The organism is Delftia sp. (genome assembly GCF_059499305.1).
In genome coordinates, this window is the sequence record NZ_JCABYI010000004.1 from 168,205 (window position 1) to 224,301 (window position 56,097).

At 67.5% G+C, this 56,097-nt stretch carries 49 protein-coding genes (2 of these 49 cut by a window edge); 24 read left to right on the forward strand and 25 right to left on the reverse strand.

The window, feature by feature from the left end; all coding sequences use genetic code 11:
* From AC5I49_RS02640 to AC5I49_RS02660, 5 genes are all read right to left on the reverse strand, one after another.
* Window positions 1-405: the 5' portion of a hypothetical protein gene (locus tag AC5I49_RS02640; RefSeq protein ID WP_495788797.1), read on the reverse strand. Its footprint begins 66 nt before the window's first position; the window shows 405 of its 471 coding nt (coding positions 1-405); it begins with the start codon at window positions 403-405; its stop codon lies off the left edge, out of view.
* Between the two features lie 38 nt (window positions 406-443).
* Window positions 444-1,373: a hypothetical protein gene (locus tag AC5I49_RS02645; RefSeq protein ID WP_495788798.1), complete on the reverse strand. Its 930-nt coding sequence runs from the start codon at window positions 1,371-1,373 to the stop codon at window positions 444-446.
* 553 nt (window positions 1,374-1,926) lie between these two features.
* Complete coding sequence (locus tag AC5I49_RS02650) at window positions 1,927-2,391, reverse strand: GNAT family N-acetyltransferase (protein ID WP_016446760.1); 465 nt, start codon at window positions 2,389-2,391, stop codon at window positions 1,927-1,929.
* A gap of 120 nt (window positions 2,392-2,511) precedes the next feature.
* Window positions 2,512-2,724 (reverse strand): hypothetical protein, encoded by a 213-nt coding sequence (locus AC5I49_RS02655; protein ID WP_026062350.1) that lies wholly within the window; start codon window positions 2,722-2,724, stop codon window positions 2,512-2,514.
* A gap of 15 nt (window positions 2,725-2,739) precedes the next feature.
* A complete protein-coding gene (locus AC5I49_RS02660; RefSeq protein WP_046238377.1) occupies window positions 2,740-3,438 on the reverse strand; it encodes a hypothetical protein in 699 nt (232 codons plus the stop codon).
* Window positions 3,439-3,587: 149 nt separating this feature from the next.
* On the opposite strand from AC5I49_RS02660, the gene AC5I49_RS02665 reads away from it, so the two are divergent.
* Complete coding sequence (locus AC5I49_RS02665; protein WP_200903748.1) at window positions 3,588-4,619, forward strand: P-loop nucleotide/nucleoside kinase family protein; 1,032 nt, start codon at window positions 3,588-3,590, stop codon at window positions 4,617-4,619.
* Window positions 4,620-4,705: 86 nt separating this feature from the next.
* On the opposite strand, the gene AC5I49_RS02670 is transcribed toward AC5I49_RS02665, so the two are convergent.
* Together AC5I49_RS02670 and AC5I49_RS02675 are read right to left on the reverse strand one after the other, a co-directional pair.
* Window positions 4,706-6,781 carry a 2Fe-2S iron-sulfur cluster-binding protein gene (locus tag AC5I49_RS02670; protein ID WP_495788799.1) on the reverse strand — a complete coding sequence of 692 codons (2,076 nt, stop codon included), beginning with the start codon at window positions 6,779-6,781 and terminating at the stop codon, window positions 4,706-4,708.
* Between the two features lie 46 nt (window positions 6,782-6,827).
* Complete coding sequence (locus AC5I49_RS02675; protein WP_495788800.1) at window positions 6,828-7,439, reverse strand: glutathione S-transferase family protein; 612 nt, start codon at window positions 7,437-7,439, stop codon at window positions 6,828-6,830.
* Between the two features lie 211 nt (window positions 7,440-7,650).
* Here AC5I49_RS02675 and AC5I49_RS02680 point away from each other — a divergent pair, with 211 nt between their 5' ends.
* Window positions 7,651-8,550, forward strand: coding sequence for a LysR family transcriptional regulator (locus tag AC5I49_RS02680; RefSeq protein ID WP_099751217.1), 900 nt, complete (start codon window positions 7,651-7,653; stop codon window positions 8,548-8,550).
* Window positions 8,551-8,664: 114 nt separating this feature from the next.
* Here the strand turns inward: AC5I49_RS02680 and AC5I49_RS02685 are convergent, their stop codons facing one another.
* Complete coding sequence (locus AC5I49_RS02685; RefSeq protein ID WP_495788801.1) at window positions 8,665-9,105, reverse strand: META domain-containing protein; 441 nt, start codon at window positions 9,103-9,105, stop codon at window positions 8,665-8,667.
* Window positions 9,106-9,195: 90 nt separating this feature from the next.
* The gene (locus AC5I49_RS02690; protein ID WP_495788802.1) at window positions 9,196-9,537 is read right to left on the reverse strand and encodes a hypothetical protein; all 342 of its coding nucleotides are present in this window, start codon (window positions 9,535-9,537) and stop codon (window positions 9,196-9,198) included.
* Between the two features lie 31 nt (window positions 9,538-9,568).
* On the opposite strand from AC5I49_RS02690, the gene AC5I49_RS02695 reads away from it, so the two are divergent.
* The 3 genes from AC5I49_RS02695 to AC5I49_RS02705 all read left to right on the forward strand — a co-directional run bounded on the left by AC5I49_RS02695 (window position 9,569) and on the right by AC5I49_RS02705 (window position 13,970).
* Window positions 9,569-10,903 (forward strand): sigma-70 family RNA polymerase sigma factor, encoded by a 1,335-nt coding sequence (locus tag AC5I49_RS02695; RefSeq protein WP_495788803.1) that lies wholly within the window; start codon window positions 9,569-9,571, stop codon window positions 10,901-10,903.
* Window positions 10,904-11,089: 186 nt separating this feature from the next.
* Window positions 11,090-13,423 carry a TonB-dependent siderophore receptor gene (locus AC5I49_RS02700; RefSeq protein WP_495788804.1) on the forward strand — a complete coding sequence of 778 codons (2,334 nt, stop codon included), beginning with the start codon at window positions 11,090-11,092 and terminating at the stop codon, window positions 13,421-13,423.
* Between the two features lie 43 nt (window positions 13,424-13,466).
* Window positions 13,467-13,970, forward strand: coding sequence for a flavodoxin family protein (locus tag AC5I49_RS02705; RefSeq protein ID WP_016446770.1), 504 nt, complete (start codon window positions 13,467-13,469; stop codon window positions 13,968-13,970).
* Window positions 13,971-14,028: 58 nt separating this feature from the next.
* Here the strand turns inward: AC5I49_RS02705 and AC5I49_RS02710 are convergent, their stop codons facing one another.
* From AC5I49_RS02710 to AC5I49_RS02725, 4 genes are all read right to left on the reverse strand, one after another.
* Window positions 14,029-15,081 carry a tetratricopeptide repeat protein gene (locus tag AC5I49_RS02710; RefSeq protein ID WP_310039873.1) on the reverse strand — a complete coding sequence of 351 codons (1,053 nt, stop codon included), beginning with the start codon at window positions 15,079-15,081 and terminating at the stop codon, window positions 14,029-14,031.
* A 296-nt stretch (window positions 15,082-15,377) separates the two neighbouring features.
* Complete coding sequence (locus tag AC5I49_RS02715; RefSeq protein WP_495788805.1) at window positions 15,378-15,845, reverse strand: hypothetical protein; 468 nt, start codon at window positions 15,843-15,845, stop codon at window positions 15,378-15,380.
* Window positions 15,846-15,848: 3 nt separating this feature from the next.
* On the reverse strand, window positions 15,849-16,457 hold the full coding sequence (locus AC5I49_RS02720; protein ID WP_013802750.1) for a peptidoglycan recognition protein family protein: 609 nt from the start codon (window positions 16,455-16,457) through the stop codon (window positions 15,849-15,851).
* Between the two features lie 211 nt (window positions 16,458-16,668).
* Complete coding sequence (locus AC5I49_RS02725; protein ID WP_495788806.1) at window positions 16,669-17,616, reverse strand: DMT family transporter; 948 nt, start codon at window positions 17,614-17,616, stop codon at window positions 16,669-16,671.
* 145 nt (window positions 17,617-17,761) lie between these two features.
* On the opposite strand from AC5I49_RS02725, the gene AC5I49_RS02730 reads away from it, so the two are divergent.
* Entirely contained in the window at window positions 17,762-18,697 is a 936-nt protein-coding gene (locus tag AC5I49_RS02730) for a LysR family transcriptional regulator (RefSeq protein WP_495788926.1), read from the forward strand.
* On the opposite strand, the gene AC5I49_RS02735 is transcribed toward AC5I49_RS02730, so the two are convergent.
* The 3 genes from AC5I49_RS02735 to AC5I49_RS02745 are packed head-to-tail and all read right to left on the reverse strand — an operon-like array spanning window position 18,694 to window position 21,978.
* Window positions 18,694-20,259 carry a PhnE/PtxC family ABC transporter permease gene (locus tag AC5I49_RS02735; RefSeq protein WP_154834494.1) on the reverse strand — a complete coding sequence of 522 codons (1,566 nt, stop codon included), beginning with the start codon at window positions 20,257-20,259 and terminating at the stop codon, window positions 18,694-18,696. The genes AC5I49_RS02730 and AC5I49_RS02735 overlap by 4 nt on opposite strands.
* Window positions 20,250-21,074, reverse strand: a complete 825-nt coding sequence (locus AC5I49_RS02740; RefSeq protein WP_495788807.1) for a phosphonate ABC transporter ATP-binding protein — start codon at window positions 21,072-21,074, stop codon at window positions 20,250-20,252. Before AC5I49_RS02740 ends, AC5I49_RS02735 begins: the two co-directional genes overlap by 10 nt.
* A 19-nt stretch (window positions 21,075-21,093) precedes the next feature.
* Window positions 21,094-21,978: a putative selenate ABC transporter substrate-binding protein gene (locus tag AC5I49_RS02745; protein WP_016446779.1), complete on the reverse strand. Its 885-nt coding sequence runs from the start codon at window positions 21,976-21,978 to the stop codon at window positions 21,094-21,096.
* A gap of 585 nt (window positions 21,979-22,563) precedes the next feature.
* On the opposite strand from AC5I49_RS02745, the gene lldP reads away from it, so the two are divergent.
* The 4 genes from lldP (at window position 22,564) to dld (ending at window position 28,175) form a co-directional block, all read left to right on the forward strand.
* A complete protein-coding gene (gene lldP / locus AC5I49_RS02750; RefSeq protein WP_016446780.1) occupies window positions 22,564-24,267 on the forward strand; it encodes an L-lactate permease in 1,704 nt (567 codons plus the stop codon).
* Window positions 24,268-24,452: 185 nt separating this feature from the next.
* Entirely contained in the window at window positions 24,453-25,259 is an 807-nt protein-coding gene (lldR, locus tag AC5I49_RS02755) for a transcriptional regulator LldR (RefSeq protein ID WP_126312187.1), read from the forward strand.
* A 10-nt stretch (window positions 25,260-25,269) separates the two neighbouring features.
* Window positions 25,270-26,409, forward strand: a complete 1,140-nt coding sequence (gene lldD, locus AC5I49_RS02760; RefSeq protein WP_016446782.1) for an FMN-dependent L-lactate dehydrogenase LldD — start codon at window positions 25,270-25,272, stop codon at window positions 26,407-26,409.
* Window positions 26,406-28,175, forward strand: coding sequence for a D-lactate dehydrogenase (dld, locus tag AC5I49_RS02765; RefSeq protein WP_495788808.1), 1,770 nt, complete (start codon window positions 26,406-26,408; stop codon window positions 28,173-28,175). The genes lldD and dld overlap by 4 nt, the downstream gene beginning before the upstream one ends.
* A 43-nt stretch (window positions 28,176-28,218) precedes the next feature.
* Here dld and AC5I49_RS02770 read toward each other — a convergent pair whose 3' ends face one another.
* The 4 genes from AC5I49_RS02770 to AC5I49_RS02785 all read right to left on the reverse strand — a co-directional run bounded on the left by AC5I49_RS02770 (window position 28,219) and on the right by AC5I49_RS02785 (window position 35,253).
* Window positions 28,219-29,727: an aldehyde dehydrogenase family protein gene (locus AC5I49_RS02770; protein WP_017407231.1), complete on the reverse strand. Its 1,509-nt coding sequence runs from the start codon at window positions 29,725-29,727 to the stop codon at window positions 28,219-28,221.
* Window positions 29,728-29,770: 43 nt separating this feature from the next.
* Entirely contained in the window at window positions 29,771-30,652 is an 882-nt protein-coding gene (locus tag AC5I49_RS02775; RefSeq protein WP_495788809.1) for a transporter, read from the reverse strand.
* A gap of 115 nt (window positions 30,653-30,767) precedes the next feature.
* Window positions 30,768-32,891 (reverse strand): PQQ-dependent dehydrogenase, methanol/ethanol family, encoded by a 2,124-nt coding sequence (locus AC5I49_RS02780; protein ID WP_495788810.1) that lies wholly within the window; start codon window positions 32,889-32,891, stop codon window positions 30,768-30,770.
* 142 nt (window positions 32,892-33,033) lie between these two features.
* On the reverse strand, window positions 33,034-35,253 hold the full coding sequence (locus tag AC5I49_RS02785) for a TonB-dependent receptor domain-containing protein (protein WP_495788811.1): 2,220 nt from the start codon (window positions 35,251-35,253) through the stop codon (window positions 33,034-33,036).
* A 125-nt stretch (window positions 35,254-35,378) separates the two neighbouring features.
* Here AC5I49_RS02785 and AC5I49_RS02790 point away from each other — a divergent pair, with 125 nt between their 5' ends.
* Window positions 35,379-36,545 carry a helix-turn-helix domain-containing protein gene (locus AC5I49_RS02790; protein WP_495788812.1) on the forward strand — a complete coding sequence of 389 codons (1,167 nt, stop codon included), beginning with the start codon at window positions 35,379-35,381 and terminating at the stop codon, window positions 36,543-36,545.
* Here the strand turns inward: AC5I49_RS02790 and AC5I49_RS02795 are convergent.
* The gene (locus AC5I49_RS02795; protein ID WP_016446789.1) at window positions 36,542-37,450 is read right to left on the reverse strand and encodes a LysR substrate-binding domain-containing protein; all 909 of its coding nucleotides are present in this window, start codon (window positions 37,448-37,450) and stop codon (window positions 36,542-36,544) included. The genes AC5I49_RS02790 and AC5I49_RS02795 overlap by 4 nt on opposite strands.
* A 105-nt stretch (window positions 37,451-37,555) precedes the next feature.
* Between AC5I49_RS02795 and eno the strand changes: the two genes are divergently transcribed.
* The gene (gene eno, locus AC5I49_RS02800) at window positions 37,556-38,890 is read left to right on the forward strand and encodes a phosphopyruvate hydratase (RefSeq protein ID WP_016446790.1); all 1,335 of its coding nucleotides are present in this window, start codon (window positions 37,556-37,558) and stop codon (window positions 38,888-38,890) included.
* Here eno and AC5I49_RS02805 read toward each other — a convergent pair.
* Together AC5I49_RS02805 and AC5I49_RS02810 are read right to left on the reverse strand one after the other, a co-directional pair.
* Window positions 38,836-39,804, reverse strand: a complete 969-nt coding sequence (locus AC5I49_RS02805; RefSeq protein WP_016446791.1) for a class I SAM-dependent methyltransferase — start codon at window positions 39,802-39,804, stop codon at window positions 38,836-38,838. The two genes, eno and AC5I49_RS02805, sit on opposite strands and share 55 nt — an antisense overlap.
* A gap of 156 nt (window positions 39,805-39,960) precedes the next feature.
* Complete coding sequence (locus AC5I49_RS02810; RefSeq protein ID WP_016446792.1) at window positions 39,961-40,275, reverse strand: hypothetical protein; 315 nt, start codon at window positions 40,273-40,275, stop codon at window positions 39,961-39,963.
* 164 nt (window positions 40,276-40,439) lie between these two features.
* Here AC5I49_RS02810 and AC5I49_RS02815 point away from each other — a divergent pair, with 164 nt between their 5' ends.
* The 5 genes from AC5I49_RS02815 to AC5I49_RS02835 all read left to right on the forward strand — a co-directional run bounded on the left by AC5I49_RS02815 (window position 40,440) and on the right by AC5I49_RS02835 (window position 44,677).
* On the forward strand, window positions 40,440-41,159 hold the full coding sequence (locus tag AC5I49_RS02815; RefSeq protein ID WP_047218261.1) for a methylated-DNA--[protein]-cysteine S-methyltransferase: 720 nt from the start codon (window positions 40,440-40,442) through the stop codon (window positions 41,157-41,159).
* Between the two features lie 137 nt (window positions 41,160-41,296).
* Window positions 41,297-42,088, forward strand: coding sequence for an SDR family oxidoreductase (locus AC5I49_RS02820; RefSeq protein WP_016452876.1), 792 nt, complete (start codon window positions 41,297-41,299; stop codon window positions 42,086-42,088).
* Between the two features lie 117 nt (window positions 42,089-42,205).
* The gene (locus AC5I49_RS02825) at window positions 42,206-42,628 is read left to right on the forward strand and encodes a PaaI family thioesterase (protein ID WP_495788813.1); all 423 of its coding nucleotides are present in this window, start codon (window positions 42,206-42,208) and stop codon (window positions 42,626-42,628) included.
* Between the two features lie 98 nt (window positions 42,629-42,726).
* Window positions 42,727-43,743: an NADP-dependent oxidoreductase gene (locus tag AC5I49_RS02830; protein ID WP_207442709.1), complete on the forward strand. Its 1,017-nt coding sequence runs from the start codon at window positions 42,727-42,729 to the stop codon at window positions 43,741-43,743.
* A gap of 28 nt (window positions 43,744-43,771) precedes the next feature.
* The gene (locus AC5I49_RS02835; RefSeq protein WP_013802724.1) at window positions 43,772-44,677 is read left to right on the forward strand and encodes an SDR family oxidoreductase; all 906 of its coding nucleotides are present in this window, start codon (window positions 43,772-43,774) and stop codon (window positions 44,675-44,677) included.
* Between the two features lie 3 nt (window positions 44,678-44,680).
* Here AC5I49_RS02835 and AC5I49_RS02840 read toward each other — a convergent pair whose 3' ends face one another.
* A complete protein-coding gene (locus AC5I49_RS02840; protein ID WP_017407324.1) occupies window positions 44,681-45,379 on the reverse strand; it encodes an Lcl C-terminal domain-containing protein in 699 nt (232 codons plus the stop codon).
* 183 nt (window positions 45,380-45,562) lie between these two features.
* Between AC5I49_RS02840 and AC5I49_RS02845 the strand changes: the two genes are divergently transcribed.
* The 6 genes from AC5I49_RS02845 (at window position 45,563) to AC5I49_RS02870 (ending at window position 54,823) form a co-directional block, all read left to right on the forward strand.
* A complete protein-coding gene (locus AC5I49_RS02845) occupies window positions 45,563-46,804 on the forward strand; it encodes a multidrug effflux MFS transporter (RefSeq protein WP_280047921.1) in 1,242 nt (413 codons plus the stop codon).
* Complete coding sequence (locus AC5I49_RS02850) at window positions 46,801-48,228, forward strand: MFS transporter (RefSeq protein WP_026062877.1); 1,428 nt, start codon at window positions 46,801-46,803, stop codon at window positions 48,226-48,228. Before AC5I49_RS02845 ends, AC5I49_RS02850 begins: the two co-directional genes overlap by 4 nt.
* 166 nt (window positions 48,229-48,394) lie before the next feature.
* A complete protein-coding gene (locus AC5I49_RS02855) occupies window positions 48,395-49,774 on the forward strand; it encodes an efflux RND transporter periplasmic adaptor subunit (RefSeq protein WP_495788814.1) in 1,380 nt (459 codons plus the stop codon).
* Window positions 49,775-49,792: 18 nt separating this feature from the next.
* Entirely contained in the window at window positions 49,793-52,981 is a 3,189-nt protein-coding gene (locus AC5I49_RS02860; protein ID WP_016446800.1) for an efflux RND transporter permease subunit, read from the forward strand.
* On the forward strand, window positions 52,978-54,444 hold the full coding sequence (locus AC5I49_RS02865) for an efflux transporter outer membrane subunit (RefSeq protein WP_495788815.1): 1,467 nt from the start codon (window positions 52,978-52,980) through the stop codon (window positions 54,442-54,444). Before AC5I49_RS02860 ends, AC5I49_RS02865 begins: the two co-directional genes overlap by 4 nt.
* 49 nt (window positions 54,445-54,493) lie before the next feature.
* Entirely contained in the window at window positions 54,494-54,823 is a 330-nt protein-coding gene (locus AC5I49_RS02870) for an antibiotic biosynthesis monooxygenase family protein (RefSeq protein WP_016446802.1), read from the forward strand.
* On the opposite strand, the gene AC5I49_RS02875 is transcribed toward AC5I49_RS02870, so the two are convergent.
* Window positions 54,808-55,890, reverse strand: coding sequence for a DUF72 domain-containing protein (locus tag AC5I49_RS02875; RefSeq protein WP_495788816.1), 1,083 nt, complete (start codon window positions 55,888-55,890; stop codon window positions 54,808-54,810). The two genes, AC5I49_RS02870 and AC5I49_RS02875, sit on opposite strands and share 16 nt — an antisense overlap.
* Window positions 55,891-56,095: 205 nt before the next feature.
* Between AC5I49_RS02875 and AC5I49_RS02880 the strand changes: the two genes are divergently transcribed.
* A protein-coding gene (locus tag AC5I49_RS02880; RefSeq protein WP_016446804.1) for a Tex family protein crosses the window boundary here: on the forward strand, window positions 56,096-56,097 show a 2-nt sliver of it. Its footprint extends 2,350 nt past the window's final position; a 2-nt sliver of its 2,352-nt coding sequence is all that appears in the window; only part of the start codon is in view: it crosses the right edge, with 2 bases visible at window positions 56,096-56,097; its stop codon lies beyond the right edge, outside the window.

Consider the following 56,097-nt stretch of genomic DNA (forward strand, 5'->3'; position numbering starts at 1 on the left):
AACGCACCATTCGGGGTTTTTGACCCAGTCCGTGAAATATATGGTGGGGTGCCCTTCCAGGATATTGCAGCGTGTATAGCCAAGTTTGGGCATTGCATAGTATTGCAAGGGAGTTATGAGGGCAAGGCAAGAAGCCATGATTATTAATCCTGCCAGCATGGCTGCGTTAAAGCTGCGTTCGGTTACCTTTAAAATTGATGTTTTGCATGGTATTGCCTTGGATAATGAAGAAATTAGACCAACTGCCAATATTACGGGAAAATATGCTACGACTGGTGCTCCGGGTGTTATTCTTATTGATGCTGATAATTCAACGAGATCCTTAATGTCATTAAATATTGCATGCTTAATGTACCAAATGCAAAGAATAAAAACGAAAACATCTAAAGGGATGCCCCAAATCAAGGTTTTCCTTATTTTTTTTGCGTCCAACATTTTATTGATTAGTTTTTGCGATTTGTGCGGCACATAAATTCATTTTTGAAAATTTCTGTGGAACACTCGTTAAGTTTATACTCTATCTGATGATTTGTTTTATGATTTTCCAGATTGAGTTTGTCGATATTTATTCGATATATTCCTTGAGGCATGCTGCTTGTGGAAATGCGTAGCATGTTGATCACATGTTGTTTGATTTTTAAATCATCGTCTATTTGATTCAAGATGATTCCTGTGACAAGTACGGCCACTGCCACAGCAGCCAAAGGAAGAATTGCAAGGGACGTTGCCGTTGCAAGCTTTATTCCCAAGCCAAGGCCCACCATCGTCGCCAATCCCGCCTTGACCGCCTCCACCCCAATCCCTCCCACAAGATCATGCATGGTCTTCTCGTCATTGAAGATGAAGTCCAGTGTCTCTATCCCGGTGCCCACCACCAGGCTCAGAAGGAACCCGCCCTTGGCCACATTCTGCAGACCGCGAATGCCCAGGCCCATCTGGACCATGCGTGGATTGGCGGCAAGGAATCGCGTGCCTTGCAGCAGCTGGCGGCGAAGTCCCGCATAGCCTGTGATGATGATATAGGTGCCTGTGGCGGTTGTCTTGATATAGGAGCGGGCACCGGCCAGGCCCAATGCAATCAGCGTTTTGGTGATCAGGTACGCGTCGCTGACCATCAGGGAGGCGGGAGCGACCCAGGGTTTGCCGGCATTCGGGCTGGCGGTGTGTGTCCAGTATCGCCCAAGCGCACTGTGGGCCAGCATGGCATGCAGCGTGGCCGCCAGGCGAGGATTGTTGCGCGCCTTGTCGCTCAGTATGTCCGCGTATTCCTGTGGCGTGAGCACAATGGCATCTATCTGTTTTTGCTCCATTTGGCGAGCAAGCATGTCGGCATAGCCAATCTGATAGAAGGTGGCGGCAATGGAGGCTGGCATGGTGTATGGAGACGCTGGATCGGAAGCGGAATCGATGATTCCACCCAATGCGCCTTGATCAATAAAGGAAATTTGACAGAAATGAGTGGTTGCAAGCAGGCGAATAATCCGCTGTCAGTGTCCAAGCGGGTTTCTGATGTTTGCTGTGCCAAGAGTCCTCATTTGATTTCATGGCCTGCACGAGGTCAATCAAAGAAGTCGCCCGCAGATCATTTTCAGAATTTTCCTTAGGACAATTCCTAAAATCAGGTTTGAAATGCCAGGTGAATAGAGATGCTGCCAATGAGCGTTTGGTCCCAGGCAGCGCCATTCGCCATGGGCGGTATTCACGGGGCACAAGCGCAGGCTGCCCGGCTCGGCCACGGGCATTTGCGGTGAAGGATGCGGGAGAGGTGGTCCGTACCGCCGCTGCGCTTGCGGGCAGGCTGTTGGACCGGGGTATGGGCTAAGGTCTTATCGTGCCGAATGCTTGCAGACGAGGACTCAGGGACCGGGTGTCAGCGCATCGGAAGCCTTGCAGGCGCTGAAGGCCGCCTGCCGGAGGGCGCATGCCTCAAAGATCCAGTCCGAGATAACGCGTGCCCGGCACGGGATTGAAGCTCACCGGTTCCGCATCCACAAAACCCAGGGACTCATACAGCCGCTGCGCAGCCTGGAACTCGGGCAGCACGTCCAGGCAGATGCGGGTGTAGCCCGCATGCCGTGCGGCGTCCAGGATGCCTTCCACCAGGCGGCGCCCCAGGTTCTCGCCGCGTACCGTGGGGCGCACGTAGACACGCTTCATTTCGCCTGTCTGCGCATCCACCTGGCGCAGGGCGGCGCAGCCCACGGGCTGGCCGTCTTTCCAGGCCAGCAGCACGCAGCCTTCGGGTGCGGCGTACTTGCCGGGCAGGGCGGCGAACTCGGTCTCGAAGTCCTGGAAGTCCAGGCTCACGGTGGGGCTGGCCACGTATTCCCGGAAGATGCGGACCACGGCGTCGAGGTCTTCGGGAAAGTGGGCGGGGCGGATATCGGTCATGTAAAGGCGTGTGCATGGCCCTGATGAAGGGCCCTGTCGTGCAAACAAAAAAGGGGCCAAGAGTAGGCCAGTATTTCAGGGATTTGGTTCGATCAGGCTTTGAGCGGCAGCTCCTTCTCTCTATCGTTGCTCGCACTTGCGCTTTTCCTGGGAAGCCTGCATGCCCGCATCCAAGCACTTGCTTCTCTCCACATGGTTCAGGACCAGCGGACCCAGCCAAACCGCCAATGCTGTCAGCGCCAAGGGCAGCACCACCAGCACCCACAGCATCCACTTCGCCTCACGCCGGAAATGCCCGGAGATTCCTGCGTTGGGCGATGCGGGATCTTTCATGGCGATGGCACCGCCTCAACTGCACAAGCGCAGATTGGTGCGCGCAGCCTTGAGCATGGGCAGCACCACATCGGCATCGGTGGGTGGATAGGCCTCGCGCAGTTCCTGATCCGTCTTGCCGGCTTCCTCGGCCAGCGGGGCCAGGGTCTGGCGGCAGGCGGCTGCATCGCCCGAGCGAAGCTGCGCCAGCGCCAGGTCGTTGCGCAGCCAGCCCTTGGTAACGCCGGTCAGCACCTCATCGCAGTCCTGCAGCACCGGCGCCAGCGTGGTCAGCGCCAGGCGGTAGTCCTTGGCGTCGTACGCGCGCTTGAAGTTTCTGCGCGATGCGGCAATGGCCTTGTCCGTGCAGCCGGGTGTGGGCCGAAGGTAATCGCCGCCAAACCAGGCCCGCATGCCGCAGAAGTCCCGGCATGCCTCGACGGTGGCCGTGTCGACCCCGACGCGCTGACCGGCAGGCGTGAAGTCCACGGCGCAGGCCGAATTCGCCATCCTGGCCCGGCCGTTGGTGATGGTGCCTTCCAGCTCACAGGTATGGCCGTTGGCACCGACGGTCTGGATATGGAACTTGCCATTGGCCCGCACCACCAGATCGCCACCCCCGCCCTTGCGCACATAGGTGCCTGCTGAGGGCGTGGTGATCTGTGCGCAGGCCAGGCCTATGTGGCAGGTGAGGACCAAGGGCGACAGGCGGAGCAGGCAGTTGGTGAGTTGCATGGGCAGGGCTTTGGATTTGCGGCGTGTACGAGGGCGCAGGAATTGCAGCGAGTGTATCGATCAAGGCCGTTTTGCATGGCGGGTTCGTTTGTCTGCGGACGGTACGGCGCAGTGCCCAGCTACAGTGATCCAGAATCTTGCAGCTCACCATGGACACTACAAAGCACATCAATCCAGACCACTATCTGGAAACAGAACAAGGTCGCCTGTTCACCACGGAACGCAGTGCTGCCGCATGGGAGTTGGCGTACCGGGACTTGGACAAAGCACTGTCTGTCAGCTCGCCCGCGACCAAGCTCTATGTGGTGGTGGGGGTGCAAGCTGCAGGCAAGAGCAGCTGGATTCAACAGAACGCCGCAGCGTTGGGTGGTGATGCGGTGTTCTTTGATGCCGCCCTTCCGAAGACGGTGCATCGTGAGCGTGCCATTCAGATTGCCAGATCACATGGCGTGCCCGTAGTCTGTATTTGGCTCAAAGCCGATTTGCAGACCGCCTTGCGGAGGAACACGCAGCGGCGAGCCGATCACCAAGTGCCGGAGCAGGCCATTCGCAGCGTGTTTGCCATGTTCGAGCCGCCGAGTGAGCAGGAAGGGTTCGCGGTAGTCCATATCGACGACAACGAGCCGGCCCCCGGGAGCTCCATCCAGCCCATGGGGCCGCGCCAGTTCCCGTCCTTTCAGGATCTCGACCAGCAGGTGATTGTGGGCTGGCGAGCTTGCGAGATGGCGTTGGCCGTAGGCGGCCGCTGGGATATGGATGAATCAGGTAGGCATCACTGGGTACCTGGCGAAGCAGTCTGGAGCCATCCGCAGGTGCCCTATCTCCAGTTCATCGAGATTTGGATCCAACTGATGGACGGACGTGTCTGGTCATTGCTTTCCCGTATCGACGATGGCAGCGGGTTTCACGGCCTGTACCTTGTGACTCCAGAGGCGTCTGAGTCGGGTCCCGGCGTGCCTGCATCCATTGGTTACCGTGACCGACTGCTGGCTGAGTTGCCCTTGGGTCTTGTGCGGATAAAAGACATGCGCCGGGATGCAGATGGCTTTGTCGTGGAGATGTGCATGCACATCGGCCAGAAAGTGGTTCGGTTCCTGTCAGGGGAGGTCTATGAGCGGGGTCAGGGCCTGTTTGAAGTCATAGAGCTTGATGAATCGATACTCGTCCAGATAGAAAGCTAGATGCAGCGAGGCATTGGGCAGCAATCGCTGATGTGCCTTTTGCCGTCGGCATGTCCTGATGTGGAAAGCGCGCAGAGACAGGCCCCTTACAACCCCAGATGCAAAGCCTCCCCCGGCCCCTGCGCAGGCACGGCGCAGCAGATCAGGGCCTCGCCCGCTGGCACGGCGAAGGAAGGTGGCGAGGCATAGGTCACCCCGCCCTGCAGCACACGCACGCGGCAGTCGCCGCAGTTCCCCCCTCGGCAACCGAAGGCGGGCTCCAGCCCCCGGGCCTCGGCCACTTCGAGCAGGCTGCCGTCGCCGGGCTTCCAGCGCGCTTCCTTGGCCGAGTCGGCAAAGATGATGCGGACAGGCCGTGTGGCGGGTGCAGGCAGTTCGGCGGCGGGGGCTGCACCGGCCATGGAGCGCTTCAGGGCCGAGGGACCGAAGGCTTCTGCGTGGATGCGCTCGTCGGGCACATTGCGTTCGCGCAAGCCGTCATAGGTGGCCTGCATGAAGGCGTCCGGGCCGCAGAGGTAGAAGTCGTAATCGTCCCAGGGCAGGGTGGCTTTCAACAGGGCCATGTCGATGTGGCCCTCATGGTCGTAGTCGCGGCCGGCCTTTGCCGTGCCGGGCTGGCTGAGCGTGCGCACCCAGTGCACTTCGGCATTGCCGGCCTTCACCAGTTCGGCAATCTCCGTGTCAAAGGCCCGTTCGCTGCGCGTGCGAGCCGCCTGGAACAGCCAGGTGGGCCGCAGGCTGCGGGTGCGCCGGCCTTCGTGGACGATGTGGCGCAGCATGGCCAGCAAGGGCGTGATGCCTATGCCCGCGGCCAGCAGCACGGCGGGGCGGCGCAGGGCCGCATCGGCGGTGAAGCTGCCAGCGGGCGGGCGGGCCTCGACCAGATCGCCGGGCTTCAGGCCATGCAGATGGCTGGATGCGCGGCCTTGCCTCTTGACGCTGATGCGCAAGCGCCCGTCCGAAGGCGCCAGCGACAGCGTATAGGTGCGCTGCAGGTGGCTGCCGTCCGCCAGTGTGAGGCGCAGCGGCAGGTGCTGGCCGGCCAGGGGGGCCACCGTGGCCATGCCATCGGCCGGCTCCAGGTAGAGCGAGCGGATGGTGGAACTCTCATCCACGGCCTGCGCCACCCGGAACGGCCGCCACTGCCGCCCCAGCCGGGCGGCGGCCAGGCGCTGGCTGGCATCGGCCCAGCTTCCGGTCATCTGCAGGTGGGGCGACCAGCCGTCGGCCGCCATGCTCCAGCGCAGCGGCAGGGCGTCGGGCCGGCGCACGATGCGGCGGGGCTTGAAGGTCCACAGGCGCTCGGCGCCCTCGAAAGCGGCGATTTCCGGGGAGTCGAGGATGACGCTGGCCTCGCCCGTCATCTGCAGCATTTCCCCGGTTTCGGAGTCGATGAACAGCAGGCCCGCCTTGGGATTGACCAGGAAGTTGCCCAGGGTCATGAAGAACAGGTTGCCCGAGAAGTCGGGGATGGTCAGCGTTCCATCGGCGTTGATCCGCACAAAGCCCGGCTTGCCGCCACGGTGGGAGACATCGACCTGGCGCAGGCCATCCTCCCCATCAACGTAGGACGCCACGTAGAACGTATCCGCCTGCGTAATCAGGGCCTGTGCGCGCGGGTCCAGCGATGCCAGTTCGACCGCCGGCGCCTGCGTAGGCTCCCCGGCAGGCCGGACAAACCGGACGCTGCGGTTCTGGATATAGCGCGGGCAGTTGCCGAAGCTCTGGACCACACCGATGTCGAAGGCGTCCGCCCCATCAACGCCTGTCTTGCGCCGCACGGTGCCGTTGAGCCGGTTGCGCCGGCGCGTCATGGGGTCCATGCCCAGCAGGCCCACGGCATGGCCGTCGCCCAGGCCCGGCTCGGCCGGGTCGGCCGCATCACGGCCCGCCGCCACATGCAGGGTCGATGGATCGGGAGAGTGCAGGAAGCCCGGCTCGCCGGCCCGTACCGTGGCCCAGGCATCGCCTTGCGCATCCACGCTGCCCAGCACCACGAAATGCAGCAGCGGGTAGAACTCGCGGTGCTGGTCCAGCAGGAAGGGGCGCACAAACTTGCGGCCCGGCATGTCCATGCGGCCCACGACGCCAACGCTTTGCTGGATCGCCAGTTCGCCCGCATGCCAGGGCGAGGCGGGTTTCTGTAGGGGTTGCGGGTGCATGGTGCGCTCCTTTGCCGGGGTTTCAGGTGAGGTGTGGCTCAGGCACTCAGGCCCGCAGGCCGGCCGGTGTCTGGGCGAATGCCACGAAGCCCGGCAGCGCCTCGATGCGGCCCAGCCAGGCGCGCACCTCGCGGTAGGGTTGCAGGTCCACATTGCCCTCGGGCGCGCTGGCGATGTAGCTGTACAGGGCCACGTCGGCAATCGTGGGCGCGCTGCCGGAGAGAAAGGGGCGGGTGGTCAATTGCGCCTCGATCTTGCCGAGGATGGCGTGGGCGCGGGCTATCACTTCCTCGGCTTGGAAGGAGGCCTTGAACACCGTGACCAGCCGGGCCGCCGCCGGGCCGAAGGCAATGGGGCCGGCGGCGATGCTCAGCCATTTCTGGATCTCGGCCTCGGACTGTGCGCCCAGAGGCATCCAGTCCTGGCGGTCCAGCTTGCGCGCCAGGTAGACCAGGATGGCGTTGGAGTCGGCAATCACCGTGCCGTTGTCGTCCAGCACCGGCACCTGGCCCAGCGGGTTCAGCGCCAGGAATTCGGGCTTCTTCTGCGCGCCGTTGGCCAGGTCCACATGGACCAGCTCATGCTCCACGCCCAGCAGGCCGAGGAAGAGGCGGGCGCGGTGGGCGTGGCCGGACAGGGGAAAGTGGTAGAGCTTCATTGCGGTTCCTTGGGGGTGGTGAAGGCGCCGGTTGTCGGTGCCACGGGACGTATCCTCCTTCTCCGTCCGCATCTTTAGAATCCCCGGCGACGGCAAGTCACTCTTGCGGGAACGCGAACAAAGCGCCGGCACAAACCTGGGCAAACCTGGGCAGTCCTGCGCGGGCCGCTCGCAGCCGGGCAGATACACGACACAGACAAGGCAGGGACAGATGGATCGCTTCCAGTCCATGACGGCATTTCTCGCAGTGGTGGACACGGGCGGCTTCGCCTCGGCCGCACGGCGGCTCAAGGTCTCGCCTTCGGTGGTGACGCGCGCGGTTTCCGACCTGGAGGAGCGCCTGGGCGTGCGCCTGCTCACGCGCACCACACGCTTCGTGCGCGTGACCGAGGCCGGCACGGCCTACGCCGACAGCTGCCGCCGCATCCTGGCCGAGCTGGAAGAGGCCGACGAGCATGCCGCCAGCGCCCACGCCGCACCGCGCGGCCGGCTCACGCTCACGGCGCCCGTGAACTTCGGGCGCATGCACGTGCTGCCCGTGGTGCACGACTACCTGGGCCGGTTTCCCGAGGTGGACGTCAACTGCTGGTTTGTGGACCGCGTGGTCAGCCTGGTGGACGAGGGCGTGGACGTGGCCGTGCGCATCGGCGATCTGCCCGACTCCTCGCTGCAGGCCATCCGCGTGGGCAGCGTGCGACAGGTGCTGTGTGCCTCGCCCGCATACCTGGCCAGCCACGGTGTGCCCCAGCGGCCCGAGGAGCTAGCGCAGCACACCACCATCACCGCATCCGGCCTCACCTCCACGCCCGAATGGCGGTTTCTCGAAGGCGACAAGGCCCTGGCCGTGCGCCTGCAGCCGCGCCTCATGTCCATGACCAACGAGGCTGCGGCAGACTGCGCCCTGGCCGGGCAAGGCATCACGCGCCTGCCGCTCTACCAGATCGCCAAGCCCGTGCAGGACGGCGCACTGCGCCTGGTGCTGGAGCCCTTCGAGCGGCCGCCGCTACCCATCCATGTGGTGCACAGGGAAGGGCGGCACGCCGCGCACCGCGTGCGGGCGTTCATCGACATGGCGGTGGATGCCCTGCGGGTGGCGGCGTTGAGGTGGTAGCGGCCATTGCCGGGAAGCCATATCCCGCGCATTGCAAACCATGCCTGGAAACGCCAAGTGGCTGGCGAACTATTCGCTCACCCAACTGAGAAGAATCGCCTGGCCACGACTTCCTTACTTGGTTTTTGAAGTGGGTTCGCCTTTCAATTCCCAGCGGTTGCCATCGGCAAAGCGCAGTTGCAGATGGGGCGGTGCGTCGGCGATTGCCCTTGTCAATGTGTAGTGGAATTTCCTTGACAGCAAGTCACTTGCCCATTTTTGCAGCTCCATCAATGGCTCGGGACACCCGGCCATCGTGTAGAAGCCGGGCTTGATTTGGAAGCCTCCATCGGCATCCATCTCATATTTCCAGTTCATGGAATTGCATATCTGTGTGCCGAAATCTCCATCTTTGGAGAACCAGAGCTTTATTGAGGGGCTGTCTGGTGTTTTCCAATTCTTTTTCTCTTTGCCTGCGGCATCTAAAGCCTGCTGCAGGTTCCATTCGTAGGCAGATAAATACTCCGCGTCCTTGTTTTGATGCGGTAGCGCACTTTGGCTGGCAATGTGTTCCATGCCGTGGCTTGCAGTGGACAAAAGTATGGCTGCCAGGAATTGAAGAAAAGCTTTCAATTGACGCCCTCAAGGTGGTGACCAGAGAACCCGCTATCGCAGGGAAGATGCCTCGACCCAGATCGTCTGCCCCGGATGGTGCTCCTCAATGGTGGACACGGCATCGTCGATCAAAACGCGGTCATCCAGCGAGTAGGCAAAGCGGCTGAGGTTGGGCCATTGTCGGGCGGCGTAGTCGGCTTCGGAAATCGCGTCGCTCCCGCACCAGATGGCGTCGCTTTCGGTGGCGGCGAGAAGTGCCTGTGCCAAGCCGGTAGATGTGATCGCCAGGAAGACCATGGGCATGTGGTCCGGATGCTGATGGGTGGACAGTTTGCCTTCGATGGCCAGTCCGCCGAGCCTGCCTGGATCAAACAAAACTAGAATGATAGTCATTCTCGTTGTCGATTTCTCACCTCCCCCGGCCATGCCCACCACCTCCGCCTCCTGGACCGCTGCGCGCTGGCACCAGCTTTTCTGTGCCTGCCAGCAGCAACTGGTGGCCTATCTGGCCGGCAAGACCGGCAGCCGTGATGAGGCGCAGGAACTGGCCCAGGAAACCTGGCTGCGCCTGGCCGATGCGCCGCCGCAGCTGCCCGATGGCAGCTCGCCCACGCTCGAAGCCGCGCGGGCCTACCTGTTTGCAACGGCCAAGCATCTGGCGATAGACAGGCTGCGCCAGCGCGGTGCGCAGCAGCGCTGCATGGACGACTGGGCGCAATTGCAGCCCGAGGCCGAAGGCGATGTGGCCGACCGCGCCATGTACCGGCAGGCACTGGCCGTGGTGGAGCGCACGATTGCAGACCTGCCCGAGCGCATGCAGGCCGCCTTGCTGGCCCACCGCCTGCATGGCGAGCGGCAGGCCGACATCGCCCAGCGCCTGCAGGTCTCCCTGAACACCGTGGAGCGCGACCTGATGCAGGCCGATGCCTGCTTGGAAGCCGCCTTGCTGCGCTGGCGCGGCGGGGTGGAGGCGGGCTTGCAGGCCTCTTCCAGAAAGCGGCGGCGGCGTGCCCTGGGCGCGCTGCTGGGCGTGGCCGGCATGGCCTGCGCGGCCTGGCCCGCCTGGCAGATGTGGAGCCGCCGCGTGCTGTGGCAAGGTGAACTGGCCAGCGCCACGGGCGTGCAGCGCAGCCTGGAACTGCCCGATGGCAGCGTGCTGCGCGTGGACGCCGCCAGCCGCGTAGCGCTGACCTATCGTGCCGACCTGCGACAGGCACAGCTGCTGGAAGGCGCCGCCTTCTTTGCCGTGGCGCGCGATGCGGCACGGCCCTTTGTGGTGGAGGCCGGCCCCCTGCGCGTGACCGTGTTGGGCACGCGCTTTGGCGTGGAACTGGAGCCCGATGCGGTGCGCGTGCAGGTGGAGTCGGGCCAGGTGCGGGTGGAGCATGCAGCCACCGGACGCGGCCAGTTGCTGCAGGACAGCCAGTCGCTGCGCATTCCCCTGGACGGCGGGGCAGGAGATGCCGACGGCGCTGCCTGGCAACCGCAGCTCCAGCAACGGCCCGCGGCCTGGCGCGAGGGCGAACTGGTCTTCGAGCAGGAACCGCTGGGCCGCGTCGTGCACCGTCTGGGCCGCTACACGCGGCGCCGCCTGGTGGTGGAGGAGGGCGCGGCGCAACTGGCCATCAGCGGCCATGTGCGCATTGCCCAGGCCGAGCGATGGTTGCGCGGGCTGCCGCAGTTCGCGCCGGTGCAGGTCAGCGTGCTGGACGACGGCGGCCTGCGGATTGCGCGGCGCGGCGCGCGCGCGGAGCCGTGAAGTTTTTTTCAGGGTTTTTGGGAGTGACTCGTATTTGCATATGAAAGGCCGGGCGCCCTGCCTGTGCCGGCGATTCGCAATGAGCCTGTCTTCCAGAAAGTCCTTATGTCCGCTCCCAAGTCCTCCCGATTCCGCCTCCGCCTCCGTCTCCGCCGCACAGCGGTTTTTCATGCATGTGCAGGCCTGGTGCTGGGCCTGCAGCTGCAGTTGGCCGCCGCGCAATCGGTGTCCTTCGACGTGCCGGCCCAGCCGCTGGCCCAGGCGCTGAGCCTGTTTGCGCGCCAGGCGGGGCTGCAGCTCACCTACTCCTCCGAACTGGTGCAGGGCCGGCAGGCCCCGGCGCTCAACGGCAGCCACGATGTGCGCCAGGGCCTGGCGGCATTGCTGCAGGGCAGCGGCCTGCAGGGGCGCATCGAGGGCGGCACGCTGACGCTGCTTCCCGCTGCGGCCAACGCGCCTGAGAACGCGCACCGCCTGTCCGAGATCACCGTGACGGCCGGCGACCAGTATGTGAGCCTGCTGCCCGCGCCCTACGCCGGCGGGCAGGTGGCCAAGGGCGTGCGCCTGGGCGTGCTGGGCAATACCGGCAACATGCAGGCGCCGTTCAGCACCACCAGCTACACGTCCGAGGCCGTGCGCAACCAGCAGGCCGGCACCATTGCCGAGGCGGTGAACCGCGACCCTTCCGTGCGCTACACCGTGCTGCCGGGCGGCAACGTGGACAACCTCTATATCCGGGGCTTTCCGATCTGGGAGGGCAACTCGGGCGAGATCGCCTTTGACGGCATCTACGGCATTGCCCCCAACTACCGCGTGCGCACCGAGTACGTGGACCGCATCGAGGTGGTCAAGGGGCCGGGCGCGCTGCTGTTCGGCATGTCGCCCAACGGCTCGGTGGGCGGCGTGATCAACATCGCTCCCAAGCGCGCCAACGAAGACGTTGCGCGGCTGACCACGGGCTGGACTTCGGACAGCCTCTGGCGTGCCCATGCCGACGTGGGCCGGCGCTTTGGCGACGAGGCCCAGTACGGCATCCGCGTCAACGCCAGCAAGTACGGCGGCGATACGTCCATGGACCATCAAAGCACCGACGGCCATGTGCTGGCCGTGGCGCTGGACTACGAGGTGGAGCGCTTCCGCGCCACGTTGGACCTGCTCTCGCAGGACGAGCGCATCGACGGCGTGGGCCGGCCCATCATGCCCACGGGGCTCTCCTCCATGCCTGCTGCGCCCGACGGCACACTCAACGTGACCCAGCCCTGGGAATGGTCCAGGAATCGCGAGCGCGCCGTGCTGCTGCGCACCGAGCTGGACCTCACGCAGCAGCTCACGCTGTTCGCCAACATCGGCCAGTCGCGCGCCGATGTGGACCGCATCTATGACTCGGCCCCGCGCCTGACCAGTGTGGCGGGTGCCACCAGCATCACGCCCACCTATGCGGTGTTCGACGTGGACCGCAGCACCATCGACGCGGGCCTGCGCTCGCGCTTTGCGCTGGCCGGTGTCAAGCATTCGGTCACGCTGCAGCTGGCCAGCTACCGCGAGGATTTCCACCGTGCGCTGCAGGCGGGCTCGGCGGTGGCGTCCAATATCTATGCGCCTGTTGCCCATGCGCCGCAAAGCATTGCGCGGCCTTCGGCCATTCCGCGCATTCATGACAACCGCAACACCAGCCTGGCCCTGGTGGACACGCTTTCGCTGCTGCAGGACAGGCTGCAACTGTCGCTGGGCCTGCGCCACCAGGCCATCAAGTCCACCAACTACAACGTGCTCACAGGCGGCACCGCCAATGTCTACGACGAGAGCGTGACCACGCCCGCCGTGGGCGTGGTCTGGCGCCAGGCGCCCAACTGGAGCCTCTACGCCAACTACATCGAAGGCCTGAGCAAGGGCGACATCGCCCCGCCCGCCGCCAGCAACTACGGCGAGGTGCTGCGCCCCTACAAGAGCCGCCAGTACGAAGTGGGCAGCAAGTACGACTTCGGCAGCTTCATGGCCACGGCCGCCCTGTTCAGCATTGAAAAACCCAGCGGCGGCCTGGACCAGGGCGTCTACAAGACCAACGGCGAGCAGCGCAACCTGGGCATGGAGCTGTATGCCTACGGCGAGGCCGCACGCGGCCTGCGCCTGCTGGGAGGCGTGACCTGGCTCAAGCCCGAGATCACGCGCTCGGCCACGCCTGCGCTGGTGGGCAACCGGCCCATCGGCACTTCGCGCCTGCTGGCCAACCTGGGCGTGGAATGGGATGTGCCCGCCGCGGAAGGCCTGACCCTGGTCGGCGACCTGGCCTACACCGGCGCCCAGTTCGTGGACCAGGCCAACCGCCTGCGCATCCCGGGCTGGACACGCACCGACCTGGGCCTGCGCTATGCCACCCGCATCGCGGGCCGCAAGACCACGCTGCGCGCCACAGTGCAGAACGTGGCCGACCGCAAGGCCTGGGCCGGTGTCACGTCCTGGGGTGCCGTCTCGCCGATGATTCCGCGCACCTTCGTGGTGTCGGCATCGATGGATTTCTGAGGTCGGCGCGGTGGCTGGGCGGGCCGCGCTCTATGCTTGAGGCATGAACGCAAGCAAGACCCTGCTGATCGTCTACCACTCCATGACCGGCGGCACCCGCCAGATGGCCGAGGCCGCGCGCGACGGCGCAGCGGCCGAAGGCCAGGGCGTGCAGGTGCGCCTGCTGCACGCCTGCGAGGCCGGCCCGGACGATGTGCTGTCCGCCGACGGCTACCTCTTCGCCACCCCGGAAAACCTGGCCGCCATCAGCGGCCAGCTCAAGGACTTCTTCGACCGCAGCTACTACGCGGCGCTGGACCGCATCAACGGCCGGCCCTATGCCAGCCTCATCTGCGCCGGCAGCGACGGCCAGAATGCGGCCCGCCAGATCGCCCGCATCGCCACCGGCTGGCGCCTCAAGCCCGTGGCCGAGCCCCTGATCATCTGCACCCACGCCCAGACCACCGAAGCCATCCTGGCACCCAAGCGGATTGCCTCAGCTGAGCTGGAACAGTGCCGGGCGTTGGGGGAGGCGATGGGGGCCGGGCTGGCGCTGGGAGTCTTTTGAGAGTTGCCAGCATCTTGGGTGCCCTACATTTCTTGGTGGCCCGGTCGCCCGGTGTGGCTCAGCCGAACAGGCGCGACCAGAATCCGCCTTTTCCACCCACCTGCTGCCGGGCTCCCTGCATGTGGGCGCGTATGCCGAGCAATTGGGCATCGTCCGGATCGTGGCGCAGGGCGATCTCGACCAGTTCAGGCTGAAGGTGCGAGGCCTTGAGCTGGCCCAGGGCCCTGAGGGCGGTGACCTTGTGCGCATGAACGAAGCTCATGCTGCGAACTTCCCATTGCGCTTGCTGTTGCTGCGGCGAAAGCTGCGCATAGCGGCGCTCGGCTTCGGCCACGATGTCGAGGACGTCCTGGTGGTGGCTGGTCTCGTTGAGATAGGCGCACGCGGTCTGCGCGCAGTCCAGATACAGGCCGGTATCAAGCGCGTAGTCCTCCATCAGCAGCAGGGACAGGTCGGTGGCTTGCTTGCGGTTCCCCAGTTGCCGATAGGCATGGCGCAGGTTTTCCAGCAGGGCCTGGAAACAGGTCTGCTGCAGCCCGGCTTCGAGGACGGCGGCCGCCTGCTCGTACTGTTCCTGCGCGTTGTACAGCACGCCCAGGTTGTTGCAGCACATGGCATAGGTGTGGATGTCCAGCGCGGCGGGCGCGGCCTCCTGGCCGTTTGCCGGCGTGCCGGCGCTGGCGAAGCGCTCCAGACAGCGTTCGTAGAGTGTGGTCTGCAGGCGCTCGATTTCCTGCAGGGCTGCTGCATCCGTGTCGGGGCGCTTCCACTTGCCCACGGTCACGCCGGCCGTGTAGTAGTCGGGTGCCGCCGGGCTATCAGCCAACTCGGGATAGGAAAAGATGCTGCGCCAGGGCACGGCATGCTCCATCTCGAAAATGCGGGCTTGCAAGTCCGCCTGGGGCTGCAAGGCATGAGACTTGCGGTAGGCGGCCAGCGCGGGCTCGGGTTCGTCCAGCCAATAGTGGGCACTGCCCAAATAGCGGTGTCCATAGGCATTGCCTGGTGACATTGCCAGTGCGCGCTGCGCCCATTCGCCGACCTGGCGCAATGCCGCACTGCGGTCCTCGGTGAATTGGTCACTGGAATCGAGATACACCAGGCACAGCATCAGCCATGACCATTCGCTACCCTGGCCTGATTCGGCAGTGGCCCGAATGCTGGCCAAGAGGCTGGCAATCGCTTCATTGTCCAGATGGCTGAAAACCGTGGTGCCAGACCATAGCGCATGCATTCGCGCGTGGTCGCCCTGGCTGAGGGCATGCATTCCTTGGGAAATCAGTCGTTCCATGGTCTGTTGGGAATATTGTGGGAGGCGCCATCGTATCCGCTGTGTTTGACAGGAGGATGGGGCACCACTCAATGGGAGCGATAAGACGCCCGTGCAGACAATGTCTGAACAACAGGTCAAAGCCCCGTCAACTGCGGCAATGCCTTCTCGCAGGCCTTGCGGCACAGGTAGCGCAGGTCCTGTTCACCATCTTCACTGCGCAGGTAGCCGGCGCCGGCGGCGTTGATGTTCCATTCATAGACCTTGCCCGAGCGCAGCAGCCGTCCGCTGAAACTGCAGGGCAGGATGATGGATTCCTCATGGAAGCTGCCAGCCGAGACTTGCTTTGCCGTCGCGAAATAGCGGGCCACGTCGGCGGCGTCCAGGCTGACTTTCTCGCATCCCATGGTCTCGCCCGTGCCTACGGAACGGGTGACCGGGCCGATGACGGAAATGGGTGCCGCCTTGGCCGCGTGTTTGTGCGTGGGCGTGGATGTGGAAGTAGATGAGGCCTGCAGCGGCGCATGCAGGCACAGCATCACGGCAGCCCAGGCGGCAATGCGCAGGCTGCGAGAGGGATTGTTGAAAAGCTGGCTGGATGGCATGGCTCAGGCTCCCGTGAAGATGTAGCGCAGCAATTGGGCGCCTTCGGTCGCTTCCTTGCGGGCAATGGCGCCGTGGGAGTAGACATCGGACAGCAGCTTGAGCTTGTAGTGGTCCACCAATTGCTGGGTCAGCCATTTGGTCTGGAACAGCTGCGATTGGGTGGGCGCCTCGTAGTCCTTGGTCGATGGCAGGAAACGGCCCACCACCTCGATGCCCACGGAGTCGCTGTTGGCCGGATAACGCAACGGATAGGCCTTTGTGTTCTCGTGCGATGACACATTCTTGGCCCGCTTGCTGAAGCTCAGGCCCTTTTGGTGCAGTAGGGCATTGATGTTCTTGAGTTCCGTGGGATCGCAGGTGCTCTCGTTGACGCAGCGCGGCTGAAGAATTCCCACATGCCAGCAGATCTTTTCCAGACTGGCGGTTTGGTAGATCTTCCCGTCCTTCTCGATCAGGAAGTGCGCCCCTGTCTTCTGGCCGCTCTTGTAGGCATTGAGCACGCTGGCTGCCGTGGACGAGTCTGTGCGGTGCAGCACGATGGAGGTGACGGACAGCAAGGCGCCGTGCTCTATGGATGGATAGGTCTTGACTTCGACGCTTTTGTCTACCATCAATCCTTTTTCGATAGTGGCCAATTATTTCTCCCTCTGTATTCCGGCTGAGTGAATGCGAATGGCGGAAAGCCGGGAGAGCATACGGGCTGAAGGGATAAAAATAATTCGAAATGTACTGTGCGCCTCTTTATTGGAAATAAATTGAAACAATTGGGTGGATTTCATGAAGGATGGATGAATTCCGGAAATCCCCGGAATTCACAGGGGCTCAATGGCGACGCAATGCAATGCCTGCGCGATGGCCCACGACTGCGACTAGGATGCAGCCCATCCCGACCCACTGCGCCGCCGACGGAACAGCGCCAAACCAGGCCAGGTCCACCAGCAAGGCCATGGCGGGGTAGACGAAGGACAGTGCCGCAATGGCCGGCGCCGGCAGCCGCTGGAATGCGGCATACATCACCGTGTACATGAAGGCCGTATGGACCAGTCCAAGGGTCAGCACCATGGAGGCGGCGCGCGCTGACAGCAATTGAGGGCTGGCTGCGGCGATATGGGTGAGCAGCGGCAGGGCCCACAGGCTCAGCACCAGTCCGCCCGCCAGCATCTGCAGCATGGCGATCTGTGCCGAGGGCATGTGGCCCAGGCGGCGCGTGGCGACCGTGGTGCCTGCGTAGAGTGCGGCGGCCAGCAGGGCCAGGGCCACGCCTATCCACGCGCCTGTTCCAGCATGCGATGCATCCATGCCGTCCAGCCCGACCAGGCCGCTGCTCAGTGCCACCCCCAGCAGGGCCAGCAGCAGCCAGGGCAGCTTGCGGCGTTCAACGGGCTCGCCCTGCAGCGCCGACAGGGCCAGCAGCATGAAGGGCTGCACGTGGTAGACCACGGTGGCCACGGCGATGGAGCTGTAGTGGTAGGCGCTGAAGAGGGCGACCCAGTTGAGCACCAGGGCGATGCCGCCGCCAGCCAGCCACAGCCATTCACGGCCTTGAGGGGCGACCCATTCGCGCCGCCAGGCCAGCCACAGGCCCAGGCCCAGTGCGCCCAGCACGCAGCGGGCGAATACGACCAGCAGCGGCGGCAGTGCGCTTTCCACGACGAGCAGGCCGATGGTGCCCGACAGCGCCATGGCCAGCAGCATGCGCCAGGTGCCGCCCTGGCTGGCTCGGGGCCGTGTGGTTGAGGTTGCAGAGGTGAGGCTGGGGCTGTGGGACATGGTGTCGATTCCTGGGCGCGCTTCGGTATGGAGCGCATGGCCGTATCTTGCGGACCTTGCAATCAATCAACAATCCATGAGTCATTCAAATTAATATTGCCTGCCATGCAACAAAGACCGGAGTAGCGCCTTGCCCGATACCGCCATGCCCCTGGATGAAATGCTGGTCTTCGCCCGCGTGGTGGAGCACCAGAGCTTTGCGGGAGCGGCCCGGCAGCTGGGGCTGACGACCTCGGCCGTGAGCCGCAGCGTGGGGCGGCTGGAGGCGCACTTCGGGCTGCGGCTGCTGCAGCGCACCACGCGCTCGCTGTCGCTGACCGAGGCGGGGGCCGAGATTCACCAGGCCTGCCTTCGGCTGGTGGCGGATGCCCAGGCCGTGCAGGCGCTGGCCGGTCAGCTGCGCCAGCAGCCGCGCGGGCTGCTGAAGATCAGCGCGCCGGCCGTGCTGGGTGATATCTGGCTGTCGCCACTGCTGCCGGGCTTTTGTGCGCGCTGGCCCGAGGTGCAGGTGGACATGACGGACCGCATGGTGGACCTGGTGGCCGAGGGGCTGGACCTGGGCCTGCGCATCAGCATGCCGGGCCAGATCGCGCCGGGGCTGGTGGCGCGGCCGCTCAAGACCATCCGCTATGTGCTGGTCTCCACGCCCGGCTACCTGGCGCGGCATGAGGCCATCGGTGCGCCCGAGCAGTTGCTGGCGCATCCCTTCATCAGCCTGGGCTACGGCCAGTTCCAGAACGAGGTCGAATTGCGTCCGCAGCGCGCTGGGCATCAGCCGGCCGCGCCCGCTACGCGTCTGCTGGTGAATACGCCCATCACCATTGCCAGCAGCCTGGGCATCATCCAGGCGCTGCAGCAGGGGCCAGGCATCGGCGTGGTAGCGGACTTTGCGGCGCAGGCGGCGCTGCAGGCCGGGCAGCTGGCGCCCGTGCTGCCGGGCTGGGCGCTGTGCGGCAAGTACGCGCCGCGCGTGGTGCATGCGGTCTATGCGCCCACGCGCCATGTGCCGCTGAAGCTGCGGGCGCTGATCGACTACCTGGTCGAGGTGGAAGGCGAGGGCGCCGCGGCCTCCACCACCTAACCCATGCGCCTGCGCAGCGCCGCGCTGGCCCAGTCCACAGCCACGGACAGCGCCAGCATGGCGATGATGACGGTGCTGGCCTGGGCGTAGTGGAACAGCGACAGCTCGAAGTACAGCAGCTGCCCCAGCCCGCCCGCGCCCACGAAGCCCAGGATGGCGGCCATGCGGATGTTCATCTCCCAGCGGTACAGCGTGTAGGCCAGCAACTGCGGCGCGGCGCCGGGCAGCGTCGCGTAGAGGAATGCCATGGTGCGGCCGCTGCCGGACAGGCGCAGCGCTTGGGTGGGGGCGGCGGGCTGGTTCTGCAGGGCCTCGGCATACAGGCGCCCCAGCACGCCGGCCGTGTGCAGCGCCAGCGCCAGCGCGCCTGCGAACGGGCCCAGGCCCACGGCCAGGGCGGTGATGGTGGCCCAGACCAGCTCGGGCACGGAGCGCAGCACGTTGAGCACCAGGCTCCAGGGAGCGCGCCAGCGCGGCAGCGCCAGCAGCAGGCCCAGCACGGCCGCCAGCAGGGTGCCGACCACGGAGATGGCCAGCGTCTCCCACACGCCCACGGCCACCTTGCGCAGCCATTCGGCGCTGGTGTCGGGCGGGAAGAAGCTGATGACGAATTCCAGCATGGACCGGCCCGCCGCGCCGGTGAACAGCGAGGGCAGGTCCATCTCCAGCATGGCAAAGCTGGCGGCCACGCCCAGCGCCAGGGCGGCGCAGGTGAGGGCGCTGCGCCAGCCCCAGGCGCTGGCACGCGCGGCGGGTGGCGTGTCCAGCGCGCGGCGCAGGCCGCGCGAGAGCAGGTCGGCACCCCAGACCAGCAGCATGAAGGTCAGCAAGATGGTGGAGGCCTCGCCGCCGTTGAGCATCTTCATGGCCTGGTCCATGAGCTGGCCCAGGCCGCCCGCGCCCACAAAGCCCATGACCACCGAGGCGCGTATGGCGCACTCCCAGCGGTAGACGGTGTACGAGGTCAGTTCGCGCGCGGCCTGGGGCAGCAGGCCGTAGAGCATGGCCAGCGGCCGGCGCGCGCCGGCCTGCGCCAGGGCACGCGCGGGTGCGGGGTCGGCCGATTCCAGGATTTCCGCATAGACCTTGGCCAGCATGCCGCCATAGGTCAGGCCCAGGGCCAGCACGCCAGCGGCCGGCCCCAGGCCGAAGACGCGCACGAAGACCAGGGCCCAGACCAGCTCGGGCACGCCGCGCAGGATGGTGAGCAGGCCGCGCGTGACGGGATTGAGCGCCCGCCGCTCGCGCGCGGCGCCCGTGACCAGGTAGGCCAGCGGCACGGCCAGCACAAAGGCCAGGGCCATGCCGGCCGTGGCAATGGCCAGGGTCTCCAGCGTGGCGCGGCCCAGGTAGCCCAGGAAGTCGCGCCCGGTCTCGGGCGGCAGAAACGTGGCCAGAAAGCGGCCGATGACCTGCAGGTTGCCGGGATCGAACAGCGCGCCCAGGCTGAAGCCCGCGCCCTGGAACAGCGGCCACAGCACGACGGCGGCCAGCACCAGGGCGCCGAGGCGGCGGGGCGCGGCGGGGTCACGCAGCGCGTGCAGATCGGAACTCAACGGCATGCGGATGCGGACAGCGGTGCGGCAAAGGCGGCGGGCGCGGGTGTCCACGCAGGGCGGGAGGGATCATCGCCAGCATGCTCGGACCCATACAGCGCACGCAGGTGTTCCTGCGTGACTTCAGCCGCCGGCAGGTCGAAGGCGATGGCGCCATCGCGGATGCCCACGATGCGCGCAAAGCAGGCCAGCGCCAGGTCCACGGCATGCAGGCTGGCGACTAGGGTGGCGCCGCGCGCGGCCGCTTCGTGCACCAGCAGTTGCACGGTGGACAGGGCCAGGGCCGGGTCCAGCGCGGCCACGGGCTCGTCGGCCAGGATCAGCTCGGCCTGCTGGTAGAGCACGCGGGCAATGCCCACGCGCTGCAGTTGCCCGCCCGAGAGCTGGTCGCAGCGCGCGAACAGCTTGTCTGCGAGCTGCACGCGGGCCAGGGCCTCGCGCGCGCCGGCAGTGTCCTGTGGGTACAGCAGCGAAGCCAGCGCCTTCCAGGCCGGCCAGCGGCCCAGGCGCCCGGCCAGCACGGCCGTGACCACGCGCTGGCGCGGCGGTATGGGCGGCGCCTGGTGCACCGTGCCGATGCGCGCGCGCAGCAGCCGGGGTGCGCCCGCGCTGGACGCAGGCACCTCGTTGCCCAGCACGCTGCGCCGGCCCTGGCTGGGCGCCAGCGCCGTGCCGATGACGGACAGCAGCGTGGTCTTGCCCGCGCCCGAGGGGCCGATCAGCGCAATGGCTTCGCCCTGGCGTGCGGCCAGCGTCACGCCGCGCAGCGCAATGCCGCCGCCGGCGTGGGTCAGGCCCACGCCTTGCAGTCCAAAGCTCATGGATTGCGCCTGCCGCGGCTTACTTGAGCAGGCCGGCCGACTTGGCGGCGGCCTCGATGCCTTCGTAGTTCGAGGCCTGGGTGGGAATGAAGCGCGCGGCACGCTGCAGCTCCAGGATGGCCTTGTGCTCGGGCTTGGCCGGGTCCAGCGCCAGGAAGGCGTCGGTCAGCTTCTTGACCAGGGCCGGGTCCAGGTCGCCGCGCACGGTCCAGTTGTAGTCGAAGTAGGGCGGCGTGGTGGCGAACACGCGCACCTTGCTGGTATCGACCTTCTTGCTCTCCACCAGCTTGTCCCAGACCGATGCGTTGAGCACGCCGGCCTCGGCCTTGCCTGCGGCCACGAAGGCCACGGTGGCGTCATGCGCGCCGGAGAAGGCCACGGTCTTGAAGTCCTTCTCGGGGTTGATGCCGTCCTGCTGCAGGAAAAAGCGCGGCATCAGGCTGCCCGAGGTGGACGAGGGCGCGCCAAAGGCAAAGCTCTTGCCCTTGAGGTCGGCCAGGGTCTTGATGGCGGGGTTGGCCGTGATGAACTTGGAGGTGAACCTGGCGTCTTCCTCGCGCTGCACGATGGGGATGGCCGTGCCGTTGGTGCGGATCTTGGCCTGCACGAAGGTGAAGCCGCCCAGCCAGGCCAGGTCCAGCTTGCGTGTGGCCAGCGACTCGACCACGGCGGCGTAGTCGGTCACGGGCGTGAACACCACCTTCATGCCGGTCTGTGCCGAGAGGTACTTGCCCAGCGGCTCGAACTTGCGCTGCAGCTCGGTGGGAGCTTCATCCGGGATGGCCGAGACGCGCAGCACGGCGGGTTCGGCGGCCAGCGCAGGCAGGCTGGACAGGGTGGAGGCGGCCAGCACGCAGGCAGCCGCCTGGCGCAGCGCCGAGCGGCGCGCAGGAATGTGGTTCATGGATGGGCTCCGTTCAATCAGCCACCGCCGTCCGGATACACGGCGGTTTAATAAGGCGCCCGGGGCTGACCCGGGCGCCGAAGGTACAAGGGCGGTACACCGACCGCTGAGGCTGCATTGTAGGGAGCGGGCTTTTCCGTTGGGGACGTCAGGCATGAGCGCCGGACCTGCGGGCACAGCGCTGCCGCCGATCTTTCTCCCGCGTGCGCTGCGTTTGTGCACCGCCTGGGGCCTTGCCTGGCGGGGACTTGAACATGCGTTGCACCAAAACATCCATGATTGGTATGACCAATAAACATTGTGGTGCATTATCTGCACTTTTTTAGGTGTTTACCCTGTTCATCTGCTCACTTGAAAGCTCTGAGAATCGCACCACTTCGCGCAATGGTCTGAATTTTGGTTTAATTGGTTGGACCAATTTGCCAATGGCCCACAAGGCGCCAGCGCGGGGAACACTCCCGGTCATCGTTGCGGCCAGCCAGCAGACATCCTGTGCGGATCGCACCGCATGCCAACGCTGCAACGAGAGGGAGTGGCCGACAAGGGGCGCTTACCGCGCCCTCCCCATCATCTAGAGACACGGTCATGCAAACCATCTGGCAGCAGAACTACGATCCCGCCGGGAACATCTGGATCTCGGCGCTGATCGCGCTGATTCCCATCATCTTTTTCTTCCTGGCGCTTACCAGGTTCCGTCTCAAGGGCTACCAGGCCGGCACCGTCACCGTGGCGCTGGCGCTGGGCGTGGCGCTGCTGTTCTACAAGATGCCCGTGAGCGCGGCACTGGCCTCGGCCGTGTACGGCTTCTTCTACGGCCTGTGGCCCATCGCCTGGATCATCGTGGCGGCCGTGTTCCTCTACAAGATCTCGGTCAAGACGGGGCAGTTCGACGTGATCCGCTCGTCCATCCTGTCGGTCACGCCCGACCAGCGGCTGCAGCTCATCCTGGTGGGCTTTTGCTTCGGCGCCTTCCTGGAGGGCGCGGCCGGCTTCGGCGCGCCCGTGGCCATCACGGCCGCGCTGCTGGTGGGCCTGGGCTTCAAGCCGCTGTATGCGGCGGGCCTGTGCCTGATCGCCAACACGGCGCCCGTGGCCTTCGGCGCCATGGGCATTCCCATCATCGTGGCGGGGCAGGTCTCGGGCGTGGATGCCTTCGCCATCGGCCAGATGGCCGGCCGCCAGCTGCCCTTCATGACCGTGCTCGTGCTGTTCTGGCTGATGGCCATCATGGACGGCTGGCGCGGCGTCAAGGAAACCTGGCCTGCCGTGCTGGTGGGCGGCGGCTCGTTTGCCCTGGTGCAGTTCCTCACGGCCAACTACATCGGCCCGGAGCTGCCGGACATCACTTCGGCCATCGTCTCGCTGGTGGCGCTGACGCTGTTCCTCAAGGTCTGGCAGCCCAAGCGCATCTTCCGTTTCGACACGGAAGGCGAGGGCGGCAAGGCTGCTGCCATTGCGAAGACAGCCACGGCGGTCAAGGCTCCCGCCGCCGCTTCCGGTGCACCGCTGACGGCCGGCGCCGTCATCAAGGCCTGGTCGCCCTTCATCATCCTCACGGCCATGGTGACGATCTGGAGCATCAAGCCCTTCAAGGCGCTGTTCGCCGCAGGCGGCCCGCTGGCCTCCACCGTCATCAACATCCCCGTGCCCTTCCTGCACAACCTGGTGGAGAAGACGCCCCCCGTCGTGGCCGCCGCTGCGCCCTACGGCGCGGTCTACACCTTCAACTGGCTGCTGGCCACCGGCACGGCCATCCTGATCGCGGCGCTGATCACCATCACCTTCACGCGCCTGTCGCCGGCCAAGGCCGTGGCCACGCTGGGCGAGACCTTCAGGGAACTGGCCGTGCCGATCTACTCCATCGGCATGGTGCTGGCCTTCGCCTTCGTGGCCAACTACTCGGGCCTGTCGGCCACGCTGGCCCTGGCGCTGGCACACACGGGCCAGGCGTTCACGTTCTTCTCGCCCTTCCTGGGCTGGATCGGCGTGTTCCTCACGGGCTCGGACACTTCGGCCAACGCGCTGTTCGCCGCGCTGCAGGCCACCACGGCGCAGCAGCTGGGCCTGCCCCAGGTGCTCACGGTGGCGGCCAACACCACGGGCGGCGTGACGGGCAAGATGATCTCGCCCCAGTCCATCGCCATTGCCTGCGCAGCCGTGGGCCTGGCAGGGCGTGAGTCGGACCTGTTCCGCTTCACGGTCAAGCACAGCCTGATGTTCGCCGTGATCATCGGGGTGATCACGACGCTGCAAGCCTATGTGTTTACGTGGATGATTCCGGGGTATTGACATGAAACACCCCCTGAGTCGCTGCGCGCCTTCCCCCTCTCTACCCGCTTCGCGGGGGAGGGGGACGACACCCTCGCGGCGGGGCGGCCCTTGCTCGGTGTCCCTGGCTTGGGCAGTGCGGGTTTCATGCGATGAGGCTGGCGCATAGCGCCGTGAATCACTGAAAACCAATTCTGAGAATCCCCATGCGCGTTGCCGATCAAGTTGTCGAGAAATTGCTTGCCCTGGTGCAGGCCAGCGGAGTGCAGCCCGGACAGCGGCTGCCCGCGGAGCGGCAACTGGCGGCCGAGCTGGGCGTCTCGCGCACCTCGGTGCGCGAGGCGATACAGAAACTCACCAGCCAGGGCGTGCTGGTGGCGCGGCGCGGCGATGGCACCTACCTGCAGGAGCCGGCGCCGGCTGCCGAGCCTGCGGACTGGCTCAAGGACGCCATGCGGCCGCTGGCCGGCCTGATGGAGTCCGACTCCCACTACCGCTACGACGTGCTGGAAACCCGCCATGCGCTGGAGACCAGCACGGCCTGGCTGGCCGCCCAGCGCGCCACGCCGCAGGACAAGGACCATATCCAGCGCTGCTTCGAGGTGATGATCCAGCACCAGCAAAGCGGCCACGCCGAGCTGGCGGCGCGCGCCGACGCGCAGTTCCACCTGGCCATTGCCGAGGCTTCGCACAATCTGGTGCTGGTGCAGGTCATGCACAGCCTGTTCACCGTGGTGCTGTCCACGGTGGAACGCAACCGCCACGACATGTTCCGCCTGAGCGCGCCCCAGACCCTGCAGGAGCTGACCGTGCAGCACCAGAGCCTCATGCAGTCCATCCTGGACGGCGACCCGCAGCGCGCCCGCGAATGCATCGGCGAGCACCTGGAGCATGTGCGCACCACCATCCAGCGCCTGGACGAGGACCGCGCGCGGCGCGAGCGCTCCATGCGGCTGCCGCTGGACGCCGCGCCTGCGCTGCTGCCCACTTCAGACCTGATACGAAAGACATGAGACACCCATCATGATCATCTCCTCTACCTCCGACTACCGTGCGGCGGCGCAAAAGCGCCTGCCGCCTTTCCTGTTCCATTACATCGACGGCGGCGCCTATGCCGAGCAGACGCTGCGCCGCAATGTCGAGGACATGGCCGCCGTGGCGCTGCGCCAGCGCGTGCTCAAGGACATGAGCCGGCTGGACACCAGCATCGAGCTGTTCGGCGAGAAACTGTCCATCCCCGTGGCGCTGTCGCCCGTGGGCCTGACGGGCATGTACCGCCGCCGCGGCGAAGTGCAGGCCGCGCGCGCGGCCGACGCCCATGGCATTCCGTTCACCATGTCCACGGTCTCGGTCTGCCCCATCGAAGAGGTGGCGCCCAGGATCAAGCGCCCCATGTGGTTCCAGCTCTATGTGCTCAAGGACCGGGGCTTCATGCAGAACGCGCTGGAGCGTGCCCAGGCGGCCGGCTGCTCCACCCTGGTCTTCACCGTGGACATGCCCGTGCCCGGCGCGCGCTACCGCGATGCGCATTCGGGCATGAGCGGCCCGAATGCCGCCATGCGCCGCTACTGGCAGTCGGTCACGCATCCGGCCTGGTCCATGGACGTGGGCCTGCTGGGCCGCCCGCATGACCTGGGCAACATCTCGGCCTACCGGGGCAGCCCCACGGGCCTGGCCGACTACATCGGCTGGCTGGGCGCCAACTTCGATCCCTCCATTTCCTGGAAGGACCTCGAATGGATACGCGCCTTCTGGAAGGGGCCCATGGTCATCAAGGGCATCCTGGACCCCGAGGACGCCAAGGACGCCGTGCGCTTTGGCGCCGACGGCATCATCGTCTCCAACCATGGCGGCCGCCAGCTCGACGGCGTGCTGTCCTCGGCCCGCGCGCTGCCGGCCATTGCCGATGCGGTCAAGGGCCAGATCAAGATCCTGGCCGACTCCGGCATCCGCAACGGCCTGGACGTGGTGCGCGCCATCGCCCTGGGCGCCGACTGCGCCATGATTGGCCGCGCTTTCATCTACGCGCTGGCCGCTGCCGGCGAGGCCGGCGTCAAGCACCTGCTGGAGCTGCTGGAAAAGGAGATGCGCGTGGCCATGACGCTGACCAGCGTCAGCAAGGTGGCAGACATCACCGGTGACCTGCTGGTGCGCGAAGCATGAGCGCGCCGTCCATCTCCGCCATGCCCCAGGTGTCCCGCGAAACCCTGCTGCAGCAGCTGCGCCAGGCCGTGGGCGCGGCCCATGTGCTCACCGACGACCAGGCCACGCGCCGCTTCCGCAAGGGCCACCGCACGGGCGAGGGCCCGGTGCTGGCCGTGGTGCGGCCCGCGACGCTGCTGGAGCAGTGGAAGGTGGTGCAGGCCGCCGTGGCGGCCGGGCGCATCGTCATCATGCAGGCCGCCAACACGGGCCTGACGGGCGGCTCCACGCCCGACGGCGCGGACTACGACCGCGAGATCGTGCTCATCAACACCTTGCGCATCACCGGCGTGCAGGTCATTGGCGGCGGCGCCCAGGTGGTCTGCCTGCCCGGCGCCACGCTGGACCGGCTGGAGCAGGCGCTGGCGCCGCTGGGGCGCGAGCCGCATTCGGTGATCGGCTCGTCGTGCATCGGCGCCTCGGTGCTGGGCGGCATCTGCAACAACTCGGGCGGCGCCCTGGTGCGGCGCGGCCCGGCTTACACCGAGCTGGCGCTGTACGCACGCGTCTGCGACGACGGCTCGCTGGAGCTCGTCAACCACCTGGGCATCGCCCTGGGCCGCACGCCCGAGGAAATCCTCACGCGGCTGCAAAACGGCGACTACACCGAGTCCGACATCGCCCACGATGCGCAGCGCGCCGCCTCCGACCCGCGCTATGCCGATGCCGTGCGCGCCGTGGACGAGGACACGCCCGCGCGCTTCAACGCCGACCCCTCGCGCCTGTTCGAGGCCTCGGGCTCGGCCGGCAAGCTGTGCCTGTTCGCCGTGCGGCTGGACACCTTCCCCAAGGAGCCCAGCACCGTCTTCTATATAGGCAGCAATGCGCCCGACGACCTCACGGCCGTGCGCCGCGAGCTGCTGACCGCGCTGCCGCGCCTGCCGATCGCCGGCGAGTACATCCACCGCACGGCCTACGACATCGGCGAGAAATACGGCAAGGACACCTTCCTGCTGATCGACCGCTTCGGCACGGCCAGGGTGCCGGCCGCCTTCGCCCTCAAGAGCCGCATGGACGGCTTCTTCGAACGCTTCGGCCTGCGCGGCGTCACCGACCGCGTGATCCAGGCGCTGACCAACCTGCTGCCCAGCCACCTGCCCGCGCGCATGCGCCAGTGGCGCGACCGCTATGAGCACCACCTGCTGGTGCGCGTGTCCAATGACACGGCCGAGGCCACGCGTGAATTCCTCACGCGGCACTTCAGCGGCAGCACCACGGGCGGCTGGTTCGAGTGCGATACCGACGAGGGGCGCAAGGCCTTCCTGCACCGCTTCGCCATCGCGGGCGCGGCCATCCGCTACCGCGAGGTGCACCGCGCCCAGGTGGAGGACATCGTGGCGCTGGACGTCGCCCTGCGCCGCAACGACCGCGAATGGGTGGAGCAGCTGCCCGCCGAGGTCGAGCGCGACATGGTCCACAAGCTCTACTACGGCCACTTCTTCTGCCATGTCTTCCACCAGGACTACATCGTCAAGAAGGGCGTGGACCCGTTGGCCATGGAGCACCGCATGTGGGAACTGCTGGACGCGCGCCGCGCCGAGTATCCGGCCGAGCACAACGTGGGCCACCTCTACGTGGCCAAGCCTGCCCTGGCGGGCTTCTACCGCGAGCTGGACCCCACCAACACCTTCAACCCCGGCATAGGCCACACCTCGCGCAAGCTGGGCTGGGAGGAGTGTTGTGACCGGCCGGGGGGATGGCCCAAGGGGTATTCGGAGGCCTCCTGAAGCCAGGTGCAGGCGGGCCAGGGAGCGGCCCGCCGTATCCGACTCACAGATTGATGAACACTGACTTGGTCTCCAGATAGGCATCCAGCGCGGTGCGGCCCATGTCGCGGCCCATGCCGGACTGCTTGTAGCCGCCGAAGGGCATGCCCGGGTCCAGGGTGCTGTGGCAGTTGACCCAGACCGTGCCGGACTGGATCTTGGGGATCAGCCGGTGGACCTTGGACAGGTTGTTGGACCAGATGCTGGCGCCCAGGCCGTAGGGCGTGTCGTTGGCCCAGGCGGCGACTTCGTCGAGGTCGTCATAGGGCATGGCCACGAGCACGGGGCCGAAGATTTCCTCGCGTGCCACGCGGTGGTCGTGCTGCACGCCGGTCATCACCGTGGGCTGCACGAAGTAGCCGCGCTGGCCTGCGCGGGCGCCGCCCGTCACCACCTCGGCGCCCTGGCTGCGGCCTATGTCGATGTAGCTGCAGACACGCTCCATTTGCTCCTGCGAGACCAGCGGGCCCATCTGTGCGCGGGGGTCCAGGCCATGGCCCAGGGTGAGCCGGGCGGCCTGGTCGGCCACGTCGGCCACCACGCGGTCGAACATGCTCTTGTGCACGTACAGGCGCGAGCCCGCGCAGCAGACCTGGCCGTGGTTGAAGAAGATGGCATTGGCCGCACCCGCCGCCGCCGTGGCCGGGTCGCAGTCGTCGAGCACGATGACGGGGGACTTGCCGCCCAGCTCCAGCGTGATGCGCGTCATGTTGTCCATGCAGGCATGGCCGATGAGCTTGCCCACCTCGGTAGAGCCCGTGAAGCTGACCTTGTTGACCAGCGGGTGCGAGACCAGGGGCGCACCCGTGCCGGGGCCGTCGCCCGTGACCACGTTGAACACGCCGGGCGGAAAGCCCGCTTCCTGGATCAGCTCGGCCAGCATCAGCGCGGTCAGCGGCGTCTGCTCGGCGGGCTTGAGCACCAGGGTGCAGCCTGCAGCCAGCGCGGGCGCCAGCTTCCAGCTGGCCATGAGCAGGGGGAAGTTCCAGGGCACGACGGCGGCGACCACGCCCACGGGCTCGCGCCGGGTGTAGGTGAACATCTGCGCCTCGGGCGCGAAGGGCACGGAGTGCTCGTGCGTCATGCCCTCGATCTTGGTGGCCCAGCCGGCCATGTAGCGGATGGAGTCGATGGCCATGGCGATGTCCACGGCGCGCGCAATGGCGGCGGACTTGCCGTTGTCCAGCGATTCGACCTCGGCCAGGGCCTGGGCATGGGTCTCCATGAGGTCGGCCAGGCGCAGCATCAGGCGCTCGCGCTCCACGGGGCGCATGCGGCCCCAGGGGCCCAGGTGCAGCGCGCGGTGCGCGGCGCGCACGGCCAGGTCCACGTCCGCCGGGCCGGCGCTGGCGACTTCGGCGATCACGGCCTCGGTGGCCGGGTTGACGGTGGACAGGCGCTGGCCGGTCCGGGCCGCCACCCATTGGCCGTCGATGAAGAGGTCATGCGTGCCCCGGTTGAGGAAGGCGCTGGCGCGCTCGGTGATCTGGTGCTGGATGTCGCTGAGGTTCATGGTGTGCTCCTTGGGGGTGAACGGTGGAAAGGGGGGGGTGGGATCAGAAAACCTGCAGCAGGCGCAGGTTGATGCGGGCGTTCTCCTTGAAGCCCTGGCGCACATGCAGGTCGCGGCCCACGGTGGCCAGCAGCTGCGTCTTCGGCGCGACAAAGACCGCGCCGCCGAAAGAGACCTTGGTGGTGGACTGGCGGTCGCCTTGCGACACGCCGTTGACCTGGGTCTCGCCGCCCGTCAGGTGCGACAGGCCCAGGCGCAGGTCCGAGGTCTCCGACAGGTGGTAGCGCAGCAGGCCCTGGAACTGGAACTGCGCCTTTTGCTTGAGCGTGGCGCTTTGGGCGCCGAAGTCGTCGTTCTTGCCGAAGACGGTGACATCGGCCGCCAGGTCCATGGTCACGCTCTTGCCCAGCGGCTTGATCCAGCCGGCCTGCAGGGCCGCCTTCCAGCGGTTCTCGCCCAGGCTCAGCGGGTCGTTGCGGTTGTACTGGCCCGTGGGCAGCCAGACAAAGGGGGTGATGCCGAAGTGCTCCTTGTCGCCGGGCTTGGTCAGCCACAGGGTGGCGGCCAGCATCAGGTCGCCCACGCCGGTGTTGCTGCCCATGGCCGCGATATCGCGCGAGGCCGACAGGCGCCCGAAGGGCAGCAGGAACTGCGGGTCGATCACGTAGTCGCCCAGCTTCATGAAGTGCACGCCGCGCGCTATGCCGATGTCCGAGGTCAGCCTCGGCCGTATGGGCGCCTGGTCGCCATTGGCATAGAGGCGGTCCCGCGTGGCGTGCTGGTAATAGACCATGCCCAGCGTGGTGCCGGGCGGCAGGGCGGTGTAGTCGCCCGCGTCGATATCGACGGCGTGGGCATTGAAGGTGGCGCATGCGGCCATGGCTGCCAGGGCCAGGGATGCGCGGGTGAAGGGCTTGGATGGCATGGCGAAGAGTCCGGTCCGGTGTTTTCAGGCAAAGCCCTGCCCAGGCCTGCTGCAGGACAGCAGGGCCGGGGAGGGGAATGGGAGGTTGGGGGAGGGGGAGGGCGGCTCGCGCTGGCTACTTGGGCCGCACCGCGTCGGCCGTGCCCTGGATGAAGGCCTTGATCTTTTCCACGTCGTCCATGCTCAGCTTGCCCGTGAAGTCGGGCATGCCGCGCGACATGGCCGGGCCCTTGAAGATGAACTTGTCCAGGTGCTCGATATAGGCCGGGTCCAGGTAGCCCAGGTTGGGCAGGTTGCCGCCCCGGTCCACGCCGGGCACGCCGTGGCAGAAGGCGCAGTTGCTGACATACAGGGCCGTGCCTTCGGCCACCAGGCTCTTGTCGTAGGGCACGCCCTGCAGCAGCTTGCCCTGCTGGTAGGCGACGAAGGCAGGCGCCTCGGCCTTGCCGTCCAGCGCGAAGGTGTAGACCGTGCCCGGGCCCTTGCGCTCGGTGTGGCGCGCGGCCAGGCCGTAGACGCCGCCCCAGCCCACGGCGATGGAGACGTACTGCCGGCCATCGACCTCATAGGTGATGGGTGCGGCCACCACGCCCGTGCCCGTGGGCTTTTCCCAGAGCTTCTTGCCGTTGCGCGCGTCATAGGCCACGAAGCGGCCGTCGGCCGTGCCCTGGAACACCAGGTTGCCCGCCGTGGCCAGCGTGCCGCCGTTCCAGGGCGAGGCATGCTCCACGCGCCAGCGCTCCTTCTGTGCCACCGGGTCCCAGGCGATCAGGCGGCCGAAGGGCGTGCTCTTGGGCGGCTCCATGTTGACCAGCGTGGCCGTGTTCCAGCCGATATTGCTGTGCGGCTCGGGCAGGGAGCCGCCGTTGAACTTCCAGTTCTTGTTGTCCTGCAGGGTCAGCGGCACATGCTGGGCCGGCAGGTAGGCCAGGCCCGTGTCGGGGCTGTAGGACATGGAATGCCAGTTGTGCGCGCCGAAGGGGCTGGGGATCACGTCGCGCGCGCGGTCGCCGCTGCGCGCAATCGGTGTCTCGATGGGGCGGCCCTTGGCGTCGTAGCCGCTGGCCCAGTTCACATCGACGAAGTTCTTGGCCGAGATGAACTGGCCGTTGGTGCGGTCGATCACGAAGAAGAAGCCGTTCTTGGGCGCATGCAGGATGACCTTGCGCTGCTTGCCGCCGATCTTGATGTCGGCCAGCACCATGGGCTGGGTGGAGGTGAAGTCCCAGCTGTCGCCCGGCGTCTCCTGGTAATGCCAGACGTACTCGCCCGTATCGGGGTTCAGCGCCACGATGCTGGCCAGGTACAGGTTGTCGCCACCGGCCGGGCTGCGCTTGGCTTGCGCCCAGGGCGAGCCGTTGCCCGTGCCGATGTACATGAGGTTGAGCTCGGGGTCATAGGCCATGGTGTCCCAGGCCGTGCCGCCGCCACCGGCCTCCCACCACTTGCCGGCCGGGTCCCAGGTCTTGGCGGCGCGGGCCATGGCCTCGTTCTCGAAGGGCTTGGACGGATCGCCTGGCACGGTGAACCAGCGCCATTGCTGGGCACCGGTCTCGGCGTCATAGGCCGTGACATAGCCGCGCACGCCGTACTCGGCGCCGCCGTTGCCGATCAGCACCTTGCCCTTGATGACGCGCGGTGCGCCCGTGATGGTGTACGAGAAGGCGCGGTCGATGATGGTGTCCTGCTCCCAGACCTTCTGGCCCGTGGCCGCGTCCAGCGCCACCAGGCGGCCATCGAAGGCGCCCACATACACCTTGCCCTTGTAGACCGCCACGCCCCGGTTGACCACGTCGCAGCAGCCCTTGAAGCCATTGGCACGGTCCACGCCGGGGTCGTAGCTCCACAGGCGCTTGCCGGTGCGCACGTCCACTGCATGCACCACGCTCCAGCTGGCCGTGACGTACATGATTCCATCGACCACCACGGGCGTGGACTCCACGCCGCGCGTGGATTCCAGGTCATACGACCAGACCAGGCCCAGCCGCTTCACATTGGCCGTGTCCAGCTGCCTGAGTTTGGAAAAGCGCGTCTCGCTGTAGTCCATGCCGTAGCTGGGCCAGTCCTTGGAGCTGCGCGCGTTGTCGCGGATGCTCTGCGAGTCGATGCGCGAGGTGACGGCGCGTATGTGCTCGGGCGAGCCTTTGCTTGGCAGGCCGGCCTGTGCCAGCGTGGCGCCGGGAAGGGCCAGTGCCAGGCCGGCGGCCAGCAGCGTGGAGGAAAGCACGTGGGTCTTCATGTTGTCTCGTCTCCTGTGTGGTTTGTTTTTGCGTGCATGGCGCTGGGGGCAAGGGCACCATGTGGGAGACGATAAAAAAAGCGGCCTTCGGTCACAACATTCGGATTTACCCGGGGGCGGATCTGTACCGCCGTGGAACAGCTCAGAACGTCCGGCTGACCGTGACCCCGGCCGACAGCCCGCGTCCCGCACCCGGCTCAAAGAACCGCTGGTTGCCCTCGTTGACGATGACCGACCCCGCATAGCGCCGGTCGAACAGGTTGTCCAGCCGCACAAAGGTCTGGGCGCTCCACTGCTGCCATTGCCGTGACCAGCGCAGGCTGGAGCCCCAGACGGTGTAGCCGGCCGCGCGGTCGGTGTTGCGGTCGTTCACGGCCACGGGGCCGCTGTGCAGCATGTCCACGGTCCAGGTCCATTGCGGCGACAGCTGCCAGGCCAGCTCGCTCCACAGGCGGCGCGGCGCGGTGCCGGCCAGGCGCGCGCCGGCATCCACCGGGGCGGTGGGCGTGGTGCAGGGCGTGGCCTCGCAGGTCAGGAAGCTGTCGCGGTAGCGGGCCTGCAGCAGGGTCAGGGCGGTGCTGGCCGTGAGTGGCCCCCATTGGGCATTGCCCGAGAATTCCAGCCCCCGGCGCAGCGTGCGGCCTGCGTTCTGGTAGGTGGCGCGCCCGCCCGTGTTGGACAGCACGGTGAGTTCGCGCTGGGTATGGGTCTCGAACAGCGTGAGGTTCCAGCCCGCGTTGCCGTGGCGCCCGCGCAGGCCGACCTCGACGGTGTTGTGGGCGCTGGCGGCCAGGCCGGTGTTCAGGCCGCTGTTCATGCCATTTTGGCCACCGGGCCGGTAGGCCACTTCGTTGAGCGTGGGCGTTTCCATGCCCCGGCCCACCGATGCGTGGGCCACCAGCTCCGGCAGCAGGTTCACGCGCAGGCCCAGCGAGGGCAGCCAGCCGCGCCAGGCCATGCTGCCGCTGTCGTCGCCATTGCCGGCTGTGATGTAGTGGTCCTCGGAGCGGTAGCGCACGCGCGCCTGGCGCAGGCCGGCGCTCAGGGCCAGGCTCTGCGTGCTCCACTCGGCCTGCAGGTAGGGGTCGGCGGAGCGCGCCTGGTTGCGTTCGTCGCGGCGCAGCCGGCCCTGCACGCCGAGCTGGCTGCCGATGAAGTTCTCGTAGCCGCGCCGGGTCTCGCCCTGCCAGTCGTAGGCCAGGCCCGCCGACCAGTCCAGCCGGCCGCCAGCCACGTCCTCATGGGTGCTGCGCCAGCGCAGGTTCATGCCCGCGTAGTCGCGGTCCAGGTCGATCACGCCGCCTGAATGCGAGGGCGGTGCCTGCGTGGCCACGGGAATGGACTGGTACTGCAGCACGGAGCGCGTACCCGCATAGGCCATGAGTTCCAGGCGCTGGCCCGCGCCGAACTGGTGCTGCCAGGCGGCGCCCAGCTGGCGCTGGCGCACGCTTTTGCGCGTGTTGAAGCGCAGCGCGCTGGCCGTGGTCTGGCCGGGGTCGGCCTCGAACTCCGCGCGTGTCAGGCCCAGCGGGTCCTGGGCGCTGGAGCGCTGCTCCTGGTACTGCAGCAGCCACTGGTCGTCGCCCTGTTTGCGTGACAGCTTCATGTGGGCCGTGCTGCGGTCGGTGGCCGACTGGGGGCGCATGCCGTCGGTGGCGAAGCGCTCGATGTGGATGGCATAGCGCCATGGGGCGGAGCCGCCATCCGCCTGGTCCGGCTTTCTGCCCCCGATAGTGCCGCGCAGCTGGGTGGACAGGCGCCACAGCCCGTCCGGCCCCACGGCCATGCCGCTGCGCCACAGGCCCGGTTCCTCGCCATCTTCGGTGTACAGCAGCAGTGCGCCGCCTGCGCTGTTGCCGTAGAGCACGGCGGCCGGGCCGCGCACCACGTCCAGGCGCGCGGCGTTGCCCAGCGTGAAGTTGGCGGCCTGGCCCTGGCCGTCGGGCGCGCCTGCCGGAATGCCGTCCACGTACAGGCGCAGCCCGCGCACGCCAAAGGTGGAGCGCGCACCGAAGCCGCGCACCGAGATCTGCAGGTCCTGGGCGAAGTTCTGGCGGTTCAGCACCACCAGGCCCGGCACGCGCGCCAGGCTCTCGGACAGGTTGATCTGCATCTGCCCGTCTCGCAGCACGGCGCCTTCCACGCTGTCGATGGCGGCGGTGGCACGCCACAGGTCGGGGCCGGCGCCGGGCTGGCTGGCCGTGATGACCACGGGGGCGAGCAGGGCCTCGCTGGAGTCCTGCGCTGCGTCCGCCGCGTGGGCGGGCAGGGCGTGCAGGGCGTGCAGCGTACAGGCCAGTGCGGCGCCCAGGGTGGACAGGGCGGGCCGGGTGTGTCTTGTGCTGTGGGGGGAGCGTGTCATTGCGGGCGGGCCTGTGGCGATGCCCGAGGTTACCGAGCCCGGCAATCCGTTCCAACACGGGTGATTTCCCTAGTGCTGTCCTGTGCCGTGGCGGAACAACAATCGCGGCAGTTTTGATGTCCGTCATGCAACAGCCGCCTCCCGCCCCACTGTCCTCCAACCCCTTCTATGCCACGCGCCAGGACCGGGTGGCGCTGGCGCGCGAGCGCTATTTCGAGCGTGGCGAGCGCCCCTCGGGCCTGGTGTCCGAGCCCGTGCTGCAGTCCTGGACGCGCTGCCTGGGCGCCAGCCGCAGCCCCGACGAGAAGATCAGCTTCGACCCGGTCAGCAAGATCCGCACGGCCACCTTGCTGACCCACAACCGCGCGCTGATCGAGGCGGCGCGCGACCCCATCGCCGAACTCGAGACCGTGATCGCGGGCAGCCAGGCGCGCGCCATGCTCACCTGCAGCGAGGGCGTGGTGTTGATCGCCTCGCGCCCCACGCCGGGCGACGGCCCGCTGCTGCTGACGGCCGCGCGCGTGGGCGTGAACATTGCCGAGGATGCCGTGGGCACGGGCGCACCCGGCGTGGCCGTGCGCACGGGCGAGGTCTGCCATGTGCGTGGCGGCGAGCATTTCTTTCGCTGCCTGGCCTCGCTGCACTGCGCGGCCGCGCCCGTGCGCGACGCCAGCGGGCGCACCGTGGCCATGCTGGACCTGAGCAGCGAGGCGGGCCCCTTTCGCTTCGACGCAGGCGCCATGGCCCACATGTACGCCACCTGCATCGAGAACCGGCTGCTGGTGGGCGCCGCCCGCATGCACCTGCTGCTGCGCTTCCAGTCCAGCCGCAGCATGTTCGGCACGCCGCTGGAAGGGCTGGCCGCCGTGGATGGCGAAGGCATGGTGCGCTGGTTCAACGGCGTGGGTGCCCAGTTGTTCGACAGCCCGCGCCGGCCCGCCGAGGGGCTGGCGGCAGAGGAAGTCTTCGGCCTGGGCCTGAACCAGTTGCTGGAGCTGGCCCACCACGGCCAGGCGCGCCCGCAGATGCTGCCTACGGGGCTGACGCTGTGGATGCAGGTGCAGCTGGATGAGGCATCTTCCCATGTCGAAGAGGGGCTGCCGGCCATCGAGGCCCTGCCGCCGCCCGCCGAGGCGCCGTCCGAGGCACCGTCTTCCCTGGGCGAGGCCAGCCGCGAGCTGATTGAGCAGGCCCTGGCCCGCTGCCAGGGCAATATCTCGCAGGCCGCCCGCATGCTGGGCGTCTCGCGCGGGCTGCTGTACCGGCGCCTGCGGGAGTGGGGGCGGCTCTAGCTGGCCAGCGCGCTGCGCATCCATTCGATGAAGACCCCTGCTTGGGCGGGCAGCGCACGCCCTGCGGCGGGCACGGCGCGCAGGCCACCCTCGAAGGGCACGAAGCCATGGGGCGCCACCAGCAGCCCCTCCTGGAGCTCGCGTGCGATCAGCCGCTGCTCCACGAGGGCAACGCCCAGGCCCGACAGTGCTGCCTCTATGCACAGGTGGGTGTGCGGGAACGCCAGCGTCTCGCCCAGGGCCACGGGCTGGCCCGTCAGGGCTTCCCATTGGTTCCAGGCGCTGGCCGTGTACTCATGTGCAATGCGCGCGCGGTTGGCGGGCCGGCGCCGGGCATAGGCCGGCGTGCAGACTGCGCCGAAGTGCACGGGCGCCAGTTCGATGGCGCGGCGGCGGTCTGCCTCGCCGTAGGTGGACAGGTCCCAGGCAATGATCAGGTCGGCGCCTTCATTGCGCATCTCGCGCGCCGAGGTCATTGACAGGCGGATGCGGATATGTGGGTGGCTGCGGTAGAACACCGCCAGCTGCGGCACCAGCCAGCGCATGGCAAAGGTGGCGCTGCAGGCTACATGCAGCCCCGGTGCCTGGGCGTCGCGCGCCAGCTGGGCATAGGCGGCCTCCAGCTGGTCGAAGGCCGTGCGCACCGAGGCATGGAAGGCGGCGCCGGCCTCGGTCAGGCGCAGGCCCGTGCCTTCTTTCTCGAACAGCGCCGCGCCCGCGTGCTCCTGCAGCAGGCGCAGGTGGCGGCTGATGGCGCCGTGGCTGCGGCACAGTTCCTCGGCCGCGCGGGTCACCGAGCCGGTGCGGGCAATGGCCTCGAAGGCGCGCAGGGCGGCCAGCGGCGGCAGTTGTCTCATGGCAATCAATTCGTCAGAAAAGCTGACGCATGGGCAGAAAAACTGCATTGTCCCGCATCGCCGTGATTTCTAGCATGGGTGCCTGTGCATTGGAGTTTTGCAGGCTTGCCAGCTCCTTTGCACAGTTCAATTTCTTGACGAAAAGGAGTTTCCATGCAGATCACCGATATCGCGGCCCATGAGGCGCTGGACAGCCGGGGCCATCCCACCGTGGAGGTCGAGGTCGAACTGGAGGACGGCGCACGCGGCCTGGCCCTGGTGCCCTCGGGCGCCTCCACGGGGCGGCATGAGGCGCTGGAGCGGCGCGACGGCGATGCCTCGCGCCACCTGGGCAAGGGCGTGCTGGGGGCGGTGCAGGCCGTCAACACCGAGCTGCGCGATCTGCTGCGCGGCATGCAGGCAGACGCCCAGGGCCGTATCGACACGGCCATGATGGCGCTGGACGGCACGCCCGGCAAAAGCCGGCTGGGCGCCAACGCGCTGCTGGGCGTGTCGCTGGCCGTGGCCCGCGCGGCGGCGGCCAGCCAGCGCATGCCGCTGTGGCGGCACATGGGCGGTGCCCAGGCGCGCGTGCTGCCCGTGCCCATGATCAATGTCATCAACGGTGGCGCCCATGCCGACAATCCGCTGGACTTCCAGGAGTTCATGCTGCTGCCGGTGGGGGCGGACAGCTTCGGTGAGGCGCTGCGCATGGGCGCCGAGGTCTTCCACACGCTGCGCCATGCGCTCAAGGCCGCAGGCCACAGCGTCAACGTGGGCGATGAGGGCGGCTTTGCGCCCGCCCTGCGCAGCGCGCCCGAGGCGCTGGACCACCTGATGGCCGCCATCGAGCGCGCCGGCCTGCGCCCCGGCAGGGACATCGCCCTGGCCCTGGACCCTGCGGCCAGTGAATTCCATGGCGAGGACGGCTACCGCTACGCGGGCGAGGGCCTGGTGCGCAGCCGCCAGCAGCAGGTGGACTACCTGGCGCAACTGGTGGAGCACTACCCCATCGTCTCCATCGAGGACGGCATGGCCGAGGACGATATCGAGGGCTGGCAGGCCCTGGGCCGGCGCCTGGGCGGACGCTGCCAGCTGGTGGGCGACGATGTGTTCTGCACGAACCCCGGCCTGTTCGAGAGCGGCATTGCCCGGGGCGTGGGCAATGCCATCCTGGTCAAGATCAACCAGATCGGCACGCTGACCGAAACCTGGGACGTGCTGCGCCTGGCGCATGGCGCGGGCTATGGCGTGGTGATGTCGCACCGCTCGGGCGAGACCGAGGACACCAGCATTGCCGACCTGGCCGTGGCGGCCCAGTGCGCCATGATCAAGACCGGCTCGCTGTCGCGCGCCGACCGCACGGCCAAGTACAACCGGCTGCTGCGCATCGAGCGCGAACTGGGCCCGGCCGCCGTCTATGCGGGGCGCCGTGCGCTCAAGGGCCGGGCGGGTCAGGAAGCCGTGTCGGCCGCTGCGGGTGTTGCGGGGGTTGCGGGCGCCCTGTAGACCAGCACCTTGAGGCTGCGCTCGGCGTCGATGTCGGCGAAGGTGGCCGGATTGGCCAGGCGCTCGACGAACTCCAGCTCGGGGGCCACTTCCTGCATCTGCGATGTCAGGAACTGCGTGCCCATCTCGGGCGCGTTCAGGCACAGCAGCACATGGCCGCCGGGGCGCAGCAGGTCGGGCAGGCGGCGCATCAGGCGGGCATAGTCCTTGGTGGCGACGAAGCTGCCCTTCTGGTAGCTGGGCGGGTCCACCACGATCAGGTGGTACGGCCCGCCGCGCGTGATCTTGCCCCAGCTGCTGAAGATGTCGTGGGCCAGGAAGCTGGCGCCCGACAGATCGTTGAGCCGGTGGTTCTGCTGGCCCGTGGCCAGCGCGCCCTGGGCCATGTCCATGTTCATCACATGGCGCGCCCCGGCCTGCAGGGCCACCACCGAAAAGGCGCAGGTGTAGGCGAACAGGTTGAGCACCTTGATGCCATGGCGGTGCTCGGGATGGTTGGCGACATGCGCGTGCACCCAGCGCCGGCCTTCGGCCATGTCCAGGAACAGGCCGTGGTTCTGGCCGCGCAGCACCTGCACGCGGTAGCGCGTGCCGGCCTCGGTGACGATGTGCGGGTCTGGCACTTCGCCGGCCATGAGCCGGGTTTCGGCGGGCGCGGCGGGCTGGCGCAGCTGGTAGACCCAGTTCAGGGGCTGGCCCGGTGCCAGTTCGCTCCAGCGCAGTGACAGCGCCGTGCCGATGGCGGCCAGGGCGTCTTCGTCCAGCGGCTGGAAGCTGGTGAGCACCAGCACGGGCGGGAAGGCATCGAGCACCAGATGCTCGCAGCCCGGGTACAGGCCGCCACGGCCGTGGAAGATGCGTTGGGCGTCGGAGGGCAGGGCCATCCGGGCGATGGCGTCGAGCAGGGCTTGCATGGGAAAGGCTGGATCTGGCAGGGGCGCCGGGCATGCCCGGTGGAACCGCTTGGAACCAGGCAGGGGCCGACGAAAAGGTCTGCCAGTGTATGCAGTTTGGGGCCCAGCCCAGGCAAACCCGGGCTCAGGCCCCATTCAGCGGTGCCGCGGGCAGGCTCAATGCCGCCAGCCGCGGCGCACCTCGAAGAAGCTGCACTCGCCATCGCCCAGGCCCTGCATGCCGGCCTCGGTGGCGGCGCGGGCGGCTTTCATCCAGCGGGTGAAGGCGAGCTTGGCGTCTTCGCTGATTTCCTCTGGAGGCATGTCCTCCAGCCCCTGTACGAGCGACAGGGTTTCGCTGACCTGCTCGGCACTGCCGAGCTGGCGTTCCAGCACGCGGGCATAGCGTGCCTCGGCCTTGTTGCGTTCCTGCTCGGGCAGGTTGGGGTAGTCACACAAGGTGACGGTGAAGGCGGCTTCTTGCATGTCCATGGTTCATGAGATGAGGATGATGACTGGCGAAATATACAGTATTAACTGGCTGCACATCCAGTATTTTTCCGGTGTTTTTTTACAGTGTTATCCCGGTGGGGTCGCTGCCGGGCAGCGGCTGCAGTCGTGCGGCCACAATCGCCTGCAAGGAGAAAACCATCGCCATGAAGAACGAATCGACCACGGGCAGCCCGGCCTGGGACCCCGAAGCCACGGGCCACGCGCTGTTTGCCACGCGCGTGGGGCCCTGCGGCGTGGCCTGGGGCGCCTGCGGCCTGGTGGCCTTTCAGTTGCCCGAGGTGGACGGCCCGGCCGCCACGCGCACGCGCATGCTGCGCGGCGTGCAATTGCGCAGACCGGGCAGCTACGCCGCAGCGGCGCGGGCCGAGGACCTGCCGGTGAGCGTGGCACAGGCCATCGCCGGCGTGCAGGTGCTCATGGCGGGCCATGGCGAATGGACTGTGGAGCCTCTCGCGCCCAGCGCACAGCAGTTGCGTGACGGCCCGGTGCTGCCCGATCTGCGATCACGGCGCATGCTGCCCGCAGGCGAGGCATTGCCGGATCTGGCCGGGCTGGCGCTGGACTGGCACGGCGTGTCGGAATTTCACCGCCGCGTCTACGAGCTGACGCGTGCCATCGCTCCCGGCCATACGCGCACCTATGGCGAGATCGCGCGCGAGTTGGGCGAGGTGGGCCTGTCGCGCGCCGTGGGACAGGCGCTGGGCCTCAACCCCTTCGCGCCCGTGATTCCCTGCCACCGCGTGCTGGCCGCCGGCGCCCAGCCGGGCGGTTTTTCGGGCGGCGCAGGTGCGCTGACCAAGCTGCGCATGCTGGAGATCGAGGGTGCGGCCTGGGGCGGCACGCGCTCGCTGTTCGGGGATTGACGGGCCGGACACGCATGTGACATGCGGCACGGCGGGGCGGCTTGCACAATCGCCGCTGCAGGCCGTCCCGGCAGGGGAGGGCCGCCCTCCATTCCACCCATGACCGGCACACAAGACCCGGCGCAGGAGACAGACGAATGACTCGCAATGTGCAGCAACTTTTCGACCTCACCGGCAAGACGGCCCTGGTGACCGGCGGCTCGCGCGGCCTGGGCCTGCAGATGGCCCATGCGTTGGGCGAGGCGGGCGCCAGGATCATGCTGAGTTCGCGCAAGGCTGCCGACCTGGAGGAAGCCGCCGCCGAGCTGCAGGCCGCAGGCATCGACGCCCGCTGGATCGCCGCCGACTGCGCCAACGAGGCCGATATCGAGCGCCTGGCCGCCGAGACGCTGGAGCGCCTGGGCCAGGTGGACATCCTCATCAACAACGCGGGCGCCAGCTGGGGCGCGCCGGCCGAGGAGCACCCGGTGGCCGCCTGGGACAAGGTGATGAACCTCAACGTGCGCGGCTACTTCCTGCTGAGCCAGCAGATCGCGCGGCGCAGCATGATCCCGCGCAAGACCGGGCGCATCATCAACCTGGCCTCCATCGCAGGCCTGGGCGGCAACCCGCTGGGCATGAAGACCATTGCCTACAACACCTCCAAGGGAGCCGTCATCAACTTCACGCGCGCGCTGGCCGGCGAGTGGGGCGTGCATGGCATCACCGTCAACGCCATCTGCCCGGGCTTTTTCAAGACCAAGATGGCCAGCGTGCTGATCGAGACCCTGGGCGAGGACGAGATGAAATCCCATGCCCCGCTGCGCCGCCTGGGCGACGACGAGGACCTCAAGGGCCTGACCCTGCTGTACGCCAGCGACGCGGGCAAGCACATCACGGGCCAGTGGATGGCCGTGGACGGCGGCGTCAGCGCCCTGGTGGGCGGCTGAACGCGGCGGCGCTGCTGCCGAGGTGACAGTTTTTCCCGCAGATCGTGCCGCCGCGCGCCATGGTGCCTTCGGGCGCCCTTATGCTCGCCTGCATTGCGATCTGAACTGGAGAATTTCGTGCTGGATTTTGGCCACCCCATCCCCTTCGTCGACCACCTGGGTTTCACCCTGCACAGCATGGAGGACGGGGAGTCCGAACTGCGCTTCGAGGCGCGTCCTGAGCACCTGAACACCTTTGACGTGACCCACGGCGGCGCCACCATGACCCTGCTGGACGTGACCATGGCCGTGGCCGCACGCAGCCTGCAGCGCGATATGGGCTGCGTGACCATAGAGATGAAGACCAGCTTCATGCAGCCGGCGCGCGGCCCCCTGGTGGCCAAGGGCGTGGTGCTGCACCGCACGCGTTCCATGGCCTATACCGAGGCGCGCGTGTTCGATGCCTCGGGCCGGCTGTGCAGCCATGCGACCGGAACGTTCAAGTACATGCCGCGCGTGGCCAAGCCGGCCGCCGCCGAGACAACCCTCGCCACGGACTGATCCGCACGGCGAATTTGCCAGATACCCAATGCCACACGCCAGCCCCGGCAGCACCGGGAACTGGTTTCATTGTTTGTGATGCCACCGGAGGTTTTCCCATGCCCGTGAACCAGCAGATCCTGCTCGACAACCGCCCCGAGGGCGAAGCCGTGGAAAGCAATTTCCGCCTTGTCAGTACCGAGACCCCGGCGCTGGCCGAAGGCCAGGTGCTGGTGCGCCACCACTACCTGAGCCTGGACCCCTACATGCGCGGCCGCATGAATGACAGCAAGAGCTACGCCCAGCCGCAGCCGCTGGGTGAGGTCATGATCGGCGGCACCGTGGGCGAGGTGGTGGAAAGCCGCCATCCCAAGTTTGCCGTTGGCGACAAGGTCGTGGGCATGGGCGGGTGGCAGGAATACAGCGTGGTCGATGGCGATGCGCCCGGCATGCTGCGCAAGGTGGACACCACCCATGTGCCGCTGTCGCACTACCTGGGCGCCGTGGGCATGCCCGGCGTGACGGCCTGGTACGGCCTGGTCAAGATCATCGCCCCCAAGGCCGGCGAGACCGTGGTGGTCAGCGCCGCCACGGGCGCCGTGGGCAGCGCGTTCGCGGCCCTGGCCAAGGCACGCGGCTGCCGCGTGGTGGGCATTGCGGGCGGCCCCGAGAAGTGCCGCTACGCCACCGAGGAGCTGGGCTTCGACGCTTGCATCGACTACCGCGAGCACCCCGACACCAAGACCATGGCCAAGGCGCTCAAGGACGCCTGCCCGCAGGGCATCGACGGCTACTTCGAGAACGTGGGCGGCTACATCCTCGACGCCGTGCTGCTGCGCACCAACGCCTTTGCGCGCATCGCGCTGTGCGGAATGATCGCCGGCTACGACGGCACGCCGCTGCCCATGACCAATCCCGCGCTCATCCTGATCAACCGCATCCGCATCGAAGGCTTCATCGTCAGCGAGCACATGGAAGTCTGGCCCGAGGCGCTGCAGGAACTGGGCCGCCTGGTGGGCACCGGCAAGCTGCGCCCGCGCGAGAGCATTGCCGAAGGCATTGCCTCCGCACCTTCCGCTTTCCTGGGTCTGCTCAAGGGCAAGAACTTTGGAAAGCAACTCGTCAAATTGATCTGAACCACCACAAAAACCAGGAGACAAGGGAATGATCAAGAACTTCAAGGGCAAGACGGCGGTGCTGACGGGCGCAGGCTCGGGCTTCGGCCTGGAGTGCGCGCGCATCGGCGCGAAGCTGGGCATGAACCTGGTGCTGGTCGATGTGCAGCAGGAAGCGCTGGACAGGGCCGCCGCCGAGTTCGAAGGGCAGGGCGTGCGCGTGCTGGCGCGCCGCGTGGATGTGTCCGACGCAGCCCAGATGCAGGCCCTGGCCGATGAGGTGCGCCAGCAGTTCGGCGCGCCGCACTTCGTGTTCAACAACGCAGGCGTGGGCGCGGGCGGGCTGGTCTGGGAGAACACGCTGGAAGATTGGCAGTGGGTGCTGGGCGTCAACCTCTGGGGCGTGATCCACGGCGTGCGGCTGTTCACGCCCATGATGCTGGAGGCGGCCAAGGCCGACCCGTCCTTCGAGGGCCACATCGTCAACACGGCCAGCATGGCCGGCCTGCTGGCGCCGCCCAACATGGGCATCTACAACGTCAGCAAGCATGCCGTGGTGAGCCTGACCGAGACGCTCTACCAGGACCTGGCCCTGGTCTCCGACCAGATCAGCGCCAGCGTGCTGTGCCCCTTCTTCGTTCCCACGGGCATCAGCCACAGCGAGCGCAACCGGCCCAGCCACCTGGCCGCCCAGCCGCTGACGGCCAGCCAGAAGATAGGCCAGGCCATGAGCGAGAAGGCCGTGGGCTCGGGCAAGGTCACGGCCCCCGATGTGGCGCAGAAGGTTTTCGACGCCATTGCGGCCAACCAGTTCTACATCTACAGCCATCCGCAGGCGCTGGGCTCGGTCCAGACCCGCATGGAGGATGTGGTGCAGGGCCGCAATCCCACCGATCCGTTCGCGCACAAGCCCGAACTGGGCGCCAGCTTGAAGGCCTCGCTGCGCGCGGCCTGAGCGTCAGTCCTCCTCGTCCGGGTCCGGCCGGTGGGGGGCTGGCCTGGCGGGAGCCTCGGCCTTTTCCTCTGGCGGCGCGGAGGGCAGGGGCCGCACCAGCCGCACCATGAGCTGGTTGCCGCGCCCCATGTCGGGCCGCGTCTCCAGGCTGTCGAGGTCAATCGCCCAGGCCTGCTGGGCCGACAGCTGCGTACCGGCGCTGCCCGAGATGTTGCTGTAGTTGTAGGGATTGACGGGCCGTGCGTTCACCGCTGCCGTGCCCGTCCAGTGCCAGCCGCGCGGCGCGCCCGGGAACAGCTCGGGCGACAGGCCTTGCGGCCGTATATCGCGCGAGATCAGCCGGCGCATCTCGTTGACGCGCGGCAGGCGCCAGCGCACGCCGTCCTGCTTAGCCCGCTCGGCGGCCAGGGCCTGCGCCTGCTTGTGCGTGAACAGCTCCGGCAGGCCCGCGCAGGTCTTGCCATTCCAGTGCATGCCTTCCACGCAGCGCGGCCACAGCAGGCGGGCGCGGCGGTCGATCACGTCGCGGCCGTCTTCGGACACTTCCAGCATGGCAGTGGCGCCGGCCTTGGCGTCACCGCGGGCCTGCGGCGGCGCCGCATGGGCCGGGCCCTGCATGCACGCGCCCAGCAGCAGGGCGGCAAGCAGGGGCCTTGGCAATGCGTTGAGGGTCGGCAGGAAGAGGGGCGTGGATGAGTGCATGGGGTGTCTATGCTGCTGTGTTGGCAATCTCGTATCCGAGCGTAACAGGGTTGCGGCCCCGCAAACTTGTGCCACGGCAAGCCGCCAGCGCCGCACGCGCCGGCCCGCCTGCCCAGGAAATGTGAGCACCACCCTGCAGCCCGCAGCGCTTGCCGCCACAATGGCGCGTCTATGTCTGCGTCTATGCCTTCTCCCTCTTCTTCTCCCGCTTCCCCTGATTCCCACACGCTGCGTCTGGTGCTGATCCTGGGCCTGCTCTCGGCCATCGGCCCGTTTGCCATCGACATGTACCTGCCCGCGCTGCCCCAGATCGGCAGCAGCCTGGGCGCCCAGGTGGGCGCGGTGCAGGCCAGCCTGACGGCCTTCTTTCTTTCGCTGGGCGTGGGCCAGCTGCTGTACGGGCCGGTCTCGGACATGGTGGGGCGCAAGCCGCCGCTGTACTTCGGCCTGACCGTGTTCGCGCTGGCCAGCGTGGGCTGCGCCATGGCCACCAGCATCGAGACGCTGGTGGTGCTGCGCTTCATCCAGGGCCTGGGCGCGGCCGCCGGCATGGCCGTGCCGCGCGCCGTGGTGCGCGACCTGCACACCGGCCACGCGGCGGCCCGCATGATGTCGCTGCTGATGCTGGTGTTCAGCGTCTCTCCCATCCTGGCGCCGCTGGCCGGCAGCGGCGTGATCGCCGTCAGCAGCTGGCGCGGCGTGTTCTGGGCCGTGGCCGTGGCGGCCGTGATCGGCCTGGTGGCCGTGTTCATGGGCCTGAAGGAAACGCGCGGGGCCGCCGCGCGGCTGGACAGCAGCGTGGCCGGCGCACTGCGCGCCTACGGCGTGCTGCTGCGCGACTGGCATTACCTGGGCCTGGTCTTCATCGGCGGCTGCGCCATGGCGGGCTTTTTCGTCTACCTGGCTGGCTCTCCCTTTGTGCTGATCAACTACTACGGGCTCAGCTCCACCCAGTACAGCCTGGCCTTCGGGCTCAACGCCATCGCCTTCATCGGCGCGGCGCAGTTCACGGGCTGGCTGGGCCAGCGTTTCGGCCTGGTGCGCGTGGTCAAGGTGGCGGCCACCGGCTCGGGCCTGGTGATGCTGTCGCTGCTGTCGTACTACCTGCTGGGCGGTGAGCGGCTGGCCGTGCTGATCGGCCTGTACTTCGTGGCCAGCGCGCTGATGGGGCTGGTGATTCCGACGACCTCGGTGCTGGCGCTGGAGGAGCACGGCGCCATCGCCGGCACGGCCTCGGCGCTGCTGGGCACGCTGCAGATGCTGTCGGGTGCGGCGGCCATGCAGATCGTGGGCCTGTTCTCCACGGGCAAGCCCCTGCCCATGGTGGTGGGCATGGCCACGGGCGCGCTGATCGGCGTGGCGCTGGCCTGGATCACGCTGGGCGGCGCACGTGCTCACCGCGTGGGTGCAAAGGGCCATTCATGAGCGTGGCTCCCGCAGCAGAGGCTGGTGGGCCTGTACCCGACGGACTTGCGTCCGGCCCCCGCGGCCAGGCCATGCTGGTCATCATCCTGGGGCTGACGCTGTCGGTGCTGGACAGCACCCTGGTCAATCTGGCACTGCCAGCCATGGCGCGCGAGCTGCAGGCCAGCTCGGCCCATACGCTGTGGGTGGTCAATTCCTACCAGCTTGCCAGCCTGGTGCTGCTGCTGCCGCTGGCGGCCCTGGGCGAACGCCTGGGCTACCGCCGCGTGTATCTGGTGGGCATGCTGGTGTTCTCCCTGGCCTCGCTGGCAGCCATGCTGGCCACATCGCTGCCCACGCTGGTGGCTGCGCGGGCGCTGCAGGGCCTGGGCGCTGCGGGCGTGATGAGCGTCAACGCCGCCCTGGTGCGGCTGATCTATCCGCGTGCCTTGCTGGGCCGGGGCATGGCCGTCAATTCGCTGGTGGTGGCCACGGCATCCATGGCCGGGCCTTCGGTGGCGGCGGCCATTTTGTCGGTGGCCAGCTGGCCCTGGCTGTTTGCGGCCAACCTGCCGCTGGGCCTGTTCACGCTGTGGCTGGGACGCCGGGCGCTGCCGGCCAATGCGGTGCCGGCACACGCGGGCGCGCGGCTGTCGCCGCTGGATGTGCTGCTCAACATCCTCATGTTCAGCCTGATCTTCCTGGGCGGCGAGCAGCTGGGCATGCGCGCCGGCGGTGCCCAGTCGTCCCTGCCTTCGGGCTGGTGGCTGCTGGGCGCGGGCCTGCTGGTGGGGCTGTGGTATGTGCGCCGCCAGTGGCGCCTGCCTGCGCCGCTGCTGCCGGTGGACCTGCTGCGCATTCCGGTGTTCGCGCTGTCCATGTGCGGATCGGTGAGCGCCTTTTGCGCGCAGATGCTGGCCTACCTGGCCCTGCCTTTCCTGCTGCTGGAGTCGCACGGCATGTCGCCCATCGAGGCCGGGCTGCTGATCACGGCCTGGCCGCTGGCCACGGTGATGACGGCGCCCATTGCGGGCCGGCTCATCGGCCGCTATGCGGACGGGCTGCTGGGCGGCATCGGCATGGCCATGTTCGCCTGCGGCCTGTGGGCGCTGGCGGCCATGCCCGATGCGCCCTCGACCCTGGACATGGTCTGGCGCATGCTGCTGGCGGGCAGCGGCTTTGCGCTGTACCAGTCGCCCAACAACCACACCATCGTGACCTCGGCGCCGCTGGCACGCAGCGGCGCGGCCGGCGGCATGCTGAGCTCGGCGCGGCTCACGGGGCAGACGCTGGGGGCCGTGGTGCTGGCCACCATCTTCACCGTCTCGGGCGGGCATGGCGGCCATGCCGAAATCGTGGCCCTGGCCGTGGCGGGCTGCTTTGCGGCCATGGCGGGCGTGTTCAGCATGCTGCGCGTGCGCACGGCGCCCGCCGCCAGGCACTGAACAGACCGGCAAATGGCATTGAACTTGCATGTGTCGGCGCGCTCCGACACCTGCATCATCCTGGATGGTCTTGCCACGAGACTGCGGTGGCATGCCATCCACTTTACAAACAAGAAATATGGGCACTGCACAATCGTGCGATGCCCCCAACGACTTCGCTGTTCCTATGAATTTTGACGTGCCTCTTTCGCCGAGTACGCGCCTTGCGGCGCCTTCCGATTCCCAGCCCGGCGCAGGGCACGCACAACCTTCTGCCTCGCTTGCACGCAGCAAGCGCCCCGGTGCTGCCGTGCTGTGCGCGCTGGCACTGGCCGCCAGCCTGGCCGCCTGCTCCAGGCAGGATGCAGCGCCCGCCGCCGCAGCCAAGGCTGCGCCCGAGGTGGGCGTGGTCACGCTGCAAAAGCAGAGCCAGCAGCTGGAGGCCACGCTGCCGGGCCGCACACGCGCCTCGCTGACCGCCGAGGTGAGGCCCCAGGTCTCGGGCATCGTGCAAAAGCGCCTGTTCACCGAAGGCGCCCTGGTGCGCCAGGGCCAGCAGCTCTACCAGATCGACGCGGCCTCGCTGCGCGCCACCGAGGCCAGCGCCCAGGCGGCCCTGGCCAAGGCCGAGGCCAGCGCCCGCACGCTGGAGGCCACGTCGCGGCGCAATGCCGAGCTGGTCAAGATCGATGCCATCAGCCAGCAGGCGTTTGAAGAAAGCCAGGCCGCCGCAGCCCAGTCGCGCTCGGACGTGGCCGTGGCCAAGGCCAATCTGGAGACCGCGCGCATCAACCTCAAGTACAGCCGCATCGAGGCGCCCATCAGCGGGCGCATCAGCCTGTCCACGGTGACGCCGGGCGCGCTGGTGACGGCCAACCAGACGGAGGCGCTGACCTCCATCGTGCAGCTGGACCCCATGTATGTGGACTTCACCCAGTCCACCAGCGAGCTGCTGCAGCTCAAGCGCGACTGGGATGCCGGGCGCTTCCAGAAGGTGGAGGGCGACAAGGTCGCCGTGCGTATCCGCCTGGACGATGGCACGGAATACGGCCACCAGGGCAAGCTGCAGTTTGCCGGCGTGATCGTCAATGCCACCACGGGCAGCGTCACGCTGCGCGCCGTGGTGCCCAACCCGCAGGGCCTGCTCATGCCCGGCATGTATGTGCAGGCGCTGCTGCCCACGGGCCTGGCGCCCGAGGCGCTGCTGGTGCCCCAGCAGTCGGTGACGCGCGACCTGACCGGCAAGGCCAGCGTGCTGGTGGCCAAGGCCGACGACGTGATCGAGCGCAGGCCCGTGAACATCGACCGCGCCGTGGGCAATATGTGGCTGCTGCAGGACGGCCTGTCGGCCGGCGAGCGCGTGGTGGTCGATGGCTTCCAGCGCATCAAGCCCGGCGACAAGGTGCGTGCCGTGGAGGTGGACCTGCGCGCCAAGGCCCAGGCCCGCAAGGGCAAGCCCGCTGATGGCCCGGCAGCGGCGGCCGCGCCTGGCGCTGCCGACAAGGCTTCCGCGGCCGCTGAACCAGCTCCTGCACCCGTAGCGGCTCCGGCCCCTGCGGCCCGGTAAGCCGCAGGAACCCGTCACATGGCTCAGTTCTTCATCAACCGGCCCATCTTCGCGTGGGTCATCGCCATCGTCATCATGCTGGGCGGCGCGCTGTCCATCTTCACGCTGCCGCTGGAGCAATACCCCGACATCGCGCCGCCGCGCGTGACCATCGGCGCGCAGTACACGGGCGCCTCGGCCGAGACGGTCGAGAACTCGGTGACCCAGATCATCGAGCAGCAGCTCAAGGGCATCGACAACATGCTCTACATGAGCTCCACGTCCGACGCCTCGGGCCGCGCGCGCACCACGCTGACCTTTGCGCCGGGCACCAACATCGACGTGGCCCAGGTGCAGGTGCAAAACAAGCTGCAGTCCGCCGTGAACCGCCTGCCCGACGCCGTCAAGAGCCGGGGCGTGTTCGTGAACAAGGGCGGCCAGGACTTCCTGGTCACCTACAGCTTCTTCTCCAAGGACCCGGCCATGACCGCGGTCGACATCGGCGACTACCTCACCAGCAACCTGGTCGACGTGATCGGCCGGCTGGACGGCGTGGGCGATGTCAACGTCTTCGGCACCAACTATGCGATGCGCATCTGGATGGACCCGGCCAAGATGGAGAAGTACGCGCTGATGCCGTCGGACCTGGTCAATGCGCTGAACTCGCAGAACGCCCAGGTCTCGGCCGGCCAGCTGGGCGCGCTGCCTGCCGTGGCGGACCAGCAGCTGAACGCCACCATCACGGCGCGCACCAAGCTCAAGACGGTGGAGCAGTTCGAGGACATCGTCCTGAAGTCGTCCGTGGACGGCTCGGTGGTGCTCATGAAGGACGTGGCCCGCGTGGAGCTGGGCGCCGACAACCTGACCATCAAGGCCAAGCTCAACGGCCTGCCGGGCGCGGGCATGGGCATCGTGCTGGCCGATGGTGCCAACGCCATGAACGTGGCCGACACCATCGCCGCCAAGCTGGCCGAGCTCAAGCCCTTCTTTCCCAACGAGATCGACTACTTCGTCAGCTCGGACTCCACGCCCTTCGTGCGCGCCTCCATCAAGGAAGTGGTCAGCGCGCTGGGGGAGGCCATGATCCTCGTGGTCATCGTGATGTTCATCTTCCTGCAGAACTTCCGCGCCACGATGATCCCCGCCATCGCCGTGCCCGTGGTGCTGCTGGGCACCTTCGGCGTGCTGTCGCTGGCCGGGTACTCGATCAATACGCTGACCATGTTCGCCATGGTGCTGGCCATCGGCCTGCTGGTGGACGATGCCATCGTCGTGGTGGAGAACGTCGAGCGCGTGATGCACGAGACGGGCATGTCGCCCAAGCAGGCCACGCGCCAGTCCATGCGCGAGATCACGCCAGCCCTGGTGGGCATCGGCGTGACGCTGTCGGCCGTGTTCGTGCCCATGGCCTTCTTCGGCGGCTCCACGGGCGTGATCTACCGGCAGTTCTCCATCACCATCGTCGCGGCCATGGCGCTGTCGGTGTTCGTGGCGCTGACGCTCACGCCGGCGCTGTGCGCCACGCTGCTCAAGCCGCCCGCAGCGGGCGGGGCAGGGCATGACCGCCCGATCCGCAGCGGCATCCTGGGGGTGAACGACCGGTTCTTCCGCTGGTTCAACCACCATTTCGACGCCACGGCCGCGCGCTACCAGGGCACGGTGGCGTACTCGCTGCGCCGCGCCAAGCGCATGATGCTGATCTTCCTGGCCGTCTGCGGCGTGGTCTGGCTGCTGATGGCGCGCCTGCCCACGTCCTTCCTGCCCGACGAGGACCAGGGCTTTGTCTTCGTCAACATCAACCTGCCCTCGGGCGCGGCCGACACGCGGCTGCAGGGCGTGCTCGACGAGGTGCGCGACTACTTTGCCAAGCAGCCCGACGTGCTGAGCTTCTACCAGGTCTCTGGCCTGAACGGCGACCAGGCCTCGGCACGCGCCTTCGTGCGGCTGAAGACCTGGGAGGAGCGCCCGCTGCCGGGCCAGTCGGCCTCCGAGATCGCGCACCGGGCGACCCGGGAGCTGGCCTCCATCCGCGATGCGCGCGTGCTGGTCATGCTGCCGCCGGCCGTGCGCGGCCTGGGCTCCAGCTCGGGCTTCAACTTCATGATCAAGGACATGAACGGCCTGGGCCACCAAGCGCTGCTGCAGGCCAAGGAAAAATTCCTGACCGAGGCCCGCAAGCGCCCCGAGCTCACCAATCTGCGCATGACCAACCTGGAGGACGCCAGCGAGCTGCGCCTGGACATCGACGACCGCAAGGCCGCTGCGCTCGGCCTGTCGTACACCGACATCAACAGCGTGCTGTCCAGCGCCATGGGCGGCACCTATGTCAACGACTTCCTGAACAACGAGCGCGTCAAGCGCGTCTACATCCAGGGCGATGCGCCGCACCGCATGCTGCCCCAGGACATCGCCAAATGGACGGTGCGCAACGGCAAGGGCGAGATGGTGCCGTTCAGCGCCTTCTCCAGCAGCTACTGGGCCTACGGTTCGCCCCAGCTCATGCGCTACAACGGCAACCCGGCCTACGAAATGGAAGGCCGCGCCGCGCCGGGCGTCAGCTCGGGCACGGCCATGCAGATCGTCGAGGACATCCTGCGCACGCTGCCGGCCGGCATAGGCTACGAGTGGACGGGGGCCTCGCTGCAGGAGCGCCAGTCGGGCGCGCAGGCGCCGCTGCTGTACGCCATCTCCATCCTCTTCGTGTTCCTGTGCCTGGCGGCGCTGTACGAGAGCTGGACCGTGCCGCTGTCCGTGATGCTGGCCGTGCCGCTGGGCGTGGTGGGCGCGCTGGCCGCCACCTATACGCGCGGGCTGACCAATGACGTGTACTTCCAGGTGGGCCTGCTGACCACGGTGGGCCTGGCATCCAAGAACGCCATCCTGATCGTGGAATTTGCCGTGCAACTGCAGGAGCAGGGCAAGAGCATCTTCGACGCAGTGGTCTCGGCCGTGCGCCTGCGCCTGCGGCCCATTTTGATGACCTCGCTGGCCTTCGGCTTCGGCGTCATTCCGCTGGCCATCGGCACGGGTGCCGGCGCGGGCGGGCGCAATGCCATCGGCACGGCCGTGCTCGGCGGCATGCTGGCCTCCACGGTGCTGGGCATCTTCCTGGTGCCGGTGTTCTTCCTGCTGATCCGCAGCTGGTTCAAGAGCCACTCGCGCACGGATGAAGAAAGCCCGCAGCAGGCAACCGACTCACCCCATACCACCAAGGAGAGCGCAGCATGAGGCGCCGAATGAACCGTTCCACCCTCGCCGCTGCGGCCGCGCTGGCGGCCCTGCTGTCCGGCTGCAATCTTGCGCCGCAGCACCGCACGCCGGACATGCCCGTGCCCGACACGGTGGGCAGCACCGCAGCCAATCCGGCACAGGCCGACGAGGCCAGCCTGCAGGCGGCCGCCGCGCTGGAATGGGTGCAGTCCCGGCAGCTGCGCGAGGTCATTGCGCTGGCCCTGGCCAACAACCGCGACCTGCGCGTGGCGGTGGAGAACATCGAGCGCGCGCGTGCCCAGTACGGCATCACGCGCGCCGACCTGCTGCCCAGCGTCAACGCCCAGGCCCAGGCCAGCCGTGCGCGCACGGCCGCCGGCATGACAAGCACCACGCAATCGGCATCTGTCAGCACCCAGTACACGGCCCAGCTGGGCTTTGCCAGCTACGAGATCGACCTCTGGGGCCGCGTGCGCAACCTCAGCGAGGCCGCGCTGCAGCAGTTCCTGCAAAGCGAGCAGAACCGGCGCAATGTGCAGATCGGCCTGGTGGCCGACGTGGCCAACGCCTGGCTCACGCTGGCCGCCGACCAGGCCCGCCTGCAGCTGGCACGCGACACCCTGGCCAGCCGCGAGAAGGCCTACGAGCTGACGCGGCGCATGCATGAGATAGGTTCGACCTCGGGCCTGGTGCTGGCCCAGAACCAGACCACGGTGGACACGGCGCGCGGCGACGTGGCCAGCTTCACCTCCCAGGTGGAGCGTGACCGCAACGCCCTGCAGTTGCTGGTGGGCGGTCCGCTGCCCGACAGCCTGCTGCCCGGCGCCGCCACGCTGCGCGCCGGCGCCCAGCCTGCGGCGGCGCTGCAGCCCGTGCCTGCACCGCTGCCCTCCAGCGTGCTGCTGGTGCGCCCCGATATCCAGGCCGCCGAGAACAACCTGCGCGCCATGGAGGCCAACATCGGCGCCGCCCGCGCAGCCATGTTCCCCACCATCAGCCTCACGGCCAGCGTGGGATCGGGCAGCCGCGAGCTCGATGGCCTCTTTGGCAGCAGCAGCACCTGGAGCTTCATCCCCCTGGTGCGCCTGCCCATCTTCGACGGTGGCCGCAACCGTGCGGGCGTGCAGGTGGCCGAGGCCAACCAGCGCATCGCCATCGCCCAGTACGAGAAGGCCGTGCAGACGGCCTTCCGCGAGACCGCCGACGTGCTGGCCGACCGCGCGCAGTGGGACGAGCGCCTGGCCGCCCAGACCAGCATGGTCGCGGCCACGCAAAAGGCCTTCGACCTGTCGGAGGCACGCTTCAAGGCCGGCGTGGACAACTACCTCACCGTGCTGGATGCGCAGCGCAGCCTCTACACGGCCCAGCAGACCCTGATCGGCCTGCGCCTGTCCGAGCAGCTCAACCGCGTCACGCTGTGGAAGGTGCTGGGCGGAGAGCAGGTGCAGGCGCCGTCCGCCTCTGAGCCGGCGAATTCCTGAGCGCGGGCGGTGTATTCTGCGGGCCCGCAGAACTTGCCGCCCGACCACGATGAGCCCCTTTGCCAACACCCCCGAGCCGCCTTACTACGCCGTCATCTTCTCGTCGCGCAGAACGCCGGACGACGATGATGGCTACGGCCTCATGGCCCAGCGCATGGTGGACCTGGCCGCGCAGCAGCAGGGTTTCCTGGGTGCGGAAAGCACGCGCGGCGAGGACGGTTTCGGCATCACCGTGTCCTACTGGTCCACGGCCGAATCCATCGCGCGCTGGAAGCAGGATGCCGAGCACCTGGTCGCCCAGCAACTGGGCAAGGACGCCTGGTACGAGCACTATGAATTGCGCGTGGCCCGCGTGGAGCGCGCCTACGGCAAGCGCTGAACCCGGGCCGCCTCCGCCTGGACCACGGCCTCGGCCAGCAGCGCGATGGAGCGCGGCGCGCAGCCTTCGGCATCGTTGCTCACCGTCACAAAGGCGGGCAGCCCGCGGCTGGTGATGCCATCGATGGTCTTGGCGAGGATGGCGCGCGTGTGCGCATCGGGCGTGCGGATCTCGTCGAAGGGGTCGTGCTTCTTTTGCGCATCGGGATAGCCGTAGGCACCGAACTCGCGGTTCAGGTTCCAGCGGCAGACCAGCGGGGTGGGCCACAGCCCGCGCAGAAAAACCAGTTGCTCCTCGATGGGGGGCATCTTGCCGTGCAGTCCCAGGCAGAAGGTGGTGCCACTGGCGCGCAGGGTGTCGGCCAACTGCGGCGTCAGCAGCTCCGGGTCGCGCACCTCCACCGCCACGATGATCTGCGCGCCCAGCGGATGGGCGGCCAGCGCAGCGCGCACCGCCTCCAGCATGGCCTGAAGCCGCGCCAGCAGTTCGGTGGGGCGGCTGAGCAGGCCCCAGGTCATCGGGCTGAGCTGGAACACCAGCACGCCCAGCCGCTCGCCCAGCCCTTCGAGCGTGGGCTCGACGAAGCTGGTGACGGCCAGATCGGGTTGAAGGAACACCGGGTTCAGCGACATGCCCTTGCCGTCCTCGTCACGCACCTGCGCGTCAGTAACCACGGATGGGCACTTGACCACGAAGCGGAAATCAGCCGGCACCTGGCCCGCGAAGGCCAGGTACTGGCTGGCCGTCAACGGCCTCCAGAAGCTGCGGTCCACGCAGACCGTTCGCATCAACGGATGCCGGCCATAGGCCTCCAGTCCCTTCTTGGCCAACACGCTTTTGTCATAGGCGCCATCCCAGATCAAGCCTTCCCAGCCCGGGTAGGACCAGGTGGAGACCCCCATGCGCAGGCCCTGCGCAAGCTGGTCCGCCAGCGCCTGCCATTGCAGGGCCTGGGGCGCCAGCTGCACGGAGCCGGCGGCCTTGCGCGGTGCCGGTGTGCGGCCGGCAGGCGCGGGCGGCGGGGCAGGGGCCGATGGTGGGGGAGAACCGAACAGATCGTCTTGCATTCGAAGCTGGTGATTGTGGCAGAGGGCGCCTGCCTGCCGCAGGGCCCCGGCAAAAGCAGGCAGTGGATTGATTTTGCAAGCCCTTGAATTCATTGGCCTGCAAGAAATGCTTGCATTTGCGGGTCGGCCGCGAGCGGCCCGGCCCGAATCGCGTGTGGCACACTTGGCCGCTTTTCCGGATTCCACGCCACGGGGCGCCTCTCGAAT

Coding starts and splice junctions, on each gene's coding strand:
- AC5I49_RS02645 (WP_495788798.1), bottom strand. CDS start 1,373: ATGCCAGCCTCCATTGCCGCCACCTTCTATCAGATTGGCTATGCCGAC.
- AC5I49_RS02650 (WP_016446760.1), bottom strand. CDS start 2,391: ATGACCGATATCCGCCCCGCCCACTTTCCCGAAGACCTCGACGCCGTG.
- AC5I49_RS02655 (WP_026062350.1), bottom strand. CDS start 2,724: ATGAAAGATCCCGCATCGCCCAACGCAGGAATCTCCGGGCATTTCCGG.
- AC5I49_RS02660 (WP_046238377.1), bottom strand. CDS start 3,438: ATGCAACTCACCAACTGCCTGCTCCGCCTGTCGCCCTTGGTCCTCACC.
- AC5I49_RS02665 (WP_200903748.1), top strand. CDS start 3,588: ATGGACACTACAAAGCACATCAATCCAGACCACTATCTGGAAACAGAA.
- AC5I49_RS02670 (WP_495788799.1), bottom strand. CDS start 6,781: ATGCACCCGCAACCCCTACAGAAACCCGCCTCGCCCTGGCATGCGGGC.
- AC5I49_RS02675 (WP_495788800.1), bottom strand. CDS start 7,439: ATGAAGCTCTACCACTTTCCCCTGTCCGGCCACGCCCACCGCGCCCGC.
- AC5I49_RS02680 (WP_099751217.1), top strand. CDS start 7,651: ATGGATCGCTTCCAGTCCATGACGGCATTTCTCGCAGTGGTGGACACG.
- AC5I49_RS02685 (WP_495788801.1), bottom strand. CDS start 9,105: ATGGAACACATTGCCAGCCAAAGTGCGCTACCGCATCAAAACAAGGAC.
- AC5I49_RS02690 (WP_495788802.1), bottom strand. CDS start 9,537: ATGACTATCATTCTAGTTTTGTTTGATCCAGGCAGGCTCGGCGGACTG.
- AC5I49_RS02695 (WP_495788803.1), top strand. CDS start 9,569: ATGCCCACCACCTCCGCCTCCTGGACCGCTGCGCGCTGGCACCAGCTT.
- AC5I49_RS02705 (WP_016446770.1), top strand. CDS start 13,467: ATGAACGCAAGCAAGACCCTGCTGATCGTCTACCACTCCATGACCGGC.
- AC5I49_RS02710 (WP_310039873.1), bottom strand. CDS start 15,081: ATGCTGTGCCTGGTGTATCTCGATTCCAGTGACCAATTCACCGAGGAC.
- AC5I49_RS02715 (WP_495788805.1), bottom strand. CDS start 15,845: ATGCCATCCAGCCAGCTTTTCAACAATCCCTCTCGCAGCCTGCGCATT.
- AC5I49_RS02720 (WP_013802750.1), bottom strand. CDS start 16,457: ATGGTAGACAAAAGCGTCGAAGTCAAGACCTATCCATCCATAGAGCAC.
- AC5I49_RS02725 (WP_495788806.1), bottom strand. CDS start 17,616: ATGTCCCACAGCCCCAGCCTCACCTCTGCAACCTCAACCACACGGCCC.
- AC5I49_RS02730 (WP_495788926.1), top strand. CDS start 17,762: ATGCCCCTGGATGAAATGCTGGTCTTCGCCCGCGTGGTGGAGCACCAG.
- AC5I49_RS02735 (WP_154834494.1), bottom strand. CDS start 20,259: ATGCCGTTGAGTTCCGATCTGCACGCGCTGCGTGACCCCGCCGCGCCC.
- AC5I49_RS02740 (WP_495788807.1), bottom strand. CDS start 21,074: ATGAGCTTTGGACTGCAAGGCGTGGGCCTGACCCACGCCGGCGGCGGC.
- AC5I49_RS02745 (WP_016446779.1), bottom strand. CDS start 21,978: ATGAACCACATTCCTGCGCGCCGCTCGGCGCTGCGCCAGGCGGCTGCC.
- lldP (WP_016446780.1), top strand. CDS start 22,564: ATGCAAACCATCTGGCAGCAGAACTACGATCCCGCCGGGAACATCTGG.
- lldR (WP_126312187.1), top strand. CDS start 24,453: ATGCGCGTTGCCGATCAAGTTGTCGAGAAATTGCTTGCCCTGGTGCAG.
- lldD (WP_016446782.1), top strand. CDS start 25,270: ATGATCATCTCCTCTACCTCCGACTACCGTGCGGCGGCGCAAAAGCGC.
- dld (WP_495788808.1), top strand. CDS start 26,406: ATGAGCGCGCCGTCCATCTCCGCCATGCCCCAGGTGTCCCGCGAAACC.
- AC5I49_RS02770 (WP_017407231.1), bottom strand. CDS start 29,727: ATGAACCTCAGCGACATCCAGCACCAGATCACCGAGCGCGCCAGCGCC.
- AC5I49_RS02775 (WP_495788809.1), bottom strand. CDS start 30,652: ATGCCATCCAAGCCCTTCACCCGCGCATCCCTGGCCCTGGCAGCCATG.
- AC5I49_RS02780 (WP_495788810.1), bottom strand. CDS start 32,891: ATGAAGACCCACGTGCTTTCCTCCACGCTGCTGGCCGCCGGCCTGGCA.
- AC5I49_RS02785 (WP_495788811.1), bottom strand. CDS start 35,253: ATGACACGCTCCCCCCACAGCACAAGACACACCCGGCCCGCCCTGTCC.
- AC5I49_RS02790 (WP_495788812.1), top strand. CDS start 35,379: ATGCAACAGCCGCCTCCCGCCCCACTGTCCTCCAACCCCTTCTATGCC.
- AC5I49_RS02795 (WP_016446789.1), bottom strand. CDS start 37,450: ATGCAGTTTTTCTGCCCATGCGTCAGCTTTTCTGACGAATTGATTGCC.
- eno (WP_016446790.1), top strand. CDS start 37,556: ATGCAGATCACCGATATCGCGGCCCATGAGGCGCTGGACAGCCGGGGC.
- AC5I49_RS02805 (WP_016446791.1), bottom strand. CDS start 39,804: ATGCAAGCCCTGCTCGACGCCATCGCCCGGATGGCCCTGCCCTCCGAC.
- AC5I49_RS02810 (WP_016446792.1), bottom strand. CDS start 40,275: ATGGACATGCAAGAAGCCGCCTTCACCGTCACCTTGTGTGACTACCCC.
- AC5I49_RS02815 (WP_047218261.1), top strand. CDS start 40,440: ATGAAGAACGAATCGACCACGGGCAGCCCGGCCTGGGACCCCGAAGCC.
- AC5I49_RS02820 (WP_016452876.1), top strand. CDS start 41,297: ATGACTCGCAATGTGCAGCAACTTTTCGACCTCACCGGCAAGACGGCC.
- AC5I49_RS02830 (WP_207442709.1), top strand. CDS start 42,727: ATGCCCGTGAACCAGCAGATCCTGCTCGACAACCGCCCCGAGGGCGAA.
- AC5I49_RS02835 (WP_013802724.1), top strand. CDS start 43,772: ATGATCAAGAACTTCAAGGGCAAGACGGCGGTGCTGACGGGCGCAGGC.
- AC5I49_RS02840 (WP_017407324.1), bottom strand. CDS start 45,379: ATGCACTCATCCACGCCCCTCTTCCTGCCGACCCTCAACGCATTGCCA.
- AC5I49_RS02845 (WP_280047921.1), top strand. CDS start 45,563: ATGCCTTCTCCCTCTTCTTCTCCCGCTTCCCCTGATTCCCACACGCTG.
- AC5I49_RS02850 (WP_026062877.1), top strand. CDS start 46,801: ATGAGCGTGGCTCCCGCAGCAGAGGCTGGTGGGCCTGTACCCGACGGA.
- AC5I49_RS02855 (WP_495788814.1), top strand. CDS start 48,395: ATGAATTTTGACGTGCCTCTTTCGCCGAGTACGCGCCTTGCGGCGCCT.
- AC5I49_RS02860 (WP_016446800.1), top strand. CDS start 49,793: ATGGCTCAGTTCTTCATCAACCGGCCCATCTTCGCGTGGGTCATCGCC.
- AC5I49_RS02865 (WP_495788815.1), top strand. CDS start 52,978: ATGAGGCGCCGAATGAACCGTTCCACCCTCGCCGCTGCGGCCGCGCTG.
- AC5I49_RS02870 (WP_016446802.1), top strand. CDS start 54,494: ATGAGCCCCTTTGCCAACACCCCCGAGCCGCCTTACTACGCCGTCATC.
- AC5I49_RS02875 (WP_495788816.1), bottom strand. CDS start 55,890: ATGCAAGACGATCTGTTCGGTTCTCCCCCACCATCGGCCCCTGCCCCG.